We start from the raw sequence: 54,940 nt of genomic DNA, 5'->3' as shown, positions 1-54,940 counted from the left end.
ATTTCGCAGGCGCCACCATGCTGCATCATGCGCGCGGCGCGGACGGCAAGGGCGCGCTGCTGACCGGCGATATCGCGCAGGTGACGATGGACCGCCGCTTCCTCAGCTTCATGTACTCCTATCCGAACTACATGCCGCTCAACGCCGCCGCGGTGCGGCGGATCGCGGCGGCGGTCGAGCCGCTCGCTTTCGACCGCATCTACGGCGCCTGGTGGGGCCGCAATATCGCTTCCGGCGCCAGGGCCGCCTTCGCGGCATCGGTGGAGCGATACATCGCGGCGATCGCCTGACGATCGAAATCCCATTGCTTTCGCCAATTAACTGTACGATTGGTACAGTTATTAAGCGAGACGCAATGATGCGTATGCCGGTCCGGCACGTTCGATGCATGGATGTTGCGGCGGGCGGGTTTTGCGGCCGCGTGAGCGGGAGTTGGACGCATGACCGGGCAGCGCGACCACCAGATCTTTGAAGCCGGCAACGTCGCGCTTCAATCCGGCGCCGTATTCCTTGCGATGAAGCTTGCCTACCAGACCTATGGCACGCTGAGCGCGGCCAAAGACAACCTCATCTTGAATCCGACCACCTTCAGCGCCCAGCAGGTCGACACCGAGTGGCTGATCGGCTCCGACGGCGTGCTCGATCCCGCCCGCTATTTCATCGTCATCCCCTCAGGGCCGAGGTCGCAGCACTTCTCAGCAAGTAATGTAGGCATCCGATCATGATTGACGCGACTGTTTCAGAGCCCGGCCATCGCCTGAAGCCACTGAGCCCGGCCATGCTGCGCGAATTGTCGGCGCGCTCGAACCTCAGGGGTGCGGCGCAAAGCCTCGGTCATTATGGCATGATCGTGCTGGTTGGCGTACTGATCTCGATGGTGTCGTCGCGCCATAGCGTGCTCTGGGCGCTGCCGCTGATGGCAGTGCAGGGCTATCTCGTCGCGTTCCTGTTCATGGCGGTGCATGAGACTGCGCACAAGACCGCGTTCAGAAGTCGTGGCTTCAACCTCGCGGTCGGTTATTTCTCGGCCTTCATCATCGGACTGCCCTATGAATATTACTGCCTGTTCCACTGGGACCATCATCGCTACACCCAGGATCCGGACAAGGACCCGGAACTGATCGTCGGCGTCAAGCCGACATCCGACACCCAGCTTGCGATTGCCTATAGCGGATTGCTTCAGGTTGCCGGCCGGCTCCGGCTGATGCTCGGCCATGCCGCCACCGGCAAAGTGGTCGTGCCTTGGATCCCCGAGAACAAGCGTGGCACCATCGTGACTGAGGCGCGTGCCTATGTCGCGCTCTACGCGTTGCTGCTCGCATTGTCGCTGTGGTTCTCGTCCGCACTGCTTCTGTGGATATGGATCGGGCCGGTGATCATCGGGCAATTCTTCCTGCGGCCCTATCTCTATGCCGAGCACACCGGTTGCGACCGTACCCGCAGCGCGTTCCAGAACACCCGCACCACCTATACCGGCGCCATCGTCAAATGGATTGCGTGGAACATGCCCTACCACGTCGAGCACCACGCCTATCCCTCGATCCCGTTTCACGCGCTGCCGAAGCTTAACGGAATCGTCGATGGGGAGATCGTCCATCGCGGACGCGGCTATATCAGAACGACGCGCGAGACCTGGGCGTGGTTTCGCCGGGATCGAAAGCGCGCTTAGCTCAACGCAAAACTCCGGCCGCAGCGCGACCGGAGCTTTGTCGTGACGGCACGATATCAGTAGATCCCGTAGGCGCAGACATTCACGACGCGAACGCGCATGCCGCGGCGGGTCTGGACGACGCGCTCCTGGTAGCAGTTGCTGACGCCGGTGTTGACGTAGAGACCACCATAACCGAAGCCCCAGCCGGGACCCCAGTGGTGGAAGCCGTGGGCCGACGCAGCGGTGGGCGCGAGGGCGGCAGCGCCGAGCGAACCGGCGGCGATCAGACCAAGAGCAAGCTTACGAAACATTCTTATTCTCCAGTGTGGCGCGAGGCCGTTGTTGTGTCCCTGCTTCTCGGTCGAGGCGACACGCGAGTGCGTTCACGCGATGAGGCAAGAATCGCGTTTCGGGATTGTTTCGTCGGTTGCGGAGAGATGCGCCGTCGTCAGGCTTACCGCGCCACGCGATAGCGCGCGGCCATCGCCTGTGTCATCTCGGCCATCTTCTCGCGGAGATCGGCGGGCTCCAGCACCTCGACCTCGGACCCGAGCCGCAGCAATTCGGCTGCGGCATGCCATGATGTCTTCCCGGTCGGCACCCTTGCGATGCACCAGCCGTCGGCATCAGTCGTCTCTTCGATCTGGGTGCGCGCCTTGACGTAGGGCTGGCTCAGCGCATCGAGCAGCTTTACGCCGAATGGTGAGAGCCGTACGATCGCGACGTTCGGGTGCATCTCGGCCTCGAGCCGCAGCGTCGCATTCTGCCAGTAGGCGGCGAGATCGAAATCGGCGGGACGATCGAAGCGGTCGTCGAGCGCCGTGCAGTCGAGCACGCGCGCGATGCGATAGGTGCGCACGCTGCCGTCGACCTGGCCGGCGAGATACCAGTTGCCGCCCTTCAGCACGAGGCCGAGCGGAGCGACACGGCGCTGCTTCTCGGCGCGCCAGCTCTGATAGCGGATTTTGATGAGTGTCCCGCGCAGGGCCGCGCCGGCAATCGCGCGCAGATGCTTCGGCTCTTCCGGCTCGCCGAACCAGCCTGGCGCGTCCAGATGAAAACGCTCCTGCATCCGGCCGGCGTCTTCGCGCAAGTTTGCGGGCAGTGCCGCCATCAGCTTGTTCTGTGCGGCGATCATCGCGGCATCCAGCCCCAGCGCCGCCGCCGGGCCCGGCAATCCCGCCAGGAACAGCGCGCCCGCTTCGCTCTGCGACAGCCCGTTGAGGCGCACGCGATAGCCGTCGAGCAGGCGGTAGCCACCCTCCGCACCGCGGTCGGCATAGACGGGGACGCCGGATGCCGCGAGCGCGTCGATGTCGCGATAGATCGTGCGCACCGAGACCTCGCAGGCCTCTGCAAGTTCGGGCGCAGTGACCTGCCCCCTGGCCTGGAGGGTGGTGAGGATCGACAACATCCGGCTCGCGCGCATGATCCTTTAGACCATACCTGACACAGGATGTCAGGTATGGTCGGCTAGAGATGCACCCATCGCAAGCCGGCCCAAGGGAGCCCAAGGGAGATCCGCCATGACCGATCCGAACCGCATCACGCTGTATTATTCGCCGCAGAGCCGCGCCACCGGCACGCGGGTGCTGCTGGAGGAGCTCGGGGCGCCCTACGATCTCCACGTCCTCAACATGAAGGCCGGCGAGCAGCGGAGGCCGCCCTATCTCGCCATCAATCCGCTTGGCAAGGTGCCGGCGATCCGGCACGGCGAGGCGCTCGTGACCGAGCAGGTGGCCATTTACATCTATCTCGCCGACCTGTTTCCGCAGGCCGGCCTTGCGCCCGCGCTCAACGATCCGCTGCGAGGTCCCTATTTGCGCTGGACCGCCTACTACGGCTCCTCCTTCGAGCCCGCGCTGATCGACAAGTTCATGCAGCGCGAGCCTGCGCCGGTCACGCAGTCACCCTACGCGGATTACGACACCATGCTGGGTGCGCTCGAGGTGCAGTTGTCAAAGGGACCATATCTGCTCGGCGAGCGGATGACGGCGGCCGATATTCTCTGGGGTGTTGCGTTCAGTTGGACGATGATGTTCGGTATCGTGCCGAAGAAGGACGTGTTCGTCCGCTATTCCGAGCGCATAACGTCGCGCCCTGCGTTCCAGCGGATAAATGCGACCGACGCCGAGATGGCGGCGCAGCATGCCGCGGCCGTCGGAGGATAGAGAAGCCGGTCATCAGATGACAAAGCCGATTTACACGACGAACTGCTTCAATACTTTCATCCGGGTCGCCGAAGACTGCCCGGCGCATACCGGCGAAGATCCGCCGCCGCGCGCAGGAAAGCCGACCGTGGCGAACCTGCAGTACGCGATGATCGCGACGGAGCCCTACAAATACACGTCGGACGACGTGATCTTCGCGACGTCTGCGGCTGGTCGGGAACTGGGTGCGAAGGCGACGAAGCAGGAGCGCACCCTCGCCCGCAAGGCGTTCTTCTCCAAAGGCCAAGCTTGCATGCGTGCGTCCGGCCTCGGCAAGCGCTTTGGCTGGGGCGTTCATGCCGATAGCGAGGGCCGCATCGCGATCTACGCTATCGACAGCAAACGCTACCAGGCACTCGCGCGCGATCTCAAGCTCACGCAGGTCCGCGCGATGCGGTCGAAGCGGGCGTGATCAGAATTTCGGCGCTCTCTTCTCCGCGAATGCCTTGATGCCTTCCTTGATCTCGTCGCCGCGCATGCTGTCGCGGTGGCGCTGGTCGGCGGCTTGCTCATCCAGCTCGCCGCGGACGAATTCGTTGATTGCGCGTTTCATGCCGCGCATCGCGTTTGGGGCATTGCCGGCGAGAATATTGGCGAGCTTGTCGACTTCCTCGTCGAGTGTTTCCACCGGAACCATGGCGGTGAGATAGCCGATCCGCAGCATCTCCGGAGCACTGATCTTCTGCGCAGTGAGAAACAGCCTCTTGGCGTTGTCGACGCCGAGCCGCGTCACGTAGCGTTTGATGCCGCTCCCGTAATAGTGCAGTCCGAGCCGCGCCGCCGGCATGAACATCTCGGCTGTGTCGACGCCGATACGGAAATCGCAGGCCAGCGCGAGATCGGTCGAGCCGCCATAGACGCCGCCATTGAGCCGGCAGATCGTCGGCACGCCGAGATCCTCCAGGCGGTTGACCACGACTTCGAAGGCCGAGCCTGCGCTCTGCTGCTCGTTGGCGCTCGTTGCCCGCTCCGCGACCGAATTGAGGTCATAGCCGGCCGAGAAGACGCGTCCCGTGCCGGTCAGGACCAGCACGCGGATATCGGGATCGGCCTCGACCCGGTCGAACAGCTTTGTCAGCTCGCCGAGATCTTCCGCCTGGAGCCGGTTGAGATGCTTCGGCCGGTTCAAGCGGATGGTGGCGCGCGCACCATCGATTTCGAGCACGGGGCCACTGGCCGCGTCGGCTGTGTCCGACATTCTTGTCTCCATTTACTTGTTTTCGAGCGTGCGGCGCTTCGCTTCGGCGTCGATAGTCTCGGCGAGGTCTGGGTGCCGCGCCATCAGCACGCGGAAGTCGACGAGGTCGAGCACCAGCAGCCGCGACACTTTCGTGGTCGAGACATTGGCGCCGCGCATGTTGTTGCCCAGCAGTGCCATCTCGCCGAAGAAGGCGCCTTCGCCGAGCTGCACCTTCTTGCCGGGGAGGTCGACCTCGACCGCGCCGGCGGCGATAAAATACATGCAGTCGCCCTGCGCACCCTTGCGGATGATCATGGTGCGCGCCGGCAGCTCCATGGTGCGCAGCATGTGGGTGACGTCGGCGATGGCCGCGGGCCCCAGCGCCGCGAAGAACGGTACCTTGCTGACGGATTCCCAGGTCTTGAGGAAGTTGTCACGCCGCGTTTCCGCCGCGAACCCGGTCGCCAGAATACCGGTCCAGAGGCCGAACACGCCGAGGCCGGAGATCATCACCAGCGCCGCGACCATGCGGCCGAGCGGCGTGACCGGCACGACATCGCCATAACCTGTCGTGGTCAGCGTAACGACCGCCCACCACAGCGCGGCAGGGACGCTGCCAAACGTCTGCGGCTGCACGTCTCGCTCCAGGAAATATTCGGCAACCGAGGCCAGGAAGACCACCATCAGGAAGATCACCAGCACGCTGATCAGCGGGCCCGATTCCAGCACCAGCACGCGGCGGAGCTGGCGCAGGCCGGGAATGCCCGGCACCACCTTCAGGACCCAGAGCACGCTCAGCAGCCAGGCTGTCTTGGGCTCGGCGCCGAGGACCAGCGCGACCGGCACGGCCAGCGCCCCCAGGGCGTCGACCAGCCCGGCGGAGGAGGACATGTAGAGGCCCAGCCGCCCCTGCCGCGCCATGTGGCGCAGCCGGACCAGCCATTCGAACACGAAATAGGCGAGACAAGCCCACAGCAGGAAATCGACCCAGCGGTGCGCCGTCTCATAGGCCGGATCGAGCGTCAGCAGCACCATGCTGACCACGCCGATCGTCACGGCCACATAGGCCGCCTTGGTCATGTTGCGGCCGGCGGTCGCGGCCACGAACTGGGCCAGAGCAGGAAACATCGGCTTGGACATGCGGAATGGCGGCTCGATCTTGGTGCTGACGGTCCCGGGCCGGGACTTGAGCTGGGACTTGGGCGCCAAAGTGCCCGCCCGCACCGGAGCCGTCAACGACGGGGCGGGCAGCCGCGCCATCCGCCCCGATCAGGGCGCGGATGCCTCGTCCAATGGCTGGGAAGGTGCCGGGCCTGCCGGCTATTTGAAATGCGGAGGCTCGTCGTAACCGCGGCGGCTGCTCAGGAACAGCAGCATCATCAGGCCGACGCCGACGACCACGGAGAACCCCGCTCCTAGCGCCAGTGCCACATAACCTTCCGTCGGGATCGGATCGCCTCCGACCGACATGGCCGAGTAGGCGAAATAACCAACCGCAACCAGCATTCCCAGCAAGATGATGAGAAGGAGTAGACGCATGGTGCGTTCTCCGGTTGTGCTGAAAGCCAACGGTTGCGGTGGGGAAACGGTTCCACGGGCTGCAGGCAGCGATTCGCCAAAAGGAGATGGGCGCCTGCCATCCAGGCGCGAATCGATAGGTCAGGCGCTCTGAGCTGTCTTCACCACCACAACGTTGCTGTCTTCGGGCGGGGGGAGCGCGGCGGGGGCGGCGATCTTCTCGAGCTCGCTGGCATGGCGCTTCAGGTAGTCGCGGCGCATCCCGATCTCGTCGCGGACGAATTCGTAGCCGAGCTTGAACGTATCGAGCCCGTCGGTACTGATCGTGCCGTCGCGCAAGCCGATTACCGCGCCGCGCAAGATGCCCTCGAGCTCGTCCTGGAGACATTCGAGCTGATCCAGCGAATGGGCGTGCTCGATCCGCTCCCCGATATCGAGGATCGCGGTAGAGAGCTCGCTTGCCTTCTCTGGCGCGACGCGGGTGATCTTGGCGTAGATCGCGGCGAAGATCGAGCCGATGACGCTGAGCGCGGCGGCGCCCAGATACATCACGTCGCTGTACTTATCCATGAACGACTTGGTGTCGTCGTTGATGTAATCGGCGGCGCCCTGATGCGCCATCACGAAGGCATCTTTCTCGACTGAGGCCGGCTCGATATGGGTGGCAAAGCCGTTGTCGAGCCCGAGCGCGGACTTGTTCTCGTAGACGATGCGCGCGATGTCGCCAGCGGTGGTCGGCGAAATCTTGGACTGCGCGACCAGCAGCCATTCGAGGCCGATCGTGTCGAGATCGTCGTCGGGAATCTCGGGCGAGGCGGACAGCGTGCCGGCTGTCAGCGTCTCGTCGGAAATGCCGGGGAATTTACGCGCCAGCGCCTTGGCTTCGTCGATGGCATTGAGCGTGAAGCCGCCGCGCCTGGCGACCTGCTCATAAGCCTTGTCGCGCACGGCCTTGGAGGCGTGGACGACAGCAATCACCGCACCAAAGCCGCTGGCCGGCGCGAACAGCTTGTCCAGCGTCGCGCCCTGCGGCGCCATCTGGATCTTCGCGGCGTCGGGGCTGTCGGCGGGAATATCGAGGATGCTACGGACGAAGGCGAGGGACGAATCATTCTCGGCGAGAACGGCGACCTTCTTCTTCTTGAGCTCGGCGAGCGACTTGATCTTCTTGTTGCCGGGGCCGAGCAGCAGCACGAGATCGTGCTCAAGGATCGCGAGCGTGCGCGCCCGCAGCGGCACCTTGGCGTCGGTGCGCAGGACGGCAAGATCGGCCTGCCTGCGATCGAACTGCGCGAGCGCCTTGGCGTTGTCGGCGTTGTTGACGATCTTGATCCGGAAGCGCGAGGCGCTGTTCTTCAGCAGTGTGGCGAGCTTGGTCGCGAACATTGCTTCGTCGCTGTTGGGAGCGCCGACGGCAAAAGTCAGCGTCTCCGAATTGTGCCACCAGACGCGCCCGGCCCAGACGGTGGCAAGCGACAGCAGCAGGGTCAGCACGACATACAGCAGGACCTGCTGCTGATTGGTCTTGATCACCTTGGGACGCCGTGGCGGCGGGTGCTCGGTTGACGAGGTCGGGCCTTCAGCACTCATGGCAGCACTCTGGCCTCGTTCCCGAAATGGCGGGCGGCACGGCCATCGCCGGCGGCACGCTCGAAAATTCGTAAGCGTCTGAAAAAAGAACGATAATCCTCTACCTGAGGATGATAGCGCTCCAGCGAGAGAATGCAAATTTCGCGCCGAAGGTAACCTTACTCAACCGATCCACGTCGTTTGGTTATGCTATCACCGTTTAGCCACAGTTGGCGATTTTCCAATTCCCCCGGCTGCATTCCGTCGCGGGAGATGTCATAAATCAGCGGTCCCGATGTTCTGACGGGTCCAAGAAGAAGTTGCGCTGAACGCTCCATTTTTTCCTTTTAGGTCAACGAGGGCGTCAGCTTTGTCGTTTCCACCTCTGTCATCGGCGGTTCCGGTCGAAGCGCTCATTGGCTGGATGTTGCTGCTTACCTTCAAGCACATCATCGCCGATTTCGTGCTGCAGACCGCCTGGATGGCGCAAGGCAAGGACCAGAAGCACGGCTGGGCTTTGCCGCTTCTGGTGCATTGCCTGATTCACTTTGCGGTTGCGCTGCCGCTGATCCTGATCGTGGCGCCGAAATTCTGGTTCGTGGCGCTGATCGACTTCGTCATTCACATCACGATCGACCGCGCCAAGGGATGGGTTTCGGCCAATTTCCGCGTCAACCAGGAGCACCCCTGGTTCTGGACCCTGATCGGCGTCGACCAGGCGCTGCACCATCTGACCGGCTTCGGCCTCTCCATCTTCATGGCGGCGAACTGACTGCTGGCACTGTCGTTCCGGGGCCGCAAAAGCGGTACGCAACAAGTCCCGCCCGGTTGATTCGTGGCCCACGCGCAAGCACCCCGAGTGACTACCGCTCGGGGTGGTTAACCTTTCATTAGAGAATTGCGCTGCATCTTCCCTACACGAGGGAGAACTGCAATGTTTTCAAGCCGCGACGCTTATGAAAGCGATTTCTGCCCGGTTCGCGACGAGCTCCTTGGCGAGATGTACCGCGCCAGCGAGAGTGGCCTGCCGAGGCTGGTTGAGAGTGTTTCCCCTGACGCGCGCGCCAGGCTGGCGCTGTTCTGCTATCGCCGCAGCCATCTTCATTCGCTGGCCGTCGCGATCGCAGCCAGCTGCAGCGAGCGCGACCTGATCGAGAACGGCGGCCGTGTCGGCTCGACGCTCTACGCGCTGTCGCGCCAGGGCTCGGCCAAATCGTCCCCGTCGGTGTCGGGTGGCCGCAAGCCGATCACGCTGTCGACCAAGCCGCTCTCGGTGCTCGCACCGCTGGACGACGAGATCGACGACGAGATCAGCGAAGCCGTCCCGGCTTAAGCGGTCTCGATCACAGGCAGTCCGAACTTCCGCCGTGCCATCGCGCATTCGGCGTCGCCCGGCATGCAGGTGCGGCACACCTCCGGCCGGACCGCATAGATGCCGCACGTGGTCGCCTTGCCGATCTCGCCCTGCAACGCTGAACAGCGATCGCCCTCGCAGCGCATGCCGGATTGTCGCGCGTTGACGAGCGTCTCCGGGATCAACGCAAGCTCCTCGTCGCTCTCGATCGAGAAGCGCGGCCAGTTCTGCGAATAGCCGCAGCAGGCGCCGCAGCTCTGGCAACGGCTCGACAGATCGGTCTCTTCCATCAGCGTCATGTGTCCTTGTCAGGTATCCTTGGGCGGACCCCAGACCAGGCTCTGCCGCCATTTTGCGCGCAGCACGTCGCGCCGCTCCGGATATCTTTCGTCGAGATAGGTCGCATCTACCACGCGGTCGGTGCGGAAGCTGCGAAAATCGCTACGCAGCTCGCACCAGGCCGCGAGCAGGCGCACGGCTTCGAGATAGCCGACCGAGATCGGCCAGATCATGCGCTCGCTGGGGCGGCCCTGCTCGTCGCGGTAACGCAGCATGATCTTCTTGCCCTCGTGAATCTGGGTGCGCGTGCGCGCCATGTCCAGGCGATCCGGCTCCCTGTTCCAGCTCGGCCGCGCGCGGCTAGCAGGCTCCAGCACGAAGGGACGCAGGCGTTCAGGCACGGTGTCGGCGATCTTGGCCATCAGATCTTCGGCCGCGCGCGCCAGCGTGGAATCGGCGTGGCCCGCGACCCATTGCGCGCCCAGCACCGCCGCCTCGATCTCGTCGGGTGTCAGCATCAAGGGTGGCAGGTCAAAACCCTTCTCGAGAATGTAGCCCATGCCGGCTTCGCCACGGATCGGCACGCGCTGGCCCATCAGCGTTGCGATGTCGCGATAGATCGTTCGCTTCGACGTCTCGAGCTCGGCCGCAATCGCGTCCGCCGTCAGCGGCTTACGGGTACGCCTCAGTACCTGGATGATCTGAAACAGCCGGTCGGCGCGTCTCATGACGATTCTCTCATCGGGGGCGGATCAGAAAACGGCGCGTGGCTGCTGACAGGATGTTGGCAGCAGGGGAGTTCTATACCGGGACAACACATCGACTGAAGAGGATTTGTCCATGATCATTCCAACCCATCTCGGTCCGGCCGGACCGCTGTGGCGGAGCCAGGCCTCGTTGCTAGCCTCGCTGCAGACCTGGGTCTTCGGCCGCCTCGCACCTTTCGATCTCACCATCGTCGATCTCCGCGTTGCGCTCGTGACCATGCTGACACGCTCGCTGGTCCAGGCCGCGGACGCGCTGGTCCGCCATGTGATGGGCCGTGCCTGGCGGGGGGCCCGTTTCGCAGAAGATATCACGGCTGCTGCCACCATGGTGGCAGCAGCCCGGCGCTAGGTTCCATCAACTCTTTCGGCAGGTTCAGGAGAGCTCCAATGATCACGCTTTACGGCTTTGGCACCGGCTTCGGCCTGCCGGAAATCAGCCCTTTCGTCACCAAGACGGAGGTGCAGCTCAAGATGGCGGGACTGCCCTACCGGAAGGAGCGCGCGATGCCGCCGGCGTCGCCGAAGGGGCAGCTTCCTTTCATTGATGACGGCGGCGAGGCCGTGGCCGATTCCACCTTCATCCGCGCCCATATCGAGCGCCGCTACGGCTTCGACTTCGACGCCGGTCTTTCCCTGCACGAACGCGCCCAGGCCTGGGCGTTCGAGCGCATGATCGAGCACCACGTCTATTGGTCGCTGGTCGGCGCGCGCTGGGTCGATGCTGCCAATTTCGCCAAGGGCCCTGCGCATTTCTTCGACGGGGCGCCCGAGCACAGCCGCGAGAAGCTGCGCGAGGACGCGCAATTCCGCGTCGCCGAGAATTACCTGCTCTCCGGCCTCGGTCGTCACGCTCCCGATGACGATGTCGAGCTCGCGGTTCGCTCGCTGTTCGCACTATCGGTGCAGCTCGGCGACAAATCCTATCTGATGGGCAACAAGCCCAGCGGGGTCGACGCGACCGCGTTCGGCGCGCTTGCGGGCATCTTGACGCCGTTCTTCGAATCCCGTCTGCGCGAGCGCGCGGAAGGATTTCCGAACCTGACCGCTTATGTCGACCGGATGATGGACACCTACTATCCGGAGTTCGCCTGGACGCCGCTGCGACAGGCGGCCTGATGCAATTGCGCGCGTAGTGTAAAAGAAAAGAGCCGGCCCATCGGGCCGGCTCTCGTCGTCCTGGAAACCTGTCGCCGCTTACTTCGCGAGCGTGTATTTGCCATCCTTGACCGTGAGCAGGATGCGCGAGCGGTCGTCGAGGCCGTAGCGATCCTTCTCGGTGAAATTGTAGACGCCCTGGCTCGCCGCGATTTCCCGCTCCGAGAGCAGCGCCTGACGGATCGCCTCGCGGAATTCCGGCGTGCCCGGCTTGGCCGTCTTCAGCGCAACCGGAATAACGCGCTTCAGGATCTCGAAGGCGTCGTAGGAATGGCCGGCGAACTGGCTGCGGCTGTTCGGGCCGTATTTGCCCTCGTAAGCCCTGTTGAGCGCGAGGCCCGGCTTCTTGGTCGCTGCCTCGTCCGGCTGGTCCTCGGGATCCATTACCGGGCCCGATGCCATCAGCACGCCCTCTGCCGCCTTACCGGCGATGCGGATGAAATCCATGCTGGCGGCGCCATGGGTCTGGTAGATCAGGCCCTGATAGCCGCGCTCGCGCAGTTCGGTTTGCGGCAGTGCTGCCGCTGTGCCGGAGGCGCCGATCAGGATCGCATCGGGATTGGCGGCGACGAGCTTCAACACCTGCCCTGTCACGGACGTGTCGGGACGGGCAAACCGCTCCTCGTCGGCCAAGGTCATGCCCATTGACACGCCTTGGGCCTTGAAGTCGTTGAACCAGAGGTCGCCGTAGCTGTCGGAATAGCCGATATAGCCGACCGTCTTCACGTTGTGGGACTTCATGTGCTCGTAAAGCACCTTGCCCATGATCGGAATCGGCTGCGGCATGGCCACCGACCACTTCATGCGTTCCGGCGTGATCGGGAACGGCGCGAGGCCGAAATGCGGAATGCCGGCCTCGTTGGCGACGTTGGAGACAGCGATCGTCGGCGGCGTCAGCGCCGAGCCCATGATGATGTCGGCCTTGGATTCGGTGACGAAGCGGCGGGCGTTGGTGGTGGCGGTGGTCGGATCGCCGCCGTCGTCGAGCACGATCACCTTCAGCGGCACGCCGCCGATCTCCTTCGGCACGAATTCCAGCGCGTTGCGCTCGGGAATGCCGAGGGCTGCACCCGGACCGGTCGTGGTGGTGGTGATGCCGATGGTGATTTCGTTGGCCTGGGCCAACGCCGGCAGGGCCGGCAGCGCCAGCGCGACTGCGGCGATGGCGGCGGTCAGGTAAAAGCGTTTCATCTATTCCTCCCTTTTCGTGTTTCTTTGAAAGCAGAAATTCGGGGCCATTTCAGCCCCGTCTTTTGGTGATGCGCGATTAGCTCCGGATCTCGCTCCCTGTGAATTTCGCTACCATTTCCGGCGGAAACGGTGCCGATTTCAGCTTGTCGGGGTTAACGGGATCGCGGCCAACCAGGACGCGGGTCTCAAAACCTTCGATCGCAAGTGCCTCGCCCTTGTAGACGTTGTGCTTCACCTCGAAGCTCGAGCGCTTGATGCTCTCGATTCTAGTCTCGATGGTGATCCAGTCGCCATAGGTCGAGGGGATGTAGAACCTGGACCGCGTGTCGACCATGGGGATGCCCACCAGGCCGTATTTGCGGACCAGATCCTGCTTGGAGAACCCGGCGACCTCGAACAAGGTCGACGTCGAATCGTCGAACATCGCGAAATAGCGCGGGTAGTAGACGATGTTGGCGGGGTCGCAGTCGCCCCACTGGATCTGGACCTCGCGCCGGTTCACGAACATGCGATTCTCTTACTTCGGCGCCATGCGCAGGGAGCCGTCGAGCCGCACCACCTCGCCGTTCAGATAGGAGTTCTCGACCATGTGCAGCGCGAGCGCGGCGAATTCGTCGGCGTGGCCGAGCCGGCGCGGGAAGGGGATCGCGGCGGCGAGCGAGTCCTGGGCTTCCTGCGGCAGATTGGCCAGCAGCGGCGTAAGGAACAGGCCCGGCGCGATCGTCAGCACGCGAACGCCGAACTGGGCCAGCTCGCGCGCGATCGGCAGCGTCATGCCGACGATGCCGCCCTTGGAGGCCGAATAAGCCGACTGGCCGATCTGGCCGTCATAGGCGGCGACCGAGGCGGTGTTGATGATGACGCCGCGCTCGCCGCTCGCCTGCGGCTCGAGCTTGGACATCTCGGTCGCGGCAAGCCGCAGCATGTTGAAGGTGCCGATCAGATTGACCTTGATAACCTTGTCGAAATCGGCGAGCGCCATCGGACCGTCACGGCCGACGACGCGCTTCGCAACGCCGATGCCGGCGCAGTTGACCAGCACGCGGGCCGGGCCATGGGCCTTGGTCGCCTGGGCGATCGCGGCTTCAGCGGAGGCGGCATCGGAGACGTCGCAGGTCACGGCCACGCCCTTGATCTCGGCGGCAACGGTCTCCGCGAGCTTGGTATTGAGATCGCACACTGCGACCCTGGCGCCCTGTGCCGCCAGCTTTCGCGCGGTGGCGGCGCCCAGTCCCGATGCACCGCCGGTGACGATGGCTGCCTGATCCTTCAACAACATGGCGTTCTCCCTTGGCGATGATTTCTTAAGCGACCGATATCACACGGTCCGATGGATTGGCAGCGTAGAGCTCCTCGATCAGCGCGCCGCGATGCTCGATCACCGCGCGCTGGTTGATCGAGCCCTTGTCGGTGACCTCGCCCTTGTCGATCGACAGCGGCGCGTCCAGCAGGATCGCACGCGTGATCCGCGTCGAGGAGCCGGTGGCCGAAGAGAGAAAGCCGGTCAAGCGCTCACGGAGGGCTTCGCGCACCAGCCGGTCCCCGGCGGTGGCGGCGAGATTGTCGGCCGGCAGCGCGGGGTTGATCAGGCGGCAACCGTCGAGATCGAGCAGCACCAGCGCGGAAACCTCATCGCGGTTGATGCCGGCGATGACGACGTCGCGCACCAGCGGCGCGCAGGCCGCGACGAAGCGCGCACGTAGTGGACCGACGCTGACCCAGGTGCCGCTTGCGAGCTTGAAATCCTCGCTGACGCGGCCGTCGAAATCGAAGCCGGCGTTGAGATCATCGGGATCGGCAGGCTTGAGCGCATCGCCCATCTTGTAAAATCCTTCCTCGTCGAAGGATTTTGCGGTGATATCGGGCTGGCGCCAGTAGCCGGGCATCACGTTCGGGCCCTTGGCACGAACTTCCATCTTGCCGTTGTTCGGCACCAGCTTGGCGTCGTTGCCCGACACGGGAAGGCCGACATGGCCGGAGCGGCTGGTGCGCGGATTGACCGACATGAAGAACGGCGCGGTCTCGGTTGCGCCGAGGCCGGTCAGCATCGGGACGCGATAGCCTTTTTCTTTCACCGCGAGCTCGTCGAGGCTGTTCCAGACGAAGGGCGACAGCGCCGCGCCCGAGAAGAACATCGCGTGCAGCCGGTCGAAGAACTTTGCACGAAGACCCTGGTCGTCGCGCAAGTAAGGCAGCAACGACTCGTAACCCTTGGGCACGTTGAAATAGACCGTTGGCGAAATCTCCTGGAGATTGCGCACGGTCTCCTCGATGCCACCAGGCATCGGCTTGCCGGCGTCGAGATACATCGAGCCGCCGTTGTAGAGCGTCAGCCCGATATTGTGGTTGCCGCCAAAGGTATGGTTCCAGGGCAGCCAGTCGATGATGACGGGCGGCTCGTCCTTGAGGAAGGCGAGCGTCTCGCGAAGCATCACCTGGTTGGCACAGATCATGCGCTGGGTGTTGATGACGGCCTTGGGATTGCCGGTCGAGCCCGACGTCAGCAGGAATTTCGCGATCGTGTCGGGACCGATCTTGCCATGCACCGCGTCGAGGTCGCTTCGGATCGGCGTTGCCATGAGATCGGCGAGCAAGGTGACGTCGCGGCCCGGCACATGGCCATAGGACGCGGCGATCTCGGTGCCGAGCGAGACGTTGGCGGCAAGCGCGTCCGCGAACTTGTCGGCGTCCTCGGCGAAGACCAGGCCGGGCGTCAGCAGCTTCATCAGATAAGAGAGCTTGCCGTAATCCTTTGAGACCAGCGAATAGGCCGGCGATACCGGACAGAACGGAATGCCCGCATAGAACGCGCCGAACGCCAGCAGCGCATGGTCGATCGAATTGCCGGAGAGGATGACGACCGGCCGCTCGGCCGACAGGCCGCGCTGGATCAGGCTTGATGCGATGTGCCGGCTCGCGGTGAGCAGCTCGGCATAGGTGATCTTGCGCCAGCCGCGGCCGCCTTCGCGCTCCGCCATGAACACGCGATCCGGCGTCGTCGTCGCCCAGTGATGCAGGCGGTCGGTGATGCGGACGGGGTAATCGCCGAGCGGCTGCTTCGGCCGCAAATAGATCGTGCCGTCGGCGCGACGTTCGATGTCGACGACGGGATCGCCGAACGAGATCGGCCGCAGCGGAGAATTGCTCGCGCCGCGCTCTGTGCTGGAAGAGGACGGCTGTGCACTCATGACTTCGGCTTTACCTTGGCGGTCTTGTGCTCGAGGAATTCGCGGATCCTGCGTTTTGCCTCTTTGTCGCTCTGCGCGACGGTGGCCATCAGCGATTCCATCAACAGGCCGGTCTGCGGGTTGGCCTCCGCGATCATCGGCAGCGCCTGGAGCACGGCGAAATTCGTCAGCGGCGCGTTGGACGCGATCTTGGTCGCGAGCTCCAGCGCCTTGGTGAGGCCGTTACCTGCTTCGGTGACATATTGCGCAAAGCCATAGGACGCGCCCTCGGTCGCGCTGTAGACGCGCCCGGTCAGCATCATGTCCATCATCCGCGCGACGCCGATCAGCCGCGGCAGCCGCACCGAGCCGCCGCCGCCGACGAAGATGCCGCGCTGTCCCTCGGGCAGCGCGAAATAGGCTGTGGGCTCGGCGACGCGGATGTGGGCGGAGCAGGCAAGCTCGAGCCCGCCGCCGATCACCGCGCCCTTCAGCGCCGCGATCACGGGCACGCGGCTGTACTGGATGCGGTCGAACACCCGGTGCCACATCTGCGAATGCAACAGGCCGCCCGTGGCGTCGTGATCTTGCAGCTCGGACAGGTCGAGGCCGGAAGAGAAATGGTCGCCGATGCCGTGGATGACGACAGCACCGATATCCTCGGGCAGGGACGCAAAGCACTCGCCGATTTCAAGGATGATGCCGTCATTGAGCGCATTGCGCTTGGCCGGCCGGTTCAGACCCACGGTCAGAACCCGGTCCACCCTCTCGATCCGAAGCAGGCCGGAGGCGCCCGCGTCAGCGGTCTCGGCGTTTCCCTGTGTCATTTGCGTCCTTGTCAGAATAGTTATGTTGTATAACGAATTTGGGAGGAGTCAAGAAGGGGACTGAGACCGTTGGGTGCGAAAAGCGGCGCTCCACATTCGGTGTCGTCCCTGCGCAGGGCCGGGACGGCAGCAACGGGTGTTGTACACCCCAAGGCGAGGCTTACGCCTCCGCCAGCACCCGCGCGTTCGTGCGAATCGAGGCTTCGCTGACGCGAATGCCGAGGCCGGGGCCGTCGGGCACGACAACGTGACCTCCGCGATTGGCGACGCGCTCCTCGAGCACATCCTCGGTCAAAACATGATGCGGCATGTAGAACTCGCAGCCGAGCGAGATGCCCGGTGTTGCCGCGATCAGCTGCGTGCCGGCGGCAAGGCCTATGCCGCCCTCCCACAACGTGCCGCCATAGCCGGGCAGGCCGGCGATGTCGGCGATCGCCATGATCGCCTGCGCCTCGAACAGGCCGCCGGCCTTCATCAGCTTGATCGAGACGGCGTCGGCGGCCTCCTGGCGCACCACGTCCATCATGTCGCGGCGGTCGAAGCAGCTTTCGTCGGCGAGCACGGGCGTTTCCAGCGCCGCGGTGAGCTGCGCCATCATGTCGAGAAATTTGCGCGGCACCGGCTGCTCGATAAAGGTCGGCGCGAACGCCTCGACATCGCGCAGGATCTTGATGGCGCCGAACGGCGCCAGCGCCTGGTTGTAGTCGACCCGCAGATCGATGTTGTCGCCGAACTCCTTGCGGATCGCTTCGAGATGATCGAGGTCCTCGCGATGCGGTTTCACGCCGGTCTTGACCTTGTAGATGACATTGCCGTCGGGAACCATTCTTCGCATGCGCTCGAGATCAGCAGCGAAATCCGGATCGGCAATCGAGAAGGAGAGGGGAATCGTGTCGCGCACGCGGCCGCCGAGGAGGTCAGCAACGGAAAGCCCCGAGGATTTGCCGACGATGTCGAGCAGCGCCATCTCGATCGCGACCTTGGCCTCGGCGTGCCCGACCAGCGCGCGGTCGAGCTCGGCCATCAGCGCGCGGATGCGGCGGACCGGCTTGCCGAGCACGATCGGCCGCAGATAGATGTCGAGCGCGGAGAAGGCTGCTTCAGCCGTTCCCGTGAACACCTCCCACGGCGCCGCCTCGCCCCAGCCGATCACGCCGTCGCTCGACGTCAGCTCGATCAGCACGCGCTTTACGGTGCCCTTGACATTGCCGACGCCCTGCAGGCGGGCCATCTTGATCGGGCTTTCGATCAGGAACAGCCTGAGACGTTCGACGGTCGCTTCGGTCATATCAGGCCTCCATTGACGTGCCAGATCTGGCCTGTGACGTAAGACGCTCCCGGTGACGCAAGGAAGGCGATGATCTCGGCGACCTCTTCCGGCCGCCCGCGCCGGCGCATCGGGATCAGCGCTTCGGTTGCGGCGATCTGCTCGGGCGACAGCCGGCTCTCGCTCGGCTTGTCCTTGACGATGAGGCCCGGCGAAACCGCATTCACAGTGATGCCGTCCTTGGCGAGCTCCATCGCGGTGAGCCGCACAAGCGCTTCAAGCGCGGCACGGCTCGCGGCGGTGGCGGCGAAGGGCGCGAATTCAGGCCGGATCGCGTGTGCGACGAACGAGGATACCGCGACGATCCGCGCATCCTGTCCGGCCCGCAGCAGCGGAAGCGCCGCCTCGACCATCCGCGTGAACGCCAGTGCGGATTCATCCATCGCCTGGCGAAACTGATCCGCCGGCGTGCCGATGGCGCTGCCACGACGGGCGTGGCCGCCGACCAGGATCAATCCGTCGAGCCGGCCGAAAGCGCGTTGTGTGGCGGCGAGTGCGTCGGTGACGGCTGCCTCCTCCGCGAGATCGCCGAGGCACTTTGCCACGACCGCACCCTTTGCCTCAGCTTCGGTTGCAGTGGCGTCGAGACCTTCTGCGTTCGAGCGCGTGTGGAGCAGAAGGGCGACCCCCGGCGCTCCGAGCAATTTTGCGGTGGCGCGACCGATGCCGCTGGCGGCACCGGTGACGAGATAGACGCGGTCGATATCGGGCATCACGGTGTCGCGTTGGCCGGCGGCAGCGCGCCGGTGCGGTGGAAATGGCTGAGGAAGGCGCGTGTCGCGGCTTCCTGTGGATTGTCGATCACCTGCCGCGCCGGGCCTTCCTCGACCACAACGCCATCGCGCATAAAGATCAGGCGGTCGGCGACCTCGCGGGCGAAGGCGATTTCATGGGTCACGATCACCATGGTCATGCCCTCGGAGGCCAGTTGCTGGATCACATTCAGCACCTCGCCGACGAGCTCGGGATCGAGCGCCGACGTCGCCTCGTCGAACAGCATGACATCAGGCTCCATCGCGAGCGCGCGTGCGATCGCTACGCGCTGCTTCTGGCCGCCGGAGAGCGTCGCCGGATATTGATCGGCCTTCTCCGCAAGTCCGACTTTCGCAAGTTGGGCACGTGCGAGCTTTTCGGCGTCCGCCTTGGCCATGCGACGCACCGTGACCGGTCCCTCCATCACGTTCTGCAACGTCGTCATGTGCGGGAACAGGTTGAAATGCTGGAACACCATGCCGGTGGTGGCGCGGAATCTTGCGAGTGTCCTCACGTCAGGGAGCTTGGAACCATCGCCGAACGCAAAGCGCGTGTCGCCGACGCGGACGCTGCCGCCGTCGGGTGCGACCAGCAGGTTAATGCAGCGGAGCAGCGTCGATTTGCCGGAGCCGGACGGCCCGATCAGCGCCACGACGCCGCCCTTGGCGACGTCGAGATTGATGTTCTTCAAGACCTCGTTGCTGCCGAAGCGCTTGCGCAAGGCTCGGATCTCGATCTTTGACATCTCGCTCATTCGCTGACCGCCAGTCGCTTCTCGCCACGCCTGGCGAGGATGGTCAGGGGGATCAGGATCGCCGCATAGGCGACCGCGACGGCGGTGTAGGTTTCCAACGGCCGGTAGCTGTCATGTGCGGCGACCTGGCTTTGATAGACCAGATCAGGCACCGCGAGCACCGAGACCAGCGAGGTGTTCTTGAACTGGATGATCGACTGGTTCATCAGCGCCGGGATCATGCGCTTGATCGCCTGTGGCAGCACGATACGCCGCATGGACTGCCCCGGCGTCATGCCGAGCGCGGCCCCCGCTTCCGACTGGCCGCGGTCGATCGAGATGATGCCGCCGCGGATGATCTCCGAGTAGAACGAGCCGCCATAGAGCGAGAGCGCCAGCGCAGAGGCCGTGATCGGCGTCATCTCGACACCCGCCAGGATCGGCAGCGCGTAATAGAACCAGATCAGCTGCACCAGGATCGGCGTGCAGCGGAACGCCTCGATGAAGGTGAGGGCGGTCAGGCGCACGGTCTTGAAGCGCGATAGGCTGCCAAACGCTCCGAACAGGCCGAACACCAGGCCGAGCACGACAATGACCACCGTGAAGCCGACGGTGACGCCAAGCCCGTTGAGAAAGAGCCAGCGATAGCTCCAAAGGATGCCGAAGTCCCACTGATACATGCGTGCTTTCTTGCTTCACCTCTCCCGCTTGCGGGAGAGGTCGCGTCGCATCGAAGATGCGATGCGGGTGCGGGCTCTCTCCTCTTGGGGAGTCTTGCCAGCGGAGACACCCTCACCCCAGCCCTCTCCCGCAAGCGGGAGAGGGAGTGGAGCGGCGCGCGAGGATCGAGACTGCCCCAAGCTTGTGATACCTACAGCGAAACGCCCGGCGGAATGTCCGCCTCCGTCACGCCCACCAGCTCCATGTTAGTGATGATGGCGTTGCGGATGAAGCCGAGGCCCTTGTTGAAGTCGATCCAGGTGTTGACGTAGTCGCGGAAGGTCTTGTCGGTCTCGCGGCGGAAGCCGGCGTTCGAGGTGGTGGCGAAGATCGGCGTCGGCAGCACGAACTGGCCGAGCGAGGGGTTCTTCTTCAGCACCGTCAGCGACAGCATGGTGATCAGGCACTGCGCGTCGACGCGGCCGGTCTGCAGCGCGGCGGTGGCGTCGTCGGCGGTCTTCAGCCGCGAGATCTGCGCCTTCGGCGTCAGGCGGCTGACGACCTGGTCGTGCGAGGAGCCCTGGTCGACCGCGATCTTGACGTCGGGCGAGTTCAGTTCGGCCCAGCTCTTCGGCTTGAAGTCCTTCTTGCAGAGGATGCCAAAGGCGTTGTTGAAGACCGGCACCGAGAAGTCGATCACCAGCGCGCGCTTCGGGGTCGGGTTCAGGCCAAAGAAGATGTCGATCTTGTTGGACTGGAGATCGAGCACCGAATTGCCCCAGGTGGTTTCGGTGATCTCCAGCTCGGCTTCCATGTCGTCGGCGAGCGCCTTGGCGATGTCGACGTAAAAACCCTTCCACTGGCCGCTGGCGAGATCCTTCATGTAATAGGGCGCGCCGCCGCCGACCGCGCCGATCCGCATCTTCTTGGTGCGGCGGATGCGGGCAAAGGTCGATTCGTTGGGATCGGCCGCCTGGGCCACAGCCGGAGAGGCCAGCGCGCCCGCGGTCACCGCGCCGATGGCGCCAAGTCCGACAATCGATGCAACATCACGACGTGTAACCATTGGGATCAATCGCTTTTCTGATCAGGTGGGTTCCGGCAGCGTTCTTACCAAGGCGGCGGAGACTGCGAAAGCACAGCCTATCGGCTGAGCAGACCCGGAATTGCCCGGATGCTGGGCAAGATCAAGCTCGCCAAAGTGATACCCGCTTGCTTTCCCGACCTTTTGGCCCCAAATAGGGACCGGGAGATTGGCGGTGGACGAGCCACTCGCCAACCGGGTCAGGTCCGGAAGGAAGCAGCCCTAACGAGGTCCGGATCGGGTCGCTCGTCAGTCTCCTACCTGTTTTTTCGAGCGAATTGCGTCGGCGGGCTTCCCGCCTGCGCGCTCCTGTCCGCAAAAGCCAGCCGAGAGACATTCCATTGCGGATTGACCGATGACCGACGCTGGCGCCCCTTCCACTCCTGACAGCGCCGGCCAGGCCGCCAACGCGCCTTACCGCGTTCTCGCGCGCAAATACCGCCCCTCCTCGTTCGACGATCTGATCGGCCAGGAGGCTGTGGTCCGCACCGTCTCCAATGCGTTCGAGACCGGGCGCATTCCGCAGGCCTGGATCCTCACCGGCGTTCGCGGCGTCGGCAAGACCACCACCGCGCGTATTCTGGCCCGTGCGCTCAACTACGAGATGCCGGACGGCTCGGTGAAAGGGCCGACCGTCCAGATGCCGACCCTGGGTGTGCATTGCCAGGCGATCATGGAAAGCCGGCACATGGACGTGCTGGAGATGGACGCGGCGTCGCACACCGGCGTCGACGACGTCCGCCAGATCAATGACAGCGTGCGCTACGCCCCGGCCAGCGCCCGCTACAAGGTCTACATCATCGACGAAGTCCACATGCTGTCGACGGCGGCGTTCAATGCCTTCCTGAAGACGCTGGAGGAACCGCCGGAGCACGCCAAGTTCGTGTTCGCCACGACCGAGATCCGCAAGGTTCCGGTTACGGTGCTGTCGCGCTGCCAGCGCTTTGACCTGCGCCGCGTCGAGGCCGACGTGCTGATGAAGCACCTCGCCAACATCGCCGCGAAGGAGAACGTCGAGATCGAGCCCGAAGCGCTCGGCATCATCGCGCGTGCGGCCGAAGGCTCCGTGCGCGACTCCCTGTCGCTGCTCGACCAGGCCATTGCGCATGCGGCAGGCCAGGTGAAGGCCGATGCGGTCAGGCAGATGCTGGGCCTTGCCGACCGCACCCGCGTCATCGACCTCTTCGTTTCGCTGGCGCGCGGTGACATCGCGAGCGCCTTCAAGGAGTTCCGCGACCAGTACGACGTCGGCGCCGATCCGATCGTCGTGCTCTCGGACCTCGCCGAGTTCGTCAATTTCGTCACCCGCGTGAAGATCGTGCCGGCAACCGCCGACAACGTCGCCTATGGCGAGACCGAGCGCGTGCGCGCCAGGGATTTCGCCTCGAAGATCTCCATGCGCGTGCTGTCGCGGATGTGGCAGATGCTGCTCAAGGGCATCACCGAGGTGCAGGCCGCAACCCGGCCGGCTGCGGCCGCCGAGATGGTGCTGGTGCGCATCGCCTATGTCGCCGACCTGCCGACGCCGGACGAGGCGATCAGGATGCTGGAGCAGAACGGCGGCAGTTCGCCGGTCGTGGGCGGCAGTGCCGCGCGCAGCGGCGCGCCGGCGGCACCAATGGCTTCCGCGGCGTCCGTGACCTCTGCTGCGCCAGTTCGCATGCCGACCTCGTCACCGACTGCATTCGGCGGCGGTGCCCGGCCGCAAATGGCGGCGCCCGCGCCAGACCCGCAGGGGGCGGCACCCCAGCTGCGCATCACCAGCTTCGCCCAGCTCGTGGCGCTCGCCGGGCAGAAGCGCGACCTCATGACCAAGGCCGCGCTCGAAGGCGACATGCGCCTCGTTCGTTTCGAGGAGGGCCGGCTGGAGGTCGCGCTCGAGCCGAACGCGTCGAAAACCATGATCTCCGAGCTCGCGCGAAAATTCGAGCTGTGGACCGGCCGCCGCTGGACCATCATTGTTTCCAACGAGCAGGGCCAGGCGACGCTGCGCTCGATGAGCCAGGCCGCCAAGCAGGAACATGCGCGCAGCGCCGAGGCCGATCCGCGCGTGCAGGAGGTGCTGTCGCGCTTCCCCGGTGCGAAGGTCGTCGAGGTCCGCAGGCTTGCCCCCGAGACGCCGGAAACCAATATTAACGCTGACTATGGCTCTGACGATCCGCCCGACGGTTCCGACGCCGACGACGATCTCTAGAGCCTGATCCGGAAAAGTGTGAAGCGGTTTTCCGACAAGATCATGCTCAAAACAACTTAGGCTTTCCAAGGACGAGCACCCATGGCTGATTTTCTCGGCATGATGAAGCAGGCGGCGCAGCTGCAATCCAAGATGCAGGAGATGCAGGAGCAGCTCGCCAATGTGGAGGTCGAGGGCATCTCCGGCGGCGGTCTCGTCGCCGTGCGCATGACCGCGAAGATGGACGTCAAGGGCGTCAAGATCGACCCCTCGCTGATGAAGGCCGAAGAGCGCGAGGTGCTGGAAGATCTGCTGGTCACCGCGCTCGGTGATGCCCGCCGCAAGGCGGAGACCGCGATGCAGGAGAAGATGCAGTCGCTGACCGGCGGCCTCGGCCTGCCGCCGGGGCTGTTCGGCCAGTAATATGGGCGCGGTTGCAGGTCCCGAAATCGAGCGGCTCGTCCAGCTTCTCGCGCGGCTGCCGGGTTTGGGCCCGCGCTCCGCGCGGCGCGCGGCGCTGCATCTGATCAAGAAGCGCGAAGCGCTGATGATGCCGCTATCGGGCGCTCTGCAGGTCGCGCTCGACAAGGTTCAGGTCTGCAAGACCTGCGGCAACATCGATACGCAAAATCCCTGCACAATTTGCACCGATCCGAAGCGTGATCCCGCCATCATCGTCGTCGTCGCCGACGTCGCCGATCTCTGGGCGCTGGAGCGGGCCAATGCGACCCAAGGGCGCTACCACGTGCTGGGCGCGACCTTGTCGCCGCTCGATGGCGTCGGCCCGCAGGACCTCAGCATCGACGCGCTGGTCGCGCGCGCGCATGCGGCCGAGGTGCACGAGATCATTCTTGCGCTGAATGCGACAGTCGACGGACAGACCACCGCGCATTACATCACCGACCTGCTTCAGGACGCCAACGTAAAAGTAACCCGGCTGGCCCATGGTGTGCCTGTTGGTGGCGAGCTTGATTATCTCGATGAGGGCACGCTCTCGGCCGCGATGCGGCAGCGGACCCTGTTCTAGCCATCCAGACTTGACGGAACGGACGACATGACGAAACTTTTCGCCACACGATCGGCTTTGGTCGCGACGATGCTGCTGCTGGTGACACCGGCCATCGCCGCGCAGCGGGACGACGAGGCGCCGCCGCCCTCGAAGCCCGGCAAGCCGATCAGCGCCGGCGAGGTGCTCTCGGGCGAGCTGAATGCGATGAAGATCCGCGACGTCAAGAACGCCGGCAAGCGGATTGCGATGTACCAGATCACCTCCGAGCCGCGCCGCCTGCCGGCGCCGAACGGGCTGTGCAATCTCGAGACCGGACCTGAAACGTTTCAGCTCGTCACCTCCAGCGACGCGCAGGCCACGCAGTTGAAATCGTTCGTCGGCAAGGAGATCTCGGTCAAGATCGACGAAATCGCCTGCGCCAGCGACCCCGGCCAGATGAGTGAGGCCGTGGTCACGAAGTGGAGCTTGGTGAGGAAGTAGGAGGGGCGGCGCTACACCCGCACGGGCCCCAGCGCCTCAAAATGCCCGCGCTTTTGCAGCCAGACGAGCAACACCAGGCTCGGGATCGCCACCAGCACGCAGATCAAGAAGAACAGCGGCCAGCCGGTCGTATCGGCCACGAAGCCGGCTCCTGACGAGAGATAGGTCCGCCCCACCGCTGCAAGCGCGGTGAGCAGCGCATATTGCGTCGCTGTGTGCAGCGGGTTCTGGCACAGCGCCGAGAGATAGGCGACGAAGATCACGGTGCCGATGGCGCTGGTGAAATTCTCGGCGCAGATCGCGAGCGCCAGCGCCCATTGATTGGTGCCGACCAGCGCAAGCCAGGAGAAGGTCAGGTTCGCCAGCGCCTGCACCACGCCACCGATCCAGAGCGAGGTTGCCAGCGAATAACGCCGCGCCACAAAGCCGCCGGCAAAGCCGCCGATCAGGGTCGCGGCGAGGCCGACGCCCTTCACGATCGCCGCATAGTCGTTGCGGGTGAAGCCGAGGTCGATCACGAACGGCGCCGTCATCGTTCCCGAGAACGCGTCGGTGAACTTGAACAGCACGACGAAGGCGAGCGCCGCGATCGCGTCCTTGCGCGACAGGAACTCGGAGAAGGCGCCGATCGCCGCGTGCAGCACGCGCGTGAACGCGGTCTCGTCGTGCGTCACGGCTTCCGCCCGCACCGATTGCTCGGGCTCGGTCGCCGCGAGAGCCGTGATCGTCCCGATCAGCACCATCGCCGCCATCACCACATAGCCCCACATCCAGGCCGATGTGCGCGTGATGCCGGTGCTCTCGAAGCCGGAGACAATGAACAGCGCACCTGCGGTCGAAACCAGCATGCCGATGCGATAGGCCGCGACATAGGCCGCCATGCCGGCGGCCTGCTCGCTCTCGGGCAGGCTCTCGACGCGGAAGGCGTCGACCACGATGTCCTGCGTCGACGACGTCGTCGCCACCAGCAGCGCGCCGAGTGCCACATAGAAGGGCGATCGCGCCGGATCGGTCAGCGCCAGCAGCAGGATCGCGACGATCAGCAGCAATTGCGAGAACAGCAGCCAGCCGCGCCGCCGCCCGAAAGCGCGCGTGAACAGCGGCACATGCAGCGCATCCACCAGCGGCGCCCACAGGAATTTCAGTGTGTAGGGCGTGCCGACCAGTGCAAACAGCCCGATGGTCTTGAGATCGACCCCGGCCTCGCGCATCCACACCAGCAGCGTCGAGCCCGACAGCGCCAGCGGCAGTCCCGAGGAGAAGCCGAGGAACAGCACGATCAGCACCCGCGGCTGCAGGTAAACAGCCAGGCTGTCGCGCCAGGAGCTGGCGGGGGCGGAGGTCGCGGCAGGGGAGGTCGCGTCGGGTGCGGTCATGGGGAGGTGTTAGCAGATTCTGGGGGCGCTGCCTCGGCCACAAAAACCGTCATGCCCGGGCTTGTCCCGGGCATCCACGTTCTTGGTGCCGTTGCAAAGGTCGTGGATGGCCGGGACAAGCCCGGCCATGACGACTCCGCATCACTCCCCCGCCTGGAGCTTCCTTGGAAACAGCTCCGGCGCGCCTGACGCCACCAGCCGCGGGCCGTCCGCCGGCGCGTCGGTCTTGCTGAAATCGAGCTCCTCGATTCTGCCTGCGCGCTTCTCGATCTTGTCGGCGGAGATCAGGATCTGGCGGACGTCCTCGTTCGCGTCGGCAAAGTGCTTCTGCAATTTCAGCACGCGATCGCGCAGCCGTCCCAAATCGTCGCCGAGCTTGATCACTTCGGTCTGAATCTGGTCGGCGGCATCGCGCATGCGCGCGTCCTTCATGATCTGCTGCATCACCTGGATCGCGAGCATCAGCAGCGAGGGCGACACCAGCACGACCTTGGCGCGATAGGCCTTCTGGATCACGTCGTCGAAGCCGTCATGGATCTCGGCGTAGACCGATTCCGACGGCACGAACATCAGCGCCATCTCCTGGGTCTCGCCGGTGACGAGATATTTTTCCGCGATGTCGCTGACATGCTTCATCACGTCGCCGCGCAGCCGCTGCGTGGCGGCGCGCTTCTCCTCGTCGGTGCGGGCATCGTGCAGCGCCGTCATCGCTTCCAGCGGGAATTTCGCATCGATGCAAAGCGGGCGCTGGTCGGGCAGGAACACCACGCAGTCGGGCCGCTTGCCGGTCGAGAGCGTGAACTGGAATTCGTAGGCGCCCTTCGGCAGGCCGTCCTGGACGATCGCCTCCATCCGCGCTTGTCCAAAGGCGCCGCGCGACTGCTTGTTGGCGAGCACGTCGCGCAAGGTCGTCACCTGCGTGGTGAGGTCGGTGAGGTTCTTGTGCGCGTTGTCGATGATGCCGAGCCGCTCGTGCAGCGCGCGCAGGCTCTCCATGGTGTTGCGGGTCGAATGTTCCATGGACTGGCCGACCCGATGGGTCACCGAATCCAGCCGCTCGTTGACCGCCCGGGCCATCTCGGCCTGGCGGCCGGCCAACGCCTGGGTCATGGCGTCGGCCCGGCCGGCGGCCTCGCTCTGGGCGTGCAGGACCTGGCTCAGCCGCTCCTCCAGCTCGTCGGCGCGGATGGCGTGCGCCATCGCGAGTTCCGCGCCGCGTCGCCCGGAGCGCGCGATCACGACCGCAATGGCAATCAGCAGGATGAGGACCAGCGCGCCGAAGCCGATCAGCGCGTCGATGGTGCGCACCGGCCAGTCGCCGAGCATGAAAATGATGTCGTTCATGCCTGCCGTTCTATCCGATTCGCCCGTCCGCACGAACGAATAGCGAACATTTATGGTTAATCGATCCCTAATTTTTATGGTTAACAGAACTTGAAGTTTTATGGTTAGCGAAGCATTAACGCGCTCCCGGCCGCATTGACCGCTTGTCGCGCGCAGCTTAAATCGCCCGCCATGGCCCTCAGAGAAATCATCATCCTGCCCGACAAGCAGCTGCGTCTGGTCTCCAAGCCGATCGAGAAGGTCACGCCGGAGATCCGCAAGCTTGCCGACGACATGTTCGAGACCATGTATGACGCGCCCGGCATCGGGCTTGCGGCGATCCAGATCGCGCAGCCGCTGCGGCTGATCACCATGGACCTCGCCAAGCCTGACCAGGACGGCGAGACCAAGCCGGAGCCGCGCGTCTTCATCAATCCCGAGATCATCGCGTCTTCCGCGGATCTGTCGGTCTACGAGGAAGGCTGCCTGTCGATCCCCGAATATTACGAGGAGGTCGAGCGGCCTGCGAAGGTGCGCGTGCGCTTCACGGATCTGGACGGCAAGGTGCACGAGGAGGACGCCGAAGGCCTCTACGCCACCTGCATCCAGCACGAGATCGACCATCTCAACGGCGTGCTGTTCGTCGATTATCTCTCAAAGCTCAAGCGCGACCGCGTGCTGAAGAAGTTCGAGAAAGCCGCCAAGCGCGCGGAGTAAGGTTCTCCGTCATGCCCCTCCGCCTGATCTTCATGGGCACGCCCGATTTCTCCGTGCCGACGCTGCTCGAGCTCGTCGCGCATGGCCACGAGATTGTGGCTGTCTATACCCGCGCGCCGAAGCCGGGCGGTCGGCGCGGGCTGCAATTGCAGCCGACCCCGGTCGAGGAAGCCGCGCGAAAGCTCGGCGTTCCAGTGCTGACGCCGAAAACGTTGAAGACACCGGAAGCGCTGGAAGAGTTTCGCGCGTTTGACACCGATGCGGCCGTCGTCGTCGCCTATGGCATGATCCTGCCGCAGGCGATCCTCAATGCGCCAAAGCTCGGCTGCTACAACCTGCACGCCTCGCTGCTGCCGCGCTGGCGCGGCGCAGCCCCCATCAATCGCGCGATCATGGCCGGCGATGCCGAGAGCGGCGTGATGGTGATGAAGATGGATGTCGGCCTCGACACCGGCGACGTCGCCATGGCCGAGCGCCTCGCGATCACCGATGACATGACCGCAGTCGATCTGCACGATCGCCTGTCCCGGCTTGGTGCCGATCTGACGGTGCGCGCGATGGCCGCGCTCGACCGCGGCGGCCTCCAGCTCAAGAAGCAGAGCGAGGAGGGCGTCACCTACGCCGCCAAGATCGACAAGGCCGAGGCACGGATCGACTGGAGCAAGTCCGCGCACGCGGTGCTGCGCCACATCCACGGCCTGTCGCCGTTTCCCGGTGCCTGGGCGGAGCTCGCCGGTGTCACGGAGAATGCGCGCGTAAAAATCCTGCGCTGCGAACTGGCGAAGGGCTCCGGTGCGCCGGGCGAGGTGCTCGATGGCCAGCTTACCATCGCCTGCGGCGAGGGCGCGATCCGCATCCTCGAGCTGCAGCGCGAGGGCAAGGCCCGGATGCAGGCCGTGGACTTCTTGCGGGGTGTGCCGTTGAAGGCAGGAGCCAAATTCACCTAACGCTGTCATACCCCGCGAAGGCGGGGTATCCAGTACGCTGAGACTTCTCGGTTCGAACCGATAGGCTGCGGAGTACTGGATCGCCCGGTCAAGCCGGACGATGACACCACCCGGATTGAGATGCCCCGCTACAAGCTCACCATCGAATATGACGGCGCACCCTTCTTCGGCTGGCAGGTGCAGGAGACGCTGCCTTCGGTGCAGGGCGCGCTGGAAGCGGCCGTGAAGGCGATGACCGGCGCGGATGCGCGGGTGCATGGCGCAGGCCGCACCGATGCCGGCGTGCACGCGCGCGGCCAGGTCGCGCATGTCGACATCGAGAAGCAGTTTCCACCGGGCCGTTTTCGCGATGGGCTCAACGCGCATCTGCGCCCCCATCCGATCGCGGTCCTCGAAGCCGACATTGTACCTGATACTTTCGAGGCCCGCTTCTCGGCCGTGAAGCGCCACTATCGCTACCGGGTCATCAATACCCGCGCCAATCTCGCGCTCGACATCGGCCATGCCTGGCGTGTGCCGCGCCGGCTCGATGCGGATGCGATGCATGCAGCGGCACAGCGCCTGCTCGGCAAGCACGATTTCACGACCTTCCGCGACACCGAGTGCCAGGCCAGGTCGCCGGAGAAGACACTCGACCAGCTCGACGTGCTGCGCGACGGCCGCGAGATCGTCATCGTCACCTCGGCGCGCTCGTTCCTGCACAGCCAGGTGCGCTCGATGGTGGGATCGCTGGTCTGGGTCGGCGAAGGCCGCTGGACCGCAGACGATCTCTCCGCAGCGCTTGCAGCCCGCAGCCGCGCCGCTTGCGGCATTGTCGCGCCGCCGGAGGGGCTGTATCTGGTGAAGGTGGATTATTGAGCGTGATGCCGCCTCCGTCGTCATGGCCGGGCTTGTCCCGGCCATCCACGTGCGTCAACATGCGACCATGCATGGCGGATGGGTCTACATCCTGGCGAGCGCGGCCAACGGCATTTTATATGTCGGTGTGACGAACGATATTGTTCGTCGCATTTACGAGCACCGAAATGGACTCGTGCCTGGCTTCACCAAGAAGTACGGCGTCAAGCTGCTCGTCTATTTCGAGCGCTACGAAGACATCCAGACCGCGATCCAGCGCGAGCACAACATCAAGCATTGGTCACGGACCTGGAAGGTCAGGCTGATCCTCAAGGATAATCCCGAATGGAAGGATCTGTACGACACGATCACGCAGTGAGACGTGCCCGTACTCTCGCCACGTCGTCATGGCCGGGCTTGTCCCGGCCATCCACGATCTTATCTTTCTTGAGGCATCAAAGATCGTGGATGCCCGGGACAAGCCCGGGCATGACGGAGGAGTGATTGGCGGCAGCCAGATAGCCTCACAGCCCTAGGCAAAATACCGCGTCAAAATCCCCCGATACACCTTCGTCAGCTTCTCCAAATCCCCCACCGGCACGCGCTCGTTGATCTGGTGCATGGTCTGGCCGACCAGGCCGAACTCGATCACCGGGCAATAGCTCGAGATGAAGCGCGCATCCGAGGTGCCGCCTGAGGTCGACAGCTCCGGCTTGCGGCCCGTGACCTCTTCGATCGCGGAGACGGCGAGGTCGGTGAACGGCCCCGGCTTGGTCACGAACACGTTGGAGTTCGACGGCTCCCAGACGATGCGGGCGCGGATGCGGTTGCCGCAGGCTTTTGTCAGGCGCGTCTCGACCAGCTCGCGCAGGCTCGCCTGCGTATGGTTGTCGTTGTAGCGGATGTTGAATTTTGCGCGGGCTTCGCCGGGGATGACGTTATTGGCCTTGTTGCCGACGTCGACCGAGGTGAATTCGAGATTGGACGCCTGGAACTGCGCGCTGCCATGGTCGAGCGGCTCGTCGCTGATGGCAACGATCAGCCGCGCAATATCCGGCACCGGATTGGCCGCGCGATGCGGATAGGCGACATGGCCCTGCACGCCGTCGACATAGAGCGTGCCCGACTGCGAGCCGCGGCGGCCGACCTTGATGGTGTCGCCGAGCGTTTCGACATTGGAGGGCTCGCCGAGCACGCAATGGTCGAACTTTTCGCCGCGCTCGGCCGCCCATTTGAGCAGCTTGATGGTGCCGTTGATGGAGACGTCTTCCTCGTCGCCCGTGATCAGGAACGAGATCGAACCTTTTCCGTCCGCACGCGGCTTGCCGTCGTTGGCAGTGAGATGCTCGAGCACCGCGGCGACCGAGCAGGCGATGCCGCCCTTCATGTCGACAGCGCCGCGGCCGTGCAGGAAACCGTCCTTCACTTCGCCGGAGAAGGCACCGACGCTCCAGGCGCTCTCGTCGCCGGGCGGCACCACGTCGGTGTGGCCGGCGAAGGTGATGTGCGGGCCCTCGTTGCCGACCCGCGCATAGAGATTATCGACATCGGCGGTGCCGGGTTCGCTGAACGTCACGCGGTGGCAGGTGAAGCCGGCTGCATTGAGGGCTTGTTCAAGCACCCGCAGCGCGCCGGCGTCAGCTGGGGTGACCGAGGGGCAGCGGATGAGATCGCGGGCAATAGAGAGGGCATCGGTCATGAGTCTGGTATTAATCCCGCAGCAGCTCGTTGATGCTGGTCTTCGAACGCGTGCGCTCGTCGACGCGCTTGACGATGACGGCGCAGGCGGTGCTCGGGCCGATCTGGCCGTTCTTCATGGGCTTGCCGGGCAGCGCACCGGGCACCACCACCGAATACTCGGGCACTTCGCCCATGAAGATCTCGCCGGTCTCGCGGTCGACGATCTTGGTCGAGGCCCCCAGGAACACCCCCATCGACAGCACCGCGCCCTTGCGCACGATGACGCCCTCGGCGACCTCGGAGCGCGCGCCGATGAAGCAGTCGTCCTCGATGATGACGGGCTCGGCCTGGAGCGGCTCGAGCACGCCGCCGATGCCGGCGCCGCCGGAGATGTGCACGCGCTTGCCGATCTGCGCGCAGGAGCCGACGGTGGCCCAGGTGTCGACCATGGTGCTCTCATCGACGTAAGCACCGAGATTGACGAAGGACGGCATCAGCACGACGTTCTTGGCAATGAAGGCCGAGCGGCGCACCACGGCGCCCGGCACCGCCCGAAAACCGGCATCGCGAAAACGGTTCGGGCCCCAGCCTTCGAACTTCGAGGGCACCTTGTCCCACCAGTTCGCCTGGCCCGGGCCGCCGGGAATGACGTCCATGTCGTTGAGGCGAAAGGAGAGCAGCACGGCCTTCTTCAGCCACTGATTGACCTTCCACTTGCCGTCGGCGCCGCGCTCGGCAACGCGCGCCTCGCCCTTGTCCAGTATCTCCAGCGACTGGTTCACGGCCTCGCGCACTTCGCCCTTGGTCGAGGTCGAGATGCCGTCGCGTGCGTCGAAGGCGCTGTTGATGGTGGATTCCAGGGCGGACAGGGACATCGGAGGGCTTCCTCGAAACCGGAGTTATTTGAGGGCAAAACGAGGGGGCTTTTTCGGGATTTGGGCCGGGAGAGTCAAGAACGCTCTCGGCGGATATTCCGGGGCTGGCCAACGCGCGTGGCACATGGCCCATTCGCCGGCATTTCAGAGGCCAAGGCCGGTGACGATGCCCTCGCAAATCCCGGCCAGTTCTTCGCCAAGCGTGGCCAGTGCCGGCGAGCCGTACCGCGCAAAGGCCTGACGGGGATCGAGCCAGCGCAGCTCGGTTCGCTCCTCAGGGAAGCCGATCGCCGCGAACTTCAGCGGCGCCTCGAGCAGCGCCGCCGAATCGGCCGCCAGCAGGCGCCACATCAGGCGTGGATGGAAGAACAGGATCTGCCGCGCCGGGCCGATGTCATAGCCGTCGCGATGCAGCAGCATCTGCGGATTGATCTCGTGCAGCACCCAGAGATCGGCCGCAACGATCTTCTCCTTGAGGCGCGTCACGACCTCCTCGACCGGCTGTGTGCTGACGCGAATGTGCTGGAACGAAGAGGCCGGGCTGCCGGGCTCCGAAAAGGCAACAGCACGACGAGCTGGGTCTGTCATCGGACGGCCCCTTCATTCTGCTCCGCCGCCTTGTTCGCCTCGAATGCGTCGAGGGTTCGCGCGGAATACACCAGTGCGGCGCCGGCTCCGATCGCGACCGCGACGCCCAGTGCTTCCGCGAGCTCCTCGCGGCTTGCGCCGTACTTCGCTGCGGCATGGGCGTGCACGGCGATACAGCCGTCGCAGCGTGCCGTGACAGCGGCCGCGAGCGCGATCAGCTCGCGGGTCTTTCCGTCAAGCCGGCCGGTCTGCGCGCTGGCGGCGCTCAGCGCGCGATAGCCCTTGACTGTCTCCGGATTCAGCTTGCCGATATCCCCGATGCGCGCCAGCAGTTCGCCTTGATAAGTCTTCCAGTCCAACATTGCGGATCTCCTCGATCACAGGTGGCGTTGAGGAAGAGATAGTTGGCGGTCGCGGCGACGCCCATCGCCTGTCGCCGTATGGCCACCATACGTCGAGCCGAAATCGTCAGCGGAATTGATGTGCGTGTTCGGCCAGGAAGTCCACGATACTGCGCACCCGCGGGATGGCGCGCGTGTCGCGGTGAAATCCGAGCCACACATCGCGACTCGGAAGCGGCGTCGGCGTCGTGATGGCGCGCAGCTCGCGATAGCCCGCGGCGAGACGTGTCGGCAGGCAGACCAAACCGGCCCCGCTGGCAGCGGCCGCCGCCTGGCCATCGCGACTGTTGCTGCGAAAGGCAATGTGAGCATTCGGAAAATGCTGGCGCAGCCATTTAGTCTCGGCGACTGTTTCGGCAAGTGCCGCATTCATTGCAACAAGGACGGCGTTGGCGCCGCCTCGCTTGAAATCCGGCAGGCCCCGCCTCTCGAGATAGTCAGGCGCCGCGTAGAGGGCGAAGGGAAGACTGCCGATCTTCCGTTGTACCAGCCCGTCCTGCTGGAAACGCGTGAAGCGCACGGCAATGTCGACCTCGCGTCGTGTCAGGCTCAGCACCTCGGCGTCGGTGACGAGCTCGACGCCCATCCCCGGATGTATGGTGCAGAACCTGGCCAGCAGCGGCGAGAGGATCCGCGCGCCGATCCATTCGGCCGATGTCACGCGGACGGTGCCGCTGATCCCGGCGTTGCTGCCGGTCGCAATCCGCTGCGCGGCAAGCGCGGCCTCTTCCATGTTGCCGGCATGGTCGAGGATCTTCCGCCCGGTCTCGGTAAGCTCGAGCCCGGATGGCTTCCGCTGGAACAGGACCGCGCCGAGCTTCTTCTCGAACAGTTCGAGCCGGCGGCTCATGGTCGGCTGTGTCGTGCCGAGTGCCCGTGCTGCGCCGGACAGGCTCTTCTCGCGCGCGAGATTCAGAAAATAGCGCAGATCATCCCATTCGATTTCGGGCAGGTCCGCAGCAGGCAAGTCCGGCTTCCGGGGCACCTTCGCTCCTCGCGTGGTCGCGCTCAGGCGGCGAGCGATTGCAAAAACCCCGCCAGATCGTCCGTGACGTGGTCGACATGGGCCGCATCGCGGCCTTCAAGTTCCCAATCCTCGCGCACCACTTCCTTGGTCCCGTCAGGCACCACCAGCACGGTGGTCATGCCGAGTTGATGCGGGACGATGAGGTTGCGGGCGAGGTCCTCGAACATGGCGGCTTTGGTCGGGTCGACCGCATGTTGCCCAAGGAATTTCCGGTAGGTCTGCGCCGCCGGCTTGGGTTCGAATTCGGCGGCGATGATGTCGAACACGCCGTCGAAATGCGAGCCGAGGCCGAGCCTCGCCAGCACCGCATCGACATGGTCGACCGAGCCGTTGGTCAGGATCAGTTTTCGCCCCGGCAGCTTCGCGATGGCTTCGCCGAGTGCCGGGTTCGGCTCCAGCGGCGAATGGTCGATCTTGTGCACGTAAGCGAGATAGTCGTCAGCGCGCACGCCATGCAGGGTCATCATGCCGCGCATGGTGGTGCCGAAGCGCTGGTAATAGTCCTTCTGGATCTTGCGCGCTTCTTCCGGGCCGACCTGCAGCCAGTTGCACACGAACTCGCCGATTTTAGCGTCGACCTGCTGCCACAGGTTGACGTGATGCGGATAGAGCGTGTTGTCGAGGTCGAACACCCAGGTGTCGATGTGGGCGAAGGCGCGGGGCGATTTCATCAGAGCTCTCTCAATCACGGCACGGCAAACCGCAGCGTCTTGCCGCCGCTCGACATGTCCACCACGCCAAAACCCGTGGCCGCAAATCCACGCGCGCCGCAATCGGTCTGCTCGTTGGTCTCGAACTTGGTCTCGCGGGTGCAGAGCTGCTTGTCGCCGCCCCAGTTCAGCGGTCTGTCCTTCAGCTTGATGGCGCGGTTGTCGCCATCGATGGCTTCCGCGAAGCTGAAGATCTGCTTTGGCTGGCCGGCGACGTCGGGATGCAGGCAGGTCCTGGGATCGATGCGGTACCAGCCGCGGCTCGTCACCGACTTGCCGTCGTCAGTCGCGACTGCCGCCATCACCTTGTGCGGCGTGTCGTTGCACCAGGTCAGGCCACTCGGGGACGGCGCCTGCGCCGCATCGACCATGGTCTTGAAGAGATTCGGCGACGAAATCACGTCGGTCGGCAATCCGCGGCTCTTCAGGAACGCCGCGAGTGCGGCCTGCGTCTTCGGTCCGTCGACGCCGTCGATCGCGCCGATGTCGTAGCCTGCGATCACCAGCAGCCGCTGGATGCCGGCGAGCCGCGCCTGCTCGTCGTCATATTCGGAATCCTCGGCGAGATAGGCGACGAGATTGCCGTTGTCGCCTTGCGTCGGCGTGATCTGGGTGAAGGCGGTCTGGGTCTGGCCGGTGCGGCACTGCCGCGCGGCCGCGATGACGAAATTGTCCTGCGCCACGCACAGCGTGTCGCTGCCGTTCTGCGGGATCGGTGACGCACCATAGACGCCGAGCGCGCGGGCGTTGAGCAGGATGCGGTCGGCGGTCAGCGTGCCCTGTACCACGACGCGGCAGGTCGCCGGATCGATCCTGAACCAGCCCCGGGTCGCGGTCGCCGCCTTGTCGTCGATGCCGATCGCGGCCTCGACGACGTAGGACATGCGGTTGCAGATCTTGAGGTCGGCGAAGGCCGGCGCGGAGGAGAAGACGAACGACACGGCAGCCGCCGGCAGTGTCATCAGGAGACGCGTCAGAGGCGAGCGGCGATGCCGCCGCTCTTGACCGGCCATGACGGAATCTCTCGTCTTCTCGCCGCTCACTTATGTATCAGCGTTCCCGTGCCCGTGTTGGTGAATAGCTCGAGCAGCACCGCGTGCTGCATCTTGCCGTCGATGATGACGACGCCCTCGACGCCCTGCTCGAGCGCGTAGATGCAGGTCTCGACCTTCGGGATCATGCCGCCGGAAATGGTGCCGTCGGCGATCAGTTTGCGCGCGTCCTTCACCGAGAGCTGCGGGATCAGCTTCTTCGACTTGTCGAGCACACCAGGCACGTCGGTGAGCAGCAAGAGACGCTTGGCCTTCAGCGCGCCGGCGACCGCACCGGCAAAGGTGTCGGCATTGACGTTCAGCGTCTGGCCGTCCTTCGAGGTCGCGAGCGGCGCCAGCACCGGGATCAGCTCGTAGCCGATCAGCTGGTTGAGCAGCGTGAGATCGACCTTTTCAGGGTCGCCTACGAAGCCGAGATCGACCGCCTTCTCGATGTGCGAATCCGGATCGATGATGGTGCGCGTCGTCTTCGACGCCTTCACCATGTTGGCGTCCTTGCCTGATAGCCCCACGGCCTTGCCGCCGGCTTCGTTGATGTAGCCGACGATCTGCTTATTGACGGAGCCGGCGAGCACCATCTCGACGATCTCGATGGTCGCGGCATCGGTGATGCGCAGGCCGGCTGCGAACTCCGAGACGATACCGAGGCGCTTGAGCATGGTCGCGATCTGCGGCCCGCCGCCATGCACCACCACCGGGTTGATCGCGGTCTGCTCGAGCAGCACGATGTCGCGGGCAAAATTCTTCGCGGTCTCCTCGTCGCCCATGGCATGGCCGCCATATTTGATGACGATGGTTTCCTCGTCGTACTGCTGCATGTGCGGCAGCGCTTCGGACAGGATGCGGGCCTGGTCGAGCGGGGAGATTTCGGTCATGAGGCGGATCTCGCTGGCGGGACTAACGCGGCCAGCGTTCTATCTGATTGGCGGGCGAGGCGCAAAGTGATGTTCTTCCCCCTCTCCCCTTGTGGGAGACGGGTGAGGGGTCTCTATCCGCGGAGGCAGACCCCTCATCCGGCGCTTCGCGCCACCTTCTCCCACAAGGGGAGAAGGAAGAACCACTATTCCCGCGTCGCCACCACCGCCGCCAGCGTCACCGCCAGCCAGCTCAAGATCATCAGCGTTCCGCCGGTCGGCGCCGCGAATGGAAACAGCGAATGGCCGGCATATTGCAGCACAGTGAGGTCGCCGGCGAACAGCGCGGCGCCGATCACGAAGCCGGTCGCGGCAATCAGGCCAATTCCGCCGTGCAGAAGGCCGCGCGCGAGCAGGGCGACGCAGGCCAATATGGCCGTTGCATGAAACAGCAGCATGGCGCTGGCGGAGGCAAGCCGGCTGGCGTCGGCGCCGTGGGCGGAGGCGGCGGCCAGCGCGACGCCGGCGGCGCCCATCAATCCGGCAAGGGCGATCAGCAGACGAGCCGTCACTTGGTCCGCTCTTCCAAGAGCTTTGCCATCGCGGCGCGCAGCTCGGCCATGCCGGCCGATTCGCGTGAAGACGTCGCGAGCACGTTCGGGAACGCGGCCGGACGCTTGGCCAGCGCGGCCTCGGTCTCGGCGATGCGCGTCTGAAGCTCGGAGGCCTTCACCTGGTCGGCCTTGGTCAGCACGATCTGGTAGCTGACGGCCGAGCGGTCGAGCGTCCCAAGGACTTCGAGGTCGACATCCTTCAGCCCGTGGCGTGCGTCGATCAGCACATAGACGCGCGCGAGCGAGGCGCGTCCGAGCAGGAATTTGTGGATCAGCTCGGTCCAGGACGCGACCTGCGACTTCGGTGCCTTGGCATAGCCATAGCCGGGCATGTCGACCAGGCGCAGGTCCGTCTTGCCCGGGACCTCGAAGAAGATCAGCTCCTGGGTGCGGCCCGGCGTATGCGAGGTGCGCGCGAGCGCGTTGCGGCCGGTCAGTGCGTTGATCAGGCTCGACTTGCCGACATTGGAGCGGCCCGCAAAGGCGATCTCCAGCCCCGCCATCGGCGGCAGCGTTTGAATCGAGGGCGAGGCCCAGATGAACTGCCAGTCGCGGGCGAACAGCTTTCGCCCGGCCTCGATCAGCTTCGCATCTTTGTCGTCGGTCATGCGAAAGCCTCACCCTTCGTCATGGCCGGGCTTGTCCCGGCCATCCACGTCCATCCACACAGTACCCTCCAAAACGTGGATGCCCGGGACAAGCCCGGGCATGACGATGTGGAGGCATTTGCGCCCGGCAATGACGACGACTACGTCGCCTTCCTCGCGAACGTCGCCTTGAGATTGTCGAACAACTCCACCTTCACGCCGTTGCGGCGCATGATGAAGCTCTGCTGGAGCACGGAGAGCGTGTTGTTCCAGGCCCAGTAGATCACGAGGCCCGCCGGGAAGCCGGCCAGCATGAAGGTGAAGATCAGCGGCATCCAGTTGAAGATGAGCTGCTGCGTCGGATCCGGCGGCGTCGGGTTCAGCTTCATCTGGAACCACATCGTGATGCCCATGATGATCGGCCAGATCCCGAGCGCGAGATAGTGGCCGAACACCGGCAGCGTGGTCGGATCGAACGGGATCAGCCCGAACAGCGTGAACAGATTGGTCGGGTCGGGCGCGGAGAGGTCCTTGATCCAGCCGAAGAACGGCGCGTGCCGCATCTCGATGGTGACGAACAGCACCTTGTAGAGCGAGAAGAACACCGGGATCTGGATCACCACGGGAAGACAGCCGGCGACCGGATTGATCTTCTCCTTGCGGTAGATCTCCATCATCTCCTGCTGCTGCTTCACCTTGTCGTCGGGATAGCGCTCCTTCAGTGCCTGAAGCTGCGGCTGGACCGACTTCATCTTTGCCATCGAGGCGTAGGACTTGTTCGCCAGCGGGAAGAACAAGAGCTTCACGATCACGGTCACGAGCAGGATCGAGATGCCGAAATTGCCGAAGAAGCGGTAGAAGAAGTCGAGGCCGAGGAACATCGGCTTGGTGATGAAGTAGAACCAGCCCCAGTCGATCAACAGATCGAAATGGTTCAGCCCGAGCTCCTTGTTGTAGCCGCCGAGCCCTGCGAACGGGAACACGCCGACCACGCCGGCTTCCTTGGCACCGGCGAACAGCCGTGCGTTCGCCGTCGTCGTGCCGCCGATCGCGACGGTGACGGGATCGAGCAGATAGTCGGTCTGGTAAGTATGGACGTTGCCGTTAAGGTTCGAGGAGAACCGCGCCTGAAGCTGTGCGCTGGTGTCGGGCAACAGCGCCGAGGCCCAGTACTTGTCGGTCATGCCGAGCCAGCCATTGGTGGCCTTGAAGCTCACCGACTTGGCTTCGTCGATCTTCTTGTAGGCGTATTCCTGCAGGCCATCGAGATAGCCGATCAGGCCTTCGTGCAGGATGTAATAGCCCGACACCTGCGGCGTGCCGTGGCGCGAGATCAGCGCGAACGGATAGAGCGTGACCGGCGCGTTGCCGACATTGCTCACGTCGTCCTTGATGGTGAAGAGATAGTGATCGTCGACCGAGATGGTGCGGCGGAAGGTGAGGCCTTCGCCATTATCCCACTTCAGCACCGCCGGCGAATTCGGCGTCAGGCTGCCGCTGCCCTCCTGCTGCCAGACGGTCTGGGCATCAGGCATCTTCGACGTCACGCCTGTTGCCGCCACCCAGCCGAACTCGGCGTAATAGGGCTCTGCCGTGCCGGAAGGCGAATAGAGAATGATCGGCGGCGATTTCGGGTCGACGGTCTCGCGGAACTGCAGCAGCGCGAGGTCGTCGATGCGGCCGCCCTTCAGCGAGATGCTGCCGGCGAGGCGCGGCGTATCGATCTTGACGCGCGGGCTCGCGGCAATCGCGGCGTCGCGGCTGACGGCCGGCTGGGCCTGCTGGTTCGCGCCCGGCGCGGTGGTCGGCGGAGGCGCGCTGCCTGATTGCGGCGTGGCGCCCGGCGTTGCGGACGCCGTCGGCTGCGGCGCGGTCTTCTGGAGCTCGGCCTGCGTCTGTTGCTGGGCGCGCTGCTTCTCCATTGCCGGCACGTTGTAGAAATATTGCCAGGCGATCAGAACCAGGCCGGAGAGAATGACGGCGAGGATGGTATTGCGATTGTCAGTCATCACTGTGGTCTCGTCATCAATCCGGTTTGCGGCTGGCGGCTGGGCCAGAGCTTGGATCAGGTCTTGGATCAGGCTTTGGCCCGCGTCCCGTTACCTGTCCCTTGTTAGGTCCTTTGGCCGTATGCCGCGCGGGCTTCGTGAACGCTATGCGCAGATCGTCGAGCATGGTCGTGAAGTCGCGCGAGAGCGCGTCCCTGCGGCCGACCAGCACGTAATCATGATGGGGTTGCATCGACACCGGATCGAGCCGCTTCACCAGTTCGCGAAGCCGGCGCCGGATGCGATTGCGCTCGGGGGCGTTGCCGTTCTTTTTGGTAACGGTGAAGCCGATCCGGATCGGGCCAGAGTCGTCGCGACCACGGCTTTGCAGGACGAACGCGGGACTATTCACCCGCGCGCCATTGGCAACGGCGAGGAAATCCGCCCGCTGCCTCAGCCGATCCATAATGAAATCCCAAAAAGGGGGTCCGGCTCAGGCGCTCAGACGCTTGCGGCCGCGAGCGCGGCGCGCGGCCAGAACCTTGCGACCGCCGGCGGTCGCGAGACGGGCCCGGAAGCCGTGGCGGCGCTTGCGCACCAGTTTGCTGGGTTGATAAGTCCGCTTCACGGGTTTTTCTCCGCTGACCGGGCAATTTGCCTGTAGAATTGATGATAAAGTCCGGAAGATGCGGCCCAAAATGAGCCATTTCCGGCCCCAGAAGAGCCGCTCCCGGTGTCGCACCGGGCCATCGCGGACAATTTGGCCGGCTTATAAGGGAGCGTCTTGTTTTCGTCAACGTCGCAGGACCGCACAGTTCCGGTGAATATCGCTGTTTCCTTGGGGTTTTTAACCCATGAGGTGGCGAGTAGCGGTATCAGCGCCTACATCCGACCTTGGCAGATTAGCGATCTGTAATTTGACCTCCCCGGGGGGCGGGTCGCATCCTCCATCAGTCGAGCTCTATCAGAAGGCCAGCAGGGGCGAATTTCGTGATAGCGACAGACCTCCAGCAGCCGACCCAACAGACCCAAGATCTGGATCGAGTTAGGGACCAGGATCCGGATCGGCCAGCGGATCAGCCGGTGACGCGATCCCGCGGACCGGATGGGCTTGGCCTGTCCGGCAAGCTGTTGCTGCTGACCGTCCCCCTGGTGATGATCGCGGCCGTCCTGCTCTATGTGCCGGCGATCGCCAACTTCTGGGTCAACCGGCTCAACGACCGCGTCGCCGCGGCCAACACGGCGGCGCTGGTGCTCGATGCCGCGCCGCTCGGCATGGTGCCGGATTCGCTGTCGCGGGAAATCCTCAAGAGCATCAATGCGCGCGGGGTCGCGATCAAGATGGGCCAGCAGCGCCGCCTGCTCGCCAGTGACAATCTGCCCGCCACGATCGAGCACGACATCGACCTGCGCGACATGACGGTGTGGCAGGCCATCACCGGCTCGTTCCAGATGATGCTGGAGACCGGCAACCAGCCGATCCGCGTCGTCGGCCCCGGCGTCGGCAACGCCCAGTTCATCGAGATCGTGACCGACGATCTGCCGCTGCGGCAGTCGATGTACCGCTTCTCCCGCAACGTCGTGGTGGTCGCACTGATCATCGGCGTCCTGACCGCGGGCCTCGTCTATCTCGCGCTCCATTATCTCTTCGTGCGGCCGATGCGGCGGCTGACCGCGAGCCTGGTCGGCTTCCACGAGAACCCCGAAAGCTCGGCGCGGATCATCGTGCCGAGCCAGCGCAGCGACGAGATCGGCGTCGCCGAGCGTGAGTTGTCGGACATGCAGCGCGACCTGATGTCGATGCTGCATCAGAAGAGCCGGCTCGCCGCGCTTGGCCTCGCCGTCTCCAAGATCAACCACGATTTGCGCAATCTGCTGGCCTCGGCGCAGCTGCTGTCGGACCAGCTCGCCAGCGTGCCCGATCCGCGGGTGCAGCGTTTTGCGCCAAAGCTCGTGCGTTCGCTCGAGCGCGCCATCGCCTTCTGCCAGTCGACGCTGTCCTACGGCCGCGCCCAGGAGGCCGCGCCCGACCGCCGCATGATGCTGATCGAGCCTGTGGTCGTCGAGGTGCGCGAGACCGCGGGTCTTGCCAACGACGTCTCGATTGCCTGGGTCGCCGCGATCGAGCGCGGGCTCGCGGTCGATGCCGATCCCGACCAGCTGTTTCGCGTGCTGCTCAACCTCGTGCGCAACGCCGCCCAGGCGCTGGAGAGCCATTCCTCCGGCGACGGCGGCCCGCAACAGATCCGGATCACCGGCAAGCGCGAGGGCGCGGTCGCCATCCTGGAGGTCTCCGATACCGGCCCGGGCGTGCCCCAGAGGACCCGGGAGCATCTGTTCGAGGCGTTCCAGACCTCCGGCCGCCCCGGCGGCAGCGGGCTCGGCCTCGCCATCGCCGCCGAGCTCGTCCGCGCCCATGGCGGCGACATCCATCTGGTCGAAGGCACCATCGGGGCCACCTTCCGGATCGTCATCCCCGACCGCCCCGTGGAACTCCTCTCCATCCGCAACGAGCGGGCGCGGGCCTGATCGGCCAGCGGCCGATAGTCTTCTGTCATTCCGGGACGGCCCAAAGGGCCGGGCCCGGAATCCATAACCCAGGCTGGTGGTTATGGATTCCGGGCTCGCGACTTCGTCGCGCCCCGGAATGACAGTAAGAGGTGTGAAAATACGCGAAAATCTCCCCATCCCGGACCTTGCCAACCGGGGCAAGAGCGGTTAGTCAGAGCGCTCTTTCGCACCCCTCCGGCGCTCGCTGGAGGCTGCGTGCGGGCCCAGCCCGCACACTTGTTTGCGAAACACGCGCCCGTAGCTCAGCTGGATAGAGCATCAGACTACGAATCTGAGGGTCGGACGTTCGAATCGTTCCGGGCGCGCCATTTCGGAATACACCATTGGCGCCAAATGCCGCCGATCTCCCAATCCTGCCCATCCGGTTGCCGGCCTCAGGACCCCGCTGACTCGCGGCCAAAGTCAGTTAAGCTGTCACCGTAATCCTCTGAGCTGACTGGCGCTTATTGCCGCGCGCGCCTGCGCGATTAGATACGCCCGCTGTCGGGCTTGCGATGTCTCGTTCGTCCTCTGGGTAGGCGCTGCCGAGTTGGGTCCAGGTCGGTTTCGCCGGCGGCGCCGGTCAAGCCCACTACACGGAGGACGCGCCATGACTCACGGAATTTTCGTCTGGAACGAGCTCTATACGCGGGATGTCGAAACGGCCAAGGCGTTCTATGCCACGACTGTCGGCTGGACGTTCGAGGGCATGCCCATGCCGGACCGGGACCGCACCTACTGGATCGCCAAGACGGAGGGCAAGCCGGTCGCCGGCATCCTCGATATGCGCGGAATCGTTCCCGATGGCGATCCGCCGCACTGGCTGAGCTATCTCGAAGTCGACGATGTCGACCGGCGCGTTGCCGAGATCGAGAGAAATGGCGGCAGGATCGTCCGACAGCCGTTCGACGTCCCCGATTTCGGGCGCATTGCCATCGGGGCGGACGCGACCGGTGCATTCATGGCCTGGGTGACCACGAAACGCTGACCGGCCGTATCGGACGCCGGAGCCGCCCGTCAAGGCATCGTCACCTTGGCCCTGACGATCTGCAGACGAATTTTGCAGCCCGACCGGCGTCGTCGCGGTGCATTCGGCTTCAATGGCCGAACGCGGCGGCCAGCGCCCGCAATTCGCGCCGCACGCGATCAAGTACACTCTCATACTCGCGCGTCTCGGTCTGCCGGAACAGCCGCACGCTCGGATACCAGGGGCTGTCCGCGCGATCGAGCAGCCAGCGGTAGTCAGGCGTCCATGGCAGCAGGATCCAGGTCGGACGTCCCAGGGCGCCGGCGAGATGGGCAACGCTGGTGTCGACCGTGATCACGAGATCAAGGCAAGCGATCAACGCGGCGGTGTCGGAGAAGTCGGTGAGATCGGCGGTCAGGTCGACGATGTCGCTTCTCTCGCGCAGCACCGCCGCATCATGCGGGCGCGGCGCCTTCTGCAGGCTGATATAGGTAGCGTCGATGTCGAGGATGCGGGACAGCGTTCGCAGCGGAATCGAGCGCGTCTCGTCATTCACGTGGAATGGATCGCCGGACCAGACCAGGCCGACCCGGAGCCTGCTGCGAGGGCCAAGGCGATTGTCCCAGGCCTGAACAAGGCTGTCCGGAGGGGCCGGCAGATACAGTCCCGACGGGATCGTATCGAGACGGGTCTCGAAGGCGAGCGGCAGGCTGGATATCGGGCAGTGCAGATCGAAAGCCGGCAGCGTGCCCATCGCCGACCTCGGAACGCAAAGGGATGCACCGCCCAGCGCCGACATCAGCCGATGCAGCGGGTCTTGAACGACCAGAATAACGCGTGCTCCACGCTCCGCCAGCATGGGGACGTAGCGGACGAAGTGAATGGTGTCGCCCAATCCCTCGTCCGCCGCGACAAGGATCGTCTTTCCCTCGATGTTTTCTTCCCCGAGCCACATCGGTCGCTGAAACTCAGGGTGTCTGGCCGAAGGCAATTTCAATCGGGCCTGGTGTCCCTGCCAGCCGGCTTCGAGATTGCCCGTCAGGAGATGGGCCAGAGACACATTCCATTCCGTCACCGTACTGTTCAGCCCGAGCGATGTCATCCGATCGGACAGCGCGAAGACCTCGTCGAAGCGATGAAGGTGGAACAGCGCGACCAGCTTGTTGTCGAGAGCATCCACGAAGCGCGGCTGGATCTCGATGGCCTTGTCGAACCATGCCAGCGCCTCTTCATTCCTGCCGAGCCGCCGCAACGAAAGACCGAGATTGTTGCAGATCTCGGCATTATCAGGATCGAGCTGGTGCGCCCGTCTGCCGTCGGTCGCGGAGTCCTCGAACCGTTTCAGGCAATAGAGAACCCATGCGCGGGTCCGCAGCGTCGGGGCATGGTTCGGGAGCAGGCTGTCGCCGAGATCAAGACAGGCAATGGCCTCCTCGTTCCGCCCGAGCTTGTGGAGCACGATCCCGCTCTTATACAGCGCGTCTTGATGATGCGGATTGAGCTCGAGCGCGTGTTGAAAGCTCGGCAGGGCATGATCGAGGCGCGCGAGCTGAACGAAGATGTCGCCACGCTGTCGCCACAGCTCGGCGTCGTCAGGCCGCAGCTGTATCGCCTGGTCGAGGACGTTGAGGGCTTCGTCGCAGCGCCCATATTGCTGCAGGACCGTCGCGAAGCTCGCCAGATATTCCGGCTTCGGTGCGCGCTGGATCGCGCCGACGATCCACTGCAGGGCCTCGTTGTATTGCCTGGCGTGGAGAAACAGCAGGCCCATGAGGTGCTGGGCGTCGGTGTGCTCGGCATCGAGTCCGAGGGCCTGCTGGTAGCAGGCGCGCGCGTCGAGATGCCGTCCGTCCCTGAAATGCGCAAGGCCCGCTTCACAGAAGGCGGCTGCTGTGCTCATCGCTGTTGCGTTCCAGGCGGTCATTGAGTTCTTGCAGGCGGCTCTGCGCTCGCGATGTCGTCAATTCGCGATCATAATCGCTTACGAGCGTAGGGGCGGGAGCTGGTGCGAAGCCGTCGGCGCAGCGCCGGATCAGCCGCTGAGGCCGGAAAGAGGCGAAGCCGGCGCACCGCCGTCTGCAAGCGGCTGACTCGCGCCCGCGGCGCGCATTTTCTTCCGCCGCCTCAGCCTGTCCAGGATCAAATACATCGCCGGCGTCGAGTAGAGCGTGAAGAGCTGGGCGACGACCAGGCCGCCCATGATGGTGATGCCGAGCGGCTGGCGGATCTCGAAGCCCGGGCCGGTGCCGAACGCGATCGGGACGGCGCTCAAGAAAGCCGCCAGCATCGTCATCGTGATCGGCCGCGCCCGCAGCCGTGCCGCGAGCAGGATGGCGTCGTGGGCGTTGAGGCCGCGATGCCGCTCCGCGTCGAGGGCATAGTCGACCATCATGATGGCGTTCTTCATCACCATGCCGACCAGCAGGATACAGGCGATGGTGGTCACCAGCGTGAACTGCGTTCCCGTGGCCCACAGCGCGACCAGCGCGCCGAAGGCGGTCGGCGGCAAGGTAGAGAGAATCGTCAGCGGATGGACGTAGCTCTCGTAGAGCATGCCGAGCGCAATATAGATCGCGATCAGGGCGGCCGCGAACAGCGCCGCCTGCTTGACGATCGACTTGTCCGCCTCCTTGGCCTCGCCGCGGAATTCCGCCTTGATGTCATCGGGCAGCTTGGCCTCGGCCTCTTCCTTGCGGATCGACGCGATGGCGTCGCCGATCGAGGTGCCGGGCTTGATGTCGAACGAGATCGTCGCGGCCGGAAACTGGGCGCTGTGGCGCACCCACATCGCCGCATGCGCGCGCTGCGGTCGGGTCAATGCCGTTAATGGTACCGATTTGCCGCTGGCGCTTGGCACGTAAATCTGGCCCATCGAGCCGGGGTCGCTCGCCGCCTGCGGCTCGACCTCGAAGATCACGCGCGCATAATTGGTCGGAAGGAACAGCAGATTGATCTGGCGCTGGCCGAAGGCGTCGTTGAGCGTGTTGTCGACTGCGACCGGCGTGACGCCGAGCATCGCGGCGCGCAGGCGGTCGATGGTCAGGCCGGCCTGCAGGCCGCCGGTTTCCCAGCTCGCGATGACGTCGATGATCTGCGGAATGCCGCGGACGCGGCGGATCATGTTTTCCGCGGCGCGGAGCACCTGCTCCTCGTCGATGCCCCACAGCGTATATTGATAACGCGAGCCGGCGGACTGGACGCCGAGATTGAGATCCTGAAGCGGCACGAAGAAAACCCTTACGCCGTCAATCCTGTTCATGCGTTCGCGCAACCGCGCGATCACTTGCTGGATCGACAGCTTGCGGACGTCAGGCGGCTTGAGCGCGACCAGCATCTGCCCGATGCTGAGCGCGTTGCCATTGCCCTCGCCGATGTAGGACGTCAGACCTGAGATTGCGGGATCTTCCAGGATCGCCGCGCCGACGGCGCGCTGCCGGTCCTCCATGGACAGGAACGAGATGTTCGACGGAGCCACGGTCCGCACGAACATCACGCCGGTGTCCTGGGTCGGCATGAAACCCTTCGGCAGCTGCAGATAGAGCCAGACGCTTCCTGCCGTCAGCGCGGCGATCATCAGGACGGTGAGAAGGCGGTGGCGCAGCGTCCAGTCGAGGCTGCGGGCATAGAAGGTGCGGCGCTGGGGGACCGCATCGGGATTGTGCAGCTTCTGCCGGCCGCGATCCAAGAGATGTCCGCACATCATCGGTGTCAGCGTCAGCGAGATCGCCGCCGAGGAGACGATGGCGACCACCAACGTCACGCCGAACTCGCGGAAATAACGCCCGACGACGTCAGGCATGAACAGGATCGGGATCAGCGCCGCGATCAGCGCGACGGTGATGGCGACGACCGTGAACGCCATCTGGCGGGCGCCTTTGATTGCGGCCTGCAGCGCCGGCTCGCCTTCGGACATGCGCCGGATGATGTTCTCGATCATGACGATGGCATCGTCCACCACGAAGCCGGCGGCGATGGTCAGCGCCATCAGCGACAGATTGTCCAGGCTGAACCCGCACAGGCTCATCACGAACAGGGTTGCGGCCAGCGAGACCGGGATCGTGACGCTCGGGATCAATGTGGCCCAGAACCGCCTGAGGAACAACGCGATGACCAGCACGACGAGCGCGGAGGCGATCACCAGCGTAAGCTTGACGTCGTTCACGGCGGCCCGGATCAGCGTGGTGCGATCGTAGATCGTATGCAGCTTGATGCCGGGCGGCAGCCAGCGCTGGATTTCCGGCAGCTCGGCCTTGATGGCGTCGACGGTCTCGACGATGTTGGCGTCAGATTGCTTATAGACAAACAGAACGATGCCGCGCTCGGTGCCGTACCAGCCGGCGAGACGGTTGTTGATGACGCTGTCGGTCACCGACGCGACGTCGCCGAGGCGGATCGGGGCGCCGTTGCGCCAGGCCAGCACGATATCGCGATATTCGGAGGCCTGCAGCAGCTGGTCGTTGGCTTCGATGGTGAGGCGCTGGCCATCGACCGACACCGCGCCCTTCGGCAGGTTCTGCGATGCATTGAGGACGGCGACGCGCGCCGCTTCCAGCGACAGGTTCATGGCGGCCAGCCGCGCCGGCGACACCTGGATGCGCACCGCGCTGCGCTCGGCGCCGGTGACGTTGATTCGCGCGACGCCCGGCAGCTGCGACAGTTTTGGTGAGATCACGCCGTCGGCAAGGCTGTAGACCTCTCCGGGCGTGAACACGTCGCTGGTCAAGGCGAGCGCGACGACCGCCGCGCCCGCGGGATTGGCCTTCCAATAGGTGGGTGGCCAAGGTCCCTTCGGCAGGTTTGGCCCTGCCGAGTTGATGGCAGCCTGGACCGCCCCGGCCGCGGCATCGATGTCGACGGAGAGCTCGAACTGCACCGTAATGCTCGTGCCGCCCATGGCGCTGAACGAGGTGATTTCCGTCACGCCCGGGATTAGCGCGAGCGTGGTCTCGATCGGCTGCGCCAGCGCGTTCGCGACCGTGACCGGGCTCGCGCCGGGGAAAGGCGCGTAGATTCCGATCGTGGGCCGCTCCACTGCCGGCACCGAGGCGATCGGCAGACGAAAATAGGCGACGCAACCGAGCAGGAACACGCCGATCATCAGCAGCGTCGTCGCCACCGGCCGCAGCACGAATTGTGCGGTGATGCTCACGGCGCCGGCCGCTCGGCTTGCGGCAGCGCCGCCGGATCATCGGCGGATCGCCATCCGAACCTTGCGCGGAGCGAGGCAAACGCGAGATAGACGACGGGCGTCGTATAGAGCGTGAGAACTTGCGAGACGATCAATCCGCCGACGATGGCGATGCCGAGCGGCTGGCGCAGCTCGGAGCCGGTGCCCGAGCCGATCGCCAGCGGCAGCGCGCCGAACAGCGCCGCCATCGTCGTCATCATGATCGGACGGAAGCGGAGGATGCAGGCCTGCCGGATGGCGTCGAACGAGGACGCGCCGTCCTCGCGCTCGGCGGCGAGGGCGAAATCCACCATCATGATGGCGTTCTTCTTGACGATGCCGATGAGGAGGATGATGCCGATCAGCGAGATCAGATTGAGATCCTGCCGGTACAGCATCAACGCCAGCAAGGCGCCGATGCCTGCCGACGGCAAGGTCGACAGGATCGTGATCGGGTGGATGTAGCTCTCATAGAGCATGCCGAGGATCAGATAGACCGTCACGATCGCGGCGAGCAGCAGCCATTTCTCGTCCGAGAGCGAGTTGGCAAACTCGGCGGCTGTGCCGATCAGCTTGGTCGTGACCGCATCCGGCAGTCCGATCTCGCGCTCGGTCTGGCGCAGTGCCTCCGTCGCCTGGCTCAGCGAAACGCCCTCGGCCAGGTTGAACGAGATCGTGGTGGCGGGAAACAGGCCCTGGTGCGAAATCAGCAGCGGCGCGTGCTGCCGCTCGATCCGCGCGAAGGCCGACAGCGGCACCGGCACGGAGGCCTTGCTGAAGGCGCCGCTGAAGCCGCTGGTCTGCTGGTCGATGGTGCTGGCCTGGGCCGCGGCCGCGGTCAGATAGATCTTGCCCAGGATATCAGGATCGTTGCGCAAGGCAGGATCGACCTCGAGGATCACGTGATACTGGGTGAGGGGGCCGAACACGGTTGCGATCTGGCGCTGCCCGAATGCGTCATACAGTGTCTGGTCGATCGTGTTCAGGCTGACGCCGTAGCTTGCCGCGAGCTGGCGGTCGATGGTGACGGACATCTGCAGGCCTTCGTCCTGGCGGTCGTCGGCGACGTCGGCGAGCTCCGGGCGCTTGCGAAGCGCCTCGACCAGGCGCCGGCTCCAGAGCCGAAGCTCGTCCTCGTCGAGATCCTGCAGCGCATACTGGTATTGCGTGCGTGCGACGCGCGATTCGATCTGCAGATCTTGCGCCGGCTGCAAATGCAGCGTGATGCCGTGGACGCCCTCGACCGCATGCTGCAGCCGCGCCATCACGGCGGCTGCGGATGATTTCCGCGCGTCGGGGCTGCCGATATCGATATAGAGCCGGCCGCTGTTCAACGTCGTGTTGACGGATCCGATACCGACGAAACTACCGACGGTGACGACATCGCCGTCGCGCGCGATCACGGCGGCGAGCTGCTGCTGCCGCTCGGCCATCGCCGCAAACGAGATGTCCTGGGCCGCGTCGGTGGTGCCGATCAACAGGCCGGTGTCCTGCAGCGGCAGGAAGCCCTTGGGGATGGCGACGTACAGCATGCCGGTCGCGACCAGGGTGAACACGGTGAAGACCAGCGTGAGCTTGCGGTGCCTCAGCACCCAGTCGAGCCCCCACAGGTAGAAGCTTGCGGATGCGTCGAAGCCGCGCTCGCTGATGCGGAACAGCCAGCCGTGCTGCGCATCGGGGTCCTCGCGTTGCAAAAGCTGCGCGCACATCATCGGGGTCAGCGTCAGCGAGACGAGTCCTGAGATGACGACGGCAAAGGACAGCGTGATCGCGAATTCCCGGAACAGCCGGCCGACCACGCCGCCCATCAGGAGCAGCGGGATGAACACGGCGATCAGCGAGACCGTCAGCGAGACGATGGTGAAGCCGATTTGCCGCGCGCCCTTCAGGGCCGCCTCGAGCGGATCCTCGCCCTCCTCGACATAGCGCGCGATGTTCTCGATCATCACGATGGCGTCGTCGACGACGAAGCCCGAGGCGATGGTCAGCGCCATCAGCGAGAGATTGTCGAGGCTGAAGCCGCACAGCGCCATGGCGCCGAAGGTTGCAACCAGCGAGACCGGCAGCGTGACGCTCGGGATCACGGTGGCCCACAGCTTGCGCAGGAAGATGAAGATCACCAGCACGACGAGGGCGACCGTCAGCACCAGCGTGAACTGCACGTCGTGGATCGCGGCCCGGATCGTCGTGGTGCGGTCGCTGACGACCGAGATCTTCAGCGCGGCGGGGAGCGAATCCTGCAGCTTCGGCAGGATGCTCTTGATGGCATTCACCACCTCGATCGTGTTGGCGCCGGGCTGGCGCTGGATGTCCAGCAGCACGGCGCGCTCGCCCTGGAACCAGGCCGCCTGCTCGGAATCCTCGACGCCGTCGATGGCGCTGCCGACATCGTGCAGCAGCACTGGCGCGCCGTTGCGATAGGCGATCACCGCATCCTGATAGGCCTCCGCGGTGAAGAGCTGGTCGTTGGTGTCGACGTGAAACGCCTGCCGCGGCCCATCCAGCGACCCCTTCGGATTGTCTGCGGTGGTGGCGGCGATGCCGCGGCGGACGTCGTCGAGCGACATGCCGAGCCCGGCCAGTCTCGTGGGGTTCATCTGCAGGCGTATTGCTCGGGTCTGCCCGCCCTCGATGCTGACGGCGCCGACGCCCGGGATCTGCGACAGCTTTGGCACCAGAATGGTCGCGGCGTGATCATTGGCCTCGTGCAGCGCCATCGTCCTGGAGGTCAGTGCCAGGATCAGCACCGGCGTATCGGCCGGATTGACCATGCGATAGGTCGGCGGGCTCGGCAGCTGCTCGACCGGAATCCAGCCCGCCGCCGCATTGATCCGCGCCTGCACGTCCTGCGCGGCCGCGTCGATCTTGCGTGACAGATCGAATTGCAACGTGATCTGGCTGTAGCCGTACGAGCTGGTCGAGCTCATGTCCGTCAGCCCCGAGATCGTGCCGAAATAATGCTCCAGCGGCGCGGTGATCGAGGTTGCGACGACGGTGGCGGAGGCGCCGGGATAGCGCGTCACCACCTGGATGGTGGGAAAGTCGACATTCGGAAGCGGCGCGATCGGCAGCTCACGGTAGCCGAGCATGCCCAGCAGCACGACCGCGACGATCATCAGCGTCGTTGCGATCGGCCGGAGGATGAAGGGCGCGGACATGGCGGACCTCAGTCAACGCGCGGCTCGGAGCGCGGCTGGGTGCCCGGCTGCGCCTTGGCGGTCGGCGTCACGCCCTCGATCGTGATGCGGGAGCCGTTCTCGAGCCGGTAATAGCCGTCGGTGACGACGCGTTCGCCTTTGGCGAGGCCGCGCTCGATCATCGCGCGTCCGTCGAAGATCTGCCCGACCGTGACCGGCCGGAACGCCGCCGTATCGTCCGCCTTCGCGACCCAGACGAAATCGCCGCGCGGTCCGTGCCGCACGGCGATCGCGGGCGCCGTGATCGCGTTCTTGCGCGTGTCCACCGTGATCCGCCCGTTGGCAAAATTGCCCGGCCAGAGTTTCAGCGCCTTGTTGGGAAACGTCGCCTTCAGTTTGATCGTGCCGCTGGCCTGATCGACCTGATTGTCGACCAGCGTGATCGTGCCCTTGTCCAGCTCGGTGGTATTGTCGGCCGTGAGCGCGACCACCGGCGCATCGGCCTGGCCGAGGCTGAGCCGGGTCTGGCCGACGGCGACCGCAGCCAGGGTGAAGATCACCGAGATCGGCTGCAACTGCGTGACGGTGACGAGGGTCGCCGGCGACACCGCGCGGACATAATTGCCCTGGTCGACCTGGCGGATGCCGAGCCGTCCGCTGATCGGCGCGCGGACGCTGGTGAAGCCGAGCTGCGTGCGCGCATATTCGGTCTGGGCGTCGTCGTTCCGAACCTGCGCCTTGTACTGCTCGACCAGCGCGTGCTGCTGGTCCACCACCTGCCGGGAGATCGCGGCGGCCTTCTGGATCAGCGCGTCGTAGCGCTCCATGTCGATCTGGGCGCCGTCCAGCAGCGCCTGGTCCTTCTGCCTCACCGCGATCTGCTGATCGAGCTGGGCCTGGAACGGCCGCGGATCGATGATTGCGAGGATGTCGCCTTGCTTGACGTCCTGCCCTTCCTGGAAAAGGATCTGGACGATCTCGCCGTCGACCCGGCTCTGCACGTTGACGGTGTTGTAGGCCTGGATCGTGCCGATGCCGGTCAGGTAAATCGGGACGTCCTCTGCCTTCGCGGCCGCGACCTTTACGGCGACCGGCGGCCGTGCTGCAGGCGTGGCGGCGGCAGTTTGCTCGGCTTCCGCCGCCTGGATGAAGGGCAGCGCGAACGGAAGCTTGAGGTCATGCCTGAAATAATAGCCGGCATAGCCCGCCGGCAACACGACCAGCGCGGCGATGAGGAGTTTTGCTGTACGTTTCACGTTCAAGCCCATCACCCCAAGCCGGCCGCCAATACCCGGTTGATTGTCCCGGCGCGGAACCTCTTAGCATGAAGCAACCTGACGTTGATATCGGCAGGACGCGATATGCTACCATCCGTAACATTAGCACGCGTAGCGGATAGAGATCAACGGCGCTTGCGTTGCTGAACGTCTGGCTTGCCGATGGATTTTGGCGGGGCCCGACCCCCGGTGCCGCCCTAGACGACTTCGACCGTCGCCGCGTCGAACTGGGTGCCGGCGCCGCGATGACGTGCGAGCACCTCGCCCGATAGCTCCGACACCGCGTTTTGCGCGGTGCTATCCAGCATCGCGTGGACGCGCTTAGCTGATGCTACCAGCAACGCCGGATCGAGCTTGCCCTGGTCGACGCCGTTGATGATCGACCGGGCAAGGCTGCGGGCGCGTTCGGTGTCGGTCAGGTGCGAGCAGATCATCAGCATGTCGTTGCCGGCGGCCATGAAGCGCGCGCCGGAATCCGGCGCGTCCAGCCGGCCCGCCATGGCGCGCATGCCGACGTCGTCGGACACGATCACGCCTCGGAAATTCATCGCCTCGCGCAACAGCCCGTGCGTGATCGCGCGCGACAGCGTGACGGGATCGTTGGGGTCGAGCTTCCGGTACAGGATGTGCGACGTCATGATCATCTCGATGCCATCGGCGATCGCCGCGGCAAACGGCAGCAGCTCGCGCGCCTTGATCTGGTCGAGGTCGAGATCGAGCACCGGCAATTCATGATGCGAATCCACCTGCGTGTCGCCGTGTCCCGGAAAATGCTTGCCGCAGGCGCGGACGCCGCGGCGTTCCATGGCCTTGGTGAACGGCAGCATCGACTTGATGACCTCGTCGGCCGAGCGGCCGAAGGCGCGCTCCCCGATCACGGGATTGGCGGGGTTGCTGTGAATGTCGAGCACCGGCGCAAAATTCAGATTGCAGCCGAGCGAGGCGAGCTCGACGCCCATGGCATCGCCGACCTGCTCCGCGGTGCCGGCCCAGCGCGCCGCATAGGAGAAGCGCGTGATCGGCGCCGGCGTGCGGCAGACGCGTCCGCCTTCGTGATCGATGGCGATGAACTGCTTGTCGCGCTGCGAGGCATCGCGGATCGCGGCGATCAGGTCCCGGTGGATCGACAGCCAGTCCCGATAGGGCAGATCGTGCCGGAAATTGCTCTTGTAGAGGATG

Annotated in this window: 56 protein-coding genes, 1 tRNA gene, 1 other RNA gene and 1 pseudogene (2 of these 59 only partly in view); 21 read left to right on the top strand and 38 right to left on the bottom strand. The window is 64.8% G+C overall.

The window, feature by feature from the left end:
- The 3 genes and pseudogenes from ABID59_RS17000 to ABID59_RS16990 all read left to right on the top strand — a co-directional run.
- A protein-coding gene (locus tag ABID59_RS17000) for an MBL fold metallo-hydrolase (RefSeq protein ID WP_354084126.1) crosses the window boundary here: on the top strand, positions 1-290 show its end. It extends 514 nt beyond the left edge of the window; the window shows 290 of its 804 coding nt (coding positions 515-804); its start codon lies beyond the left edge, outside the window; its stop codon occupies positions 288-290.
- A 150-nt stretch (positions 291-440) separates the two neighbouring features.
- Positions 441-674 (top strand): annotated as a pseudogene (locus tag ABID59_RS16995) (hypothetical protein); the annotation flags it as partial.
- Positions 675-721: 47 nt separating this feature from the next.
- A complete protein-coding gene (locus tag ABID59_RS16990; protein ID WP_148749764.1) occupies positions 722-1,669 on the top strand; it encodes a fatty acid desaturase in 948 nt (315 codons plus the stop codon).
- Between the two features lie 56 nt (positions 1,670-1,725).
- On the opposite strand, the gene ABID59_RS16985 is transcribed toward ABID59_RS16990, so the two are convergent.
- Both ABID59_RS16985 and ABID59_RS16980 read right to left on the bottom strand, forming a co-directional pair.
- On the bottom strand, positions 1,726-1,962 hold the full coding sequence (locus tag ABID59_RS16985) for a hypothetical protein (protein WP_148749765.1): 237 nt from the start codon (positions 1,960-1,962) through the stop codon (positions 1,726-1,728).
- Between the two features lie 143 nt (positions 1,963-2,105).
- Positions 2,106-3,080 carry a helix-turn-helix transcriptional regulator gene (locus tag ABID59_RS16980; RefSeq protein WP_354084125.1) on the bottom strand — a complete coding sequence of 325 codons (975 nt, stop codon included), beginning with the start codon at positions 3,078-3,080 and terminating at the stop codon, positions 2,106-2,108.
- Positions 3,081-3,177: 97 nt separating this feature from the next.
- On the opposite strand from ABID59_RS16980, the gene ABID59_RS16975 reads away from it, so the two are divergent.
- Together ABID59_RS16975 and ABID59_RS16970 are read left to right on the top strand one after the other, a co-directional pair.
- Positions 3,178-3,822, top strand: coding sequence for a glutathione S-transferase family protein (locus ABID59_RS16975; protein ID WP_354084124.1), 645 nt, complete (start codon positions 3,178-3,180; stop codon positions 3,820-3,822).
- A gap of 16 nt (positions 3,823-3,838) precedes the next feature.
- The gene (locus tag ABID59_RS16970; protein WP_354084123.1) at positions 3,839-4,273 is read left to right on the top strand and encodes a DUF6157 family protein; all 435 of its coding nucleotides are present in this window, start codon (positions 3,839-3,841) and stop codon (positions 4,271-4,273) included.
- Here the strand turns inward: ABID59_RS16970 and ABID59_RS16965 are convergent, their stop codons facing one another.
- The 4 genes from ABID59_RS16965 to ABID59_RS16950 form a co-directional block, all read right to left on the bottom strand.
- Positions 4,274-5,059, bottom strand: a complete 786-nt coding sequence (locus ABID59_RS16965; RefSeq protein WP_354084122.1) for an enoyl-CoA hydratase/isomerase family protein — start codon at positions 5,057-5,059, stop codon at positions 4,274-4,276.
- Between the two features lie 12 nt (positions 5,060-5,071).
- Positions 5,072-6,181 (bottom strand): cyclic nucleotide-gated ion channel, encoded by a 1,110-nt coding sequence (locus tag ABID59_RS16960; RefSeq protein ID WP_354084313.1) that lies wholly within the window; start codon positions 6,179-6,181, stop codon positions 5,072-5,074.
- A gap of 180 nt (positions 6,182-6,361) precedes the next feature.
- A complete protein-coding gene (locus ABID59_RS16955) occupies positions 6,362-6,580 on the bottom strand; it encodes a hypothetical protein (RefSeq protein WP_148749770.1) in 219 nt (72 codons plus the stop codon).
- A gap of 120 nt (positions 6,581-6,700) precedes the next feature.
- Positions 6,701-8,149 (bottom strand): TAXI family TRAP transporter solute-binding subunit, encoded by a 1,449-nt coding sequence (locus tag ABID59_RS16950; RefSeq protein ID WP_354084121.1) that lies wholly within the window; start codon positions 8,147-8,149, stop codon positions 6,701-6,703.
- A gap of 403 nt (positions 8,150-8,552) precedes the next feature.
- On the opposite strand from ABID59_RS16950, the gene ABID59_RS16945 reads away from it, so the two are divergent.
- Positions 8,553-8,900, top strand: coding sequence for a DUF3307 domain-containing protein (locus tag ABID59_RS16945; RefSeq protein ID WP_246229711.1), 348 nt, complete (start codon positions 8,553-8,555; stop codon positions 8,898-8,900).
- Positions 8,901-9,062: 162 nt separating this feature from the next.
- Positions 9,063-9,461, top strand: coding sequence for a hypothetical protein (locus ABID59_RS16940; RefSeq protein ID WP_187434681.1), 399 nt, complete (start codon positions 9,063-9,065; stop codon positions 9,459-9,461).
- Here the strand turns inward: ABID59_RS16940 and ABID59_RS16935 are convergent.
- Together ABID59_RS16935 and ABID59_RS16930 are read right to left on the bottom strand one after the other, a co-directional pair.
- On the bottom strand, positions 9,458-9,772 hold the full coding sequence (locus tag ABID59_RS16935; protein ID WP_354035846.1) for a YkgJ family cysteine cluster protein: 315 nt from the start codon (positions 9,770-9,772) through the stop codon (positions 9,458-9,460). The two genes, ABID59_RS16940 and ABID59_RS16935, sit on opposite strands and share 4 nt — an antisense overlap.
- 18 nt (positions 9,773-9,790) lie before the next feature.
- A complete protein-coding gene (locus ABID59_RS16930; RefSeq protein WP_027530661.1) occupies positions 9,791-10,489 on the bottom strand; it encodes a helix-turn-helix transcriptional regulator in 699 nt (232 codons plus the stop codon).
- Positions 10,490-10,601: 112 nt separating this feature from the next.
- Between ABID59_RS16930 and ABID59_RS16925 the strand changes: the two genes are divergently transcribed.
- Both ABID59_RS16925 and ABID59_RS16920 read left to right on the top strand, forming a co-directional pair.
- Positions 10,602-10,877, top strand: coding sequence for a hypothetical protein (locus ABID59_RS16925; protein ID WP_148749774.1), 276 nt, complete (start codon positions 10,602-10,604; stop codon positions 10,875-10,877).
- Between the two features lie 38 nt (positions 10,878-10,915).
- Positions 10,916-11,644, top strand: coding sequence for a glutathione S-transferase family protein (locus ABID59_RS16920; protein ID WP_334534680.1), 729 nt, complete (start codon positions 10,916-10,918; stop codon positions 11,642-11,644).
- A gap of 78 nt (positions 11,645-11,722) precedes the next feature.
- Here ABID59_RS16920 and ABID59_RS16915 read toward each other — a convergent pair whose 3' ends face one another.
- From ABID59_RS16915 to ABID59_RS16870, 10 genes are all read right to left on the bottom strand, one after another.
- Positions 11,723-12,874, bottom strand: coding sequence for an ABC transporter substrate-binding protein (locus ABID59_RS16915; RefSeq protein WP_148749776.1), 1,152 nt, complete (start codon positions 12,872-12,874; stop codon positions 11,723-11,725).
- A gap of 76 nt (positions 12,875-12,950) precedes the next feature.
- On the bottom strand, positions 12,951-13,382 hold the full coding sequence (locus ABID59_RS16910) for an acyl-CoA thioesterase (RefSeq protein ID WP_354035733.1): 432 nt from the start codon (positions 13,380-13,382) through the stop codon (positions 12,951-12,953).
- Positions 13,383-13,391: 9 nt separating this feature from the next.
- The gene (locus ABID59_RS16905; protein ID WP_354084120.1) at positions 13,392-14,153 is read right to left on the bottom strand and encodes an SDR family NAD(P)-dependent oxidoreductase; all 762 of its coding nucleotides are present in this window, start codon (positions 14,151-14,153) and stop codon (positions 13,392-13,394) included.
- A gap of 25 nt (positions 14,154-14,178) precedes the next feature.
- Positions 14,179-16,062, bottom strand: coding sequence for a feruloyl-CoA synthase (locus ABID59_RS16900; protein WP_354084119.1), 1,884 nt, complete (start codon positions 16,060-16,062; stop codon positions 14,179-14,181).
- A complete protein-coding gene (locus tag ABID59_RS16895) occupies positions 16,059-16,868 on the bottom strand; it encodes a crotonase/enoyl-CoA hydratase family protein (RefSeq protein WP_148749780.1) in 810 nt (269 codons plus the stop codon). Before ABID59_RS16895 ends, ABID59_RS16900 begins: the two co-directional genes overlap by 4 nt.
- A gap of 160 nt (positions 16,869-17,028) precedes the next feature.
- Complete coding sequence (locus ABID59_RS16890) at positions 17,029-18,156, bottom strand: muconate cycloisomerase family protein (RefSeq protein ID WP_354084118.1); 1,128 nt, start codon at positions 18,154-18,156, stop codon at positions 17,029-17,031.
- Complete coding sequence (locus tag ABID59_RS16885) at positions 18,153-18,908, bottom strand: SDR family NAD(P)-dependent oxidoreductase (RefSeq protein WP_354035738.1); 756 nt, start codon at positions 18,906-18,908, stop codon at positions 18,153-18,155. The genes ABID59_RS16890 and ABID59_RS16885 overlap by 4 nt, the downstream gene beginning before the upstream one ends.
- Positions 18,908-19,702, bottom strand: a complete 795-nt coding sequence (locus tag ABID59_RS16880; protein ID WP_148749783.1) for an amino acid ABC transporter ATP-binding protein — start codon at positions 19,700-19,702, stop codon at positions 18,908-18,910. The genes ABID59_RS16885 and ABID59_RS16880 overlap by 1 nt, the downstream gene beginning before the upstream one ends.
- Positions 19,699-20,361, bottom strand: a complete 663-nt coding sequence (locus ABID59_RS16875) for an amino acid ABC transporter permease (protein WP_148749784.1) — start codon at positions 20,359-20,361, stop codon at positions 19,699-19,701. The genes ABID59_RS16880 and ABID59_RS16875 overlap by 4 nt, the downstream gene beginning before the upstream one ends.
- Positions 20,362-20,552: 191 nt before the next feature.
- Complete coding sequence (locus tag ABID59_RS16870) at positions 20,553-21,407, bottom strand: transporter substrate-binding domain-containing protein (protein ID WP_354035739.1); 855 nt, start codon at positions 21,405-21,407, stop codon at positions 20,553-20,555.
- A gap of 182 nt (positions 21,408-21,589) precedes the next feature.
- Between ABID59_RS16870 and ffs the strand changes: the two genes are divergently transcribed.
- From ffs to ABID59_RS16845, 5 genes are all read left to right on the top strand, one after another.
- Positions 21,590-21,686: signal recognition particle sRNA small type (gene ffs, locus ABID59_RS16865), an RNA gene on the top strand.
- Between the two features lie 94 nt (positions 21,687-21,780).
- Complete coding sequence (locus ABID59_RS16860; protein WP_354084117.1) at positions 21,781-23,619, top strand: DNA polymerase III subunit gamma/tau; 1,839 nt, start codon at positions 21,781-21,783, stop codon at positions 23,617-23,619.
- A gap of 81 nt (positions 23,620-23,700) precedes the next feature.
- On the top strand, positions 23,701-24,021 hold the full coding sequence (locus tag ABID59_RS16855; RefSeq protein WP_148749787.1) for a YbaB/EbfC family nucleoid-associated protein: 321 nt from the start codon (positions 23,701-23,703) through the stop codon (positions 24,019-24,021).
- A gap of 1 nt (position 24,022) precedes the next feature.
- Positions 24,023-24,625, top strand: coding sequence for a recombination mediator RecR (gene recR, locus ABID59_RS16850; protein WP_148749788.1), 603 nt, complete (start codon positions 24,023-24,025; stop codon positions 24,623-24,625).
- 27 nt (positions 24,626-24,652) lie between these two features.
- On the top strand, positions 24,653-25,087 hold the full coding sequence (locus ABID59_RS16845; protein ID WP_354084116.1) for a hypothetical protein: 435 nt from the start codon (positions 24,653-24,655) through the stop codon (positions 25,085-25,087).
- 11 nt (positions 25,088-25,098) lie between these two features.
- Here the strand turns inward: ABID59_RS16845 and ABID59_RS16840 are convergent, their stop codons facing one another.
- Positions 25,099-26,463 (bottom strand): AmpG family muropeptide MFS transporter, encoded by a 1,365-nt coding sequence (locus ABID59_RS16840; RefSeq protein ID WP_354084115.1) that lies wholly within the window; start codon positions 26,461-26,463, stop codon positions 25,099-25,101.
- Positions 26,464-26,604: 141 nt separating this feature from the next.
- Positions 26,605-27,807: a DNA recombination protein RmuC gene (locus ABID59_RS16835; RefSeq protein ID WP_354084114.1), complete on the bottom strand. Its 1,203-nt coding sequence runs from the start codon at positions 27,805-27,807 to the stop codon at positions 26,605-26,607.
- Positions 27,808-27,978: 171 nt separating this feature from the next.
- Between ABID59_RS16835 and def the strand changes: the two genes are divergently transcribed.
- From def to ABID59_RS16815, 4 genes are all read left to right on the top strand, one after another.
- Positions 27,979-28,503, top strand: a complete 525-nt coding sequence (def, locus tag ABID59_RS16830; RefSeq protein ID WP_354084113.1) for a peptide deformylase — start codon at positions 27,979-27,981, stop codon at positions 28,501-28,503.
- Between the two features lie 11 nt (positions 28,504-28,514).
- Positions 28,515-29,450 (top strand): methionyl-tRNA formyltransferase, encoded by a 936-nt coding sequence (gene fmt / locus ABID59_RS16825; protein WP_354084112.1) that lies wholly within the window; start codon positions 28,515-28,517, stop codon positions 29,448-29,450.
- A 120-nt stretch (positions 29,451-29,570) separates the two neighbouring features.
- Positions 29,571-30,308: a tRNA pseudouridine(38-40) synthase TruA gene (gene truA, locus ABID59_RS16820; RefSeq protein WP_354035749.1), complete on the top strand. Its 738-nt coding sequence runs from the start codon at positions 29,571-29,573 to the stop codon at positions 30,306-30,308.
- Positions 30,309-30,330: 22 nt separating this feature from the next.
- Positions 30,331-30,666 (top strand): GIY-YIG nuclease family protein, encoded by a 336-nt coding sequence (locus ABID59_RS16815; RefSeq protein WP_148749796.1) that lies wholly within the window; start codon positions 30,331-30,333, stop codon positions 30,664-30,666.
- A 153-nt stretch (positions 30,667-30,819) separates the two neighbouring features.
- Here the strand turns inward: ABID59_RS16815 and dapE are convergent, their stop codons facing one another.
- The 13 genes from dapE to rpmH form a co-directional block, all read right to left on the bottom strand.
- Positions 30,820-31,986, bottom strand: coding sequence for a succinyl-diaminopimelate desuccinylase (gene dapE / locus ABID59_RS16810; protein ID WP_354084111.1), 1,167 nt, complete (start codon positions 31,984-31,986; stop codon positions 30,820-30,822).
- A 10-nt stretch (positions 31,987-31,996) separates the two neighbouring features.
- Positions 31,997-32,842, bottom strand: a complete 846-nt coding sequence (dapD, locus tag ABID59_RS16805) for a 2,3,4,5-tetrahydropyridine-2,6-dicarboxylate N-succinyltransferase (RefSeq protein ID WP_354084110.1) — start codon at positions 32,840-32,842, stop codon at positions 31,997-31,999.
- A gap of 144 nt (positions 32,843-32,986) precedes the next feature.
- The gene (locus tag ABID59_RS16800) at positions 32,987-33,430 is read right to left on the bottom strand and encodes a DUF302 domain-containing protein (protein ID WP_354084109.1); all 444 of its coding nucleotides are present in this window, start codon (positions 33,428-33,430) and stop codon (positions 32,987-32,989) included.
- Positions 33,427-33,792 carry a carboxymuconolactone decarboxylase family protein gene (locus ABID59_RS16795; protein ID WP_354035755.1) on the bottom strand — a complete coding sequence of 122 codons (366 nt, stop codon included), beginning with the start codon at positions 33,790-33,792 and terminating at the stop codon, positions 33,427-33,429. The genes ABID59_RS16800 and ABID59_RS16795 overlap by 4 nt, the downstream gene beginning before the upstream one ends.
- A 106-nt stretch (positions 33,793-33,898) precedes the next feature.
- Positions 33,899-34,816, bottom strand: coding sequence for a LysR family transcriptional regulator (locus tag ABID59_RS16790; RefSeq protein WP_354035756.1), 918 nt, complete (start codon positions 34,814-34,816; stop codon positions 33,899-33,901).
- Between the two features lie 23 nt (positions 34,817-34,839).
- Positions 34,840-35,529 carry a pyrimidine 5'-nucleotidase gene (locus ABID59_RS16785; RefSeq protein WP_354084108.1) on the bottom strand — a complete coding sequence of 230 codons (690 nt, stop codon included), beginning with the start codon at positions 35,527-35,529 and terminating at the stop codon, positions 34,840-34,842.
- Between the two features lie 14 nt (positions 35,530-35,543).
- Positions 35,544-36,530, bottom strand: coding sequence for a DUF1036 domain-containing protein (locus ABID59_RS16780; protein WP_354084312.1), 987 nt, complete (start codon positions 36,528-36,530; stop codon positions 35,544-35,546).
- Positions 36,531-36,607: 77 nt separating this feature from the next.
- Positions 36,608-37,495 carry an acetylglutamate kinase gene (argB, locus tag ABID59_RS16775; RefSeq protein WP_148749803.1) on the bottom strand — a complete coding sequence of 296 codons (888 nt, stop codon included), beginning with the start codon at positions 37,493-37,495 and terminating at the stop codon, positions 36,608-36,610.
- A gap of 185 nt (positions 37,496-37,680) precedes the next feature.
- Positions 37,681-38,010, bottom strand: coding sequence for a DUF423 domain-containing protein (locus ABID59_RS16770; RefSeq protein WP_354035848.1), 330 nt, complete (start codon positions 38,008-38,010; stop codon positions 37,681-37,683).
- Positions 38,011-38,042: 32 nt separating this feature from the next.
- Entirely contained in the window at positions 38,043-38,696 is a 654-nt protein-coding gene (yihA, locus tag ABID59_RS16765; RefSeq protein WP_148749804.1) for a ribosome biogenesis GTP-binding protein YihA/YsxC, read from the bottom strand.
- A gap of 140 nt (positions 38,697-38,836) precedes the next feature.
- Positions 38,837-40,684, bottom strand: coding sequence for a membrane protein insertase YidC (yidC, locus tag ABID59_RS16760; RefSeq protein ID WP_354084107.1), 1,848 nt, complete (start codon positions 40,682-40,684; stop codon positions 38,837-38,839).
- A gap of 16 nt (positions 40,685-40,700) precedes the next feature.
- Entirely contained in the window at positions 40,701-41,129 is a 429-nt protein-coding gene (gene rnpA, locus ABID59_RS16755; protein WP_354084106.1) for a ribonuclease P protein component, read from the bottom strand.
- A gap of 27 nt (positions 41,130-41,156) precedes the next feature.
- The gene (rpmH, locus tag ABID59_RS16750) at positions 41,157-41,291 is read right to left on the bottom strand and encodes a 50S ribosomal protein L34 (protein WP_008542748.1); all 135 of its coding nucleotides are present in this window, start codon (positions 41,289-41,291) and stop codon (positions 41,157-41,159) included.
- 455 nt (positions 41,292-41,746) lie between these two features.
- Here rpmH and ABID59_RS16745 point away from each other — a divergent pair, with 455 nt between their 5' ends.
- The 3 genes from ABID59_RS16745 to ABID59_RS16735 all read left to right on the top strand — a co-directional run bounded on the left by ABID59_RS16745 (position 41,747) and on the right by ABID59_RS16735 (position 44,201).
- The gene (locus tag ABID59_RS16745; protein WP_187434683.1) at positions 41,747-43,192 is read left to right on the top strand and encodes a sensor histidine kinase; all 1,446 of its coding nucleotides are present in this window, start codon (positions 41,747-41,749) and stop codon (positions 43,190-43,192) included.
- 273 nt (positions 43,193-43,465) lie between these two features.
- A tRNA-Arg gene (locus tag ABID59_RS16740) sits at positions 43,466-43,542 on the top strand.
- 281 nt (positions 43,543-43,823) lie between these two features.
- Entirely contained in the window at positions 43,824-44,201 is a 378-nt protein-coding gene (locus ABID59_RS16735; RefSeq protein ID WP_354084105.1) for a VOC family protein, read from the top strand.
- A 109-nt stretch (positions 44,202-44,310) separates the two neighbouring features.
- Here the strand turns inward: ABID59_RS16735 and ABID59_RS16730 are convergent, their stop codons facing one another.
- From ABID59_RS16730 to ABID59_RS16710, 5 genes are all read right to left on the bottom strand, one after another.
- Positions 44,311-46,080 carry a tetratricopeptide repeat protein gene (locus ABID59_RS16730; protein ID WP_354084104.1) on the bottom strand — a complete coding sequence of 590 codons (1,770 nt, stop codon included), beginning with the start codon at positions 46,078-46,080 and terminating at the stop codon, positions 44,311-44,313.
- A 132-nt stretch (positions 46,081-46,212) separates the two neighbouring features.
- A complete protein-coding gene (locus ABID59_RS16725) occupies positions 46,213-49,329 on the bottom strand; it encodes an efflux RND transporter permease subunit (protein WP_354084103.1) in 3,117 nt (1,038 codons plus the stop codon).
- Positions 49,326-52,505, bottom strand: coding sequence for an efflux RND transporter permease subunit (locus ABID59_RS16720; RefSeq protein WP_354084102.1), 3,180 nt, complete (start codon positions 52,503-52,505; stop codon positions 49,326-49,328). The genes ABID59_RS16725 and ABID59_RS16720 overlap by 4 nt, the downstream gene beginning before the upstream one ends.
- A gap of 8 nt (positions 52,506-52,513) precedes the next feature.
- The gene (locus tag ABID59_RS16715; protein WP_354084311.1) at positions 52,514-53,740 is read right to left on the bottom strand and encodes an efflux RND transporter periplasmic adaptor subunit; all 1,227 of its coding nucleotides are present in this window, start codon (positions 53,738-53,740) and stop codon (positions 52,514-52,516) included.
- 218 nt (positions 53,741-53,958) lie between these two features.
- A protein-coding gene (locus ABID59_RS16710) for a glycoside hydrolase family 3 N-terminal domain-containing protein (RefSeq protein ID WP_354084101.1) crosses the window boundary here: on the bottom strand, positions 53,959-54,940 show its 3' portion. The gene runs 116 nt beyond the window's last position; only the last 982 of its 1,098 coding nucleotides appear in the window; the start codon falls outside the window, past its right edge — the gene reads right to left on this strand; the stop codon is at positions 53,959-53,961.

The sequence above is a fragment of the Bradyrhizobium sp. S3.3.6 genome, assembly GCF_040546905.1.
In the GTDB taxonomy this organism is placed as follows: domain Bacteria; phylum Pseudomonadota; class Alphaproteobacteria; order Rhizobiales; family Xanthobacteraceae; genus Bradyrhizobium; species Bradyrhizobium cytisi.
Note: the sequence above shows the minus strand (reverse complement) of the source record. Positions and strands in the feature narration are given on the sequence as shown.

What these genes read in the sequence shown, in the direction of transcription:
- ABID59_RS16990 (WP_148749764.1), top strand. Translation starts at nt 722, where the DNA reads ATGATTGACGCGACTGTTTCAGAGCCCGGCCATCGCCTGAAGCCACTG.
- ABID59_RS16985 (WP_148749765.1), bottom strand. Translation starts at nt 1,962, where the DNA reads ATGTTTCGTAAGCTTGCTCTTGGTCTGATCGCCGCCGGTTCGCTCGGC.
- ABID59_RS16980 (WP_354084125.1), bottom strand. Translation starts at nt 3,080, where the DNA reads ATGCGCGCGAGCCGGATGTTGTCGATCCTCACCACCCTCCAGGCCAGG.
- ABID59_RS16975 (WP_354084124.1), top strand. Translation starts at nt 3,178, where the DNA reads ATGACCGATCCGAACCGCATCACGCTGTATTATTCGCCGCAGAGCCGC.
- ABID59_RS16970 (WP_354084123.1), top strand. Translation starts at nt 3,839, where the DNA reads ATGACAAAGCCGATTTACACGACGAACTGCTTCAATACTTTCATCCGG.
- ABID59_RS16965 (WP_354084122.1), bottom strand. Translation starts at nt 5,059, where the DNA reads ATGTCGGACACAGCCGACGCGGCCAGTGGCCCCGTGCTCGAAATCGAT.
- ABID59_RS16960 (WP_354084313.1), bottom strand. Translation starts at nt 6,181, where the DNA reads ATGTCCAAGCCGATGTTTCCTGCTCTGGCCCAGTTCGTGGCCGCGACC.
- ABID59_RS16955 (WP_148749770.1), bottom strand. Translation starts at nt 6,580, where the DNA reads ATGCGTCTACTCCTTCTCATCATCTTGCTGGGAATGCTGGTTGCGGTT.
- ABID59_RS16950 (WP_354084121.1), bottom strand. Translation starts at nt 8,149, where the DNA reads ATGAGTGCTGAAGGCCCGACCTCGTCAACCGAGCACCCGCCGCCACGG.
- ABID59_RS16945 (WP_246229711.1), top strand. Translation starts at nt 8,553, where the DNA reads ATGTTGCTGCTTACCTTCAAGCACATCATCGCCGATTTCGTGCTGCAG.
- ABID59_RS16940 (WP_187434681.1), top strand. Translation starts at nt 9,063, where the DNA reads ATGTTTTCAAGCCGCGACGCTTATGAAAGCGATTTCTGCCCGGTTCGC.
- ABID59_RS16935 (WP_354035846.1), bottom strand. Translation starts at nt 9,772, where the DNA reads ATGGAAGAGACCGATCTGTCGAGCCGTTGCCAGAGCTGCGGCGCCTGC.
- ABID59_RS16930 (WP_027530661.1), bottom strand. Translation starts at nt 10,489, where the DNA reads ATGAGACGCGCCGACCGGCTGTTTCAGATCATCCAGGTACTGAGGCGT.
- ABID59_RS16925 (WP_148749774.1), top strand. Translation starts at nt 10,602, where the DNA reads ATGATCATTCCAACCCATCTCGGTCCGGCCGGACCGCTGTGGCGGAGC.
- ABID59_RS16920 (WP_334534680.1), top strand. Translation starts at nt 10,916, where the DNA reads ATGATCACGCTTTACGGCTTTGGCACCGGCTTCGGCCTGCCGGAAATC.
- ABID59_RS16915 (WP_148749776.1), bottom strand. Translation starts at nt 12,874, where the DNA reads ATGAAACGCTTTTACCTGACCGCCGCCATCGCCGCAGTCGCGCTGGCG.
- ABID59_RS16910 (WP_354035733.1), bottom strand. Translation starts at nt 13,382, where the DNA reads ATGTTCGTGAACCGGCGCGAGGTCCAGATCCAGTGGGGCGACTGCGAC.
- ABID59_RS16905 (WP_354084120.1), bottom strand. Translation starts at nt 14,153, where the DNA reads ATGTTGTTGAAGGATCAGGCAGCCATCGTCACCGGCGGTGCATCGGGA.
- ABID59_RS16900 (WP_354084119.1), bottom strand. Translation starts at nt 16,062, where the DNA reads ATGAGTGCACAGCCGTCCTCTTCCAGCACAGAGCGCGGCGCGAGCAAT.
- ABID59_RS16895 (WP_148749780.1), bottom strand. Translation starts at nt 16,868, where the DNA reads ATGACACAGGGAAACGCCGAGACCGCTGACGCGGGCGCCTCCGGCCTG.
- ABID59_RS16890 (WP_354084118.1), bottom strand. Translation starts at nt 18,156, where the DNA reads ATGACCGAAGCGACCGTCGAACGTCTCAGGCTGTTCCTGATCGAAAGC.
- ABID59_RS16885 (WP_354035738.1), bottom strand. Translation starts at nt 18,908, where the DNA reads ATGCCCGATATCGACCGCGTCTATCTCGTCACCGGTGCCGCCAGCGGC.
- ABID59_RS16880 (WP_148749783.1), bottom strand. Translation starts at nt 19,702, where the DNA reads ATGAGCGAGATGTCAAAGATCGAGATCCGAGCCTTGCGCAAGCGCTTC.
- ABID59_RS16875 (WP_148749784.1), bottom strand. Translation starts at nt 20,361, where the DNA reads ATGTATCAGTGGGACTTCGGCATCCTTTGGAGCTATCGCTGGCTCTTT.
- ABID59_RS16870 (WP_354035739.1), bottom strand. Translation starts at nt 21,407, where the DNA reads ATGGTTACACGTCGTGATGTTGCATCGATTGTCGGACTTGGCGCCATC.
- ABID59_RS16860 (WP_354084117.1), top strand. Translation starts at nt 21,781, where the DNA reads ATGACCGACGCTGGCGCCCCTTCCACTCCTGACAGCGCCGGCCAGGCC.
- ABID59_RS16855 (WP_148749787.1), top strand. Translation starts at nt 23,701, where the DNA reads ATGGCTGATTTTCTCGGCATGATGAAGCAGGCGGCGCAGCTGCAATCC.
- recR (WP_148749788.1), top strand. Translation starts at nt 24,023, where the DNA reads ATGGGCGCGGTTGCAGGTCCCGAAATCGAGCGGCTCGTCCAGCTTCTC.
- ABID59_RS16845 (WP_354084116.1), top strand. Translation starts at nt 24,653, where the DNA reads ATGACGAAACTTTTCGCCACACGATCGGCTTTGGTCGCGACGATGCTG.
- ABID59_RS16840 (WP_354084115.1), bottom strand. Translation starts at nt 26,463, where the DNA reads ATGACCGCACCCGACGCGACCTCCCCTGCCGCGACCTCCGCCCCCGCC.
- ABID59_RS16835 (WP_354084114.1), bottom strand. Translation starts at nt 27,807, where the DNA reads ATGAACGACATCATTTTCATGCTCGGCGACTGGCCGGTGCGCACCATC.
- def (WP_354084113.1), top strand. Translation starts at nt 27,979, where the DNA reads ATGGCCCTCAGAGAAATCATCATCCTGCCCGACAAGCAGCTGCGTCTG.
- fmt (WP_354084112.1), top strand. Translation starts at nt 28,515, where the DNA reads ATGCCCCTCCGCCTGATCTTCATGGGCACGCCCGATTTCTCCGTGCCG.
- truA (WP_354035749.1), top strand. Translation starts at nt 29,571, where the DNA reads ATGCCCCGCTACAAGCTCACCATCGAATATGACGGCGCACCCTTCTTC.
- ABID59_RS16815 (WP_148749796.1), top strand. Translation starts at nt 30,331, where the DNA reads ATGGCCGGGCTTGTCCCGGCCATCCACGTGCGTCAACATGCGACCATG.
- dapE (WP_354084111.1), bottom strand. Translation starts at nt 31,986, where the DNA reads ATGACCGATGCCCTCTCTATTGCCCGCGATCTCATCCGCTGCCCCTCG.
- dapD (WP_354084110.1), bottom strand. Translation starts at nt 32,842, where the DNA reads ATGTCCCTGTCCGCCCTGGAATCCACCATCAACAGCGCCTTCGACGCA.
- ABID59_RS16800 (WP_354084109.1), bottom strand. Translation starts at nt 33,430, where the DNA reads ATGACAGACCCAGCTCGTCGTGCTGTTGCCTTTTCGGAGCCCGGCAGC.
- ABID59_RS16795 (WP_354035755.1), bottom strand. Translation starts at nt 33,792, where the DNA reads ATGTTGGACTGGAAGACTTATCAAGGCGAACTGCTGGCGCGCATCGGG.
- ABID59_RS16785 (WP_354084108.1), bottom strand. Translation starts at nt 35,529, where the DNA reads ATGAAATCGCCCCGCGCCTTCGCCCACATCGACACCTGGGTGTTCGAC.
- ABID59_RS16780 (WP_354084312.1), bottom strand. Translation starts at nt 36,530, where the DNA reads ATGACACTGCCGGCGGCTGCCGTGTCGTTCGTCTTCTCCTCCGCGCCG.
- argB (WP_148749803.1), bottom strand. Translation starts at nt 37,495, where the DNA reads ATGACCGAAATCTCCCCGCTCGACCAGGCCCGCATCCTGTCCGAAGCG.
- ABID59_RS16770 (WP_354035848.1), bottom strand. Translation starts at nt 38,010, where the DNA reads ATGGGCGCCGCCGGCGTCGCGCTGGCCGCCGCCTCCGCCCACGGCGCC.
- yihA (WP_148749804.1), bottom strand. Translation starts at nt 38,696, where the DNA reads ATGACCGACGACAAAGATGCGAAGCTGATCGAGGCCGGGCGAAAGCTG.
- yidC (WP_354084107.1), bottom strand. Translation starts at nt 40,684, where the DNA reads ATGACTGACAATCGCAATACCATCCTCGCCGTCATTCTCTCCGGCCTG.
- rnpA (WP_354084106.1), bottom strand. Translation starts at nt 41,129, where the DNA reads ATGGATCGGCTGAGGCAGCGGGCGGATTTCCTCGCCGTTGCCAATGGC.
- ABID59_RS16735 (WP_354084105.1), top strand. Translation starts at nt 43,824, where the DNA reads ATGACTCACGGAATTTTCGTCTGGAACGAGCTCTATACGCGGGATGTC.
- ABID59_RS16730 (WP_354084104.1), bottom strand. Translation starts at nt 46,080, where the DNA reads ATGAGCACAGCAGCCGCCTTCTGTGAAGCGGGCCTTGCGCATTTCAGG.
- ABID59_RS16720 (WP_354084102.1), bottom strand. Translation starts at nt 52,505, where the DNA reads ATGTCCGCGCCCTTCATCCTCCGGCCGATCGCAACGACGCTGATGATC.